At 71.4% G+C, this 56,575-nt stretch carries 52 protein-coding genes and 1 pseudogene (2 of these 53 only partly in view); 34 read left to right on the top strand and 19 right to left on the bottom strand.

Annotation, left to right across the window (positions count from 1 at the left end):
- On the bottom strand, positions 1–164 hold the 5' portion of the coding sequence (gene gndA / locus ACFWWR_RS02030; protein WP_383861342.1) for an NADP-dependent phosphogluconate dehydrogenase. The gene continues 1,276 nt to the left of window position 1, outside the view; the window shows 164 of its 1,440 coding nt (coding positions 1–164); it begins with the start codon at positions 162–164; its stop codon lies beyond the left edge, outside the window.
- 299 nt (positions 165–463) lie between these two features.
- Here gndA and ACFWWR_RS02035 point away from each other — a divergent pair, with 299 nt between their 5' ends.
- Positions 464–1,627: a transglycosylase family protein gene (locus tag ACFWWR_RS02035; protein WP_384301458.1), complete on the top strand. Its 1,164-nt coding sequence runs from the start codon at positions 464–466 to the stop codon at positions 1,625–1,627.
- Here the strand turns inward: ACFWWR_RS02035 and ACFWWR_RS02040 are convergent.
- The gene (locus tag ACFWWR_RS02040) at positions 1,617–3,008 is read right to left on the bottom strand and encodes a DMT family transporter (RefSeq protein WP_384301460.1); all 1,392 of its coding nucleotides are present in this window, start codon (positions 3,006–3,008) and stop codon (positions 1,617–1,619) included. The two genes, ACFWWR_RS02035 and ACFWWR_RS02040, sit on opposite strands and share 11 nt — an antisense overlap.
- 210 nt (positions 3,009–3,218) lie before the next feature.
- On the opposite strand from ACFWWR_RS02040, the gene ACFWWR_RS02045 reads away from it, so the two are divergent.
- From ACFWWR_RS02045 to ACFWWR_RS02065, 5 genes are all read left to right on the top strand, one after another.
- Positions 3,219–3,974 carry a (2Fe-2S)-binding protein gene (locus ACFWWR_RS02045; RefSeq protein WP_383861351.1) on the top strand — a complete coding sequence of 252 codons (756 nt, stop codon included), beginning with the start codon at positions 3,219–3,221 and terminating at the stop codon, positions 3,972–3,974.
- Between the two features lie 38 nt (positions 3,975–4,012).
- A complete protein-coding gene (gene glgA, locus ACFWWR_RS02050) occupies positions 4,013–5,164 on the top strand; it encodes a glycogen synthase (RefSeq protein WP_384301462.1) in 1,152 nt (383 codons plus the stop codon).
- A gap of 80 nt (positions 5,165–5,244) precedes the next feature.
- Complete coding sequence (gene glgC, locus ACFWWR_RS02055) at positions 5,245–6,465, top strand: glucose-1-phosphate adenylyltransferase (protein ID WP_383861357.1); 1,221 nt, start codon at positions 5,245–5,247, stop codon at positions 6,463–6,465.
- 149 nt (positions 6,466–6,614) lie between these two features.
- Positions 6,615–7,943, top strand: a complete 1,329-nt coding sequence (locus ACFWWR_RS02060; protein WP_384301464.1) for a wax ester/triacylglycerol synthase family O-acyltransferase — start codon at positions 6,615–6,617, stop codon at positions 7,941–7,943.
- A gap of 103 nt (positions 7,944–8,046) precedes the next feature.
- Positions 8,047–9,540, top strand: coding sequence for an SDR family NAD(P)-dependent oxidoreductase (locus ACFWWR_RS02065; RefSeq protein WP_383861363.1), 1,494 nt, complete (start codon positions 8,047–8,049; stop codon positions 9,538–9,540).
- Between the two features lie 186 nt (positions 9,541–9,726).
- On the opposite strand, the gene ACFWWR_RS02070 is transcribed toward ACFWWR_RS02065, so the two are convergent.
- Positions 9,727–10,587 carry an SDR family oxidoreductase gene (locus ACFWWR_RS02070; RefSeq protein WP_384301466.1) on the bottom strand — a complete coding sequence of 287 codons (861 nt, stop codon included), beginning with the start codon at positions 10,585–10,587 and terminating at the stop codon, positions 9,727–9,729.
- A 397-nt stretch (positions 10,588–10,984) separates the two neighbouring features.
- Between ACFWWR_RS02070 and ACFWWR_RS02075 the strand changes: the two genes are divergently transcribed.
- A complete protein-coding gene (locus tag ACFWWR_RS02075; RefSeq protein ID WP_383861369.1) occupies positions 10,985–11,158 on the top strand; it encodes a hypothetical protein in 174 nt (57 codons plus the stop codon).
- Positions 11,159–11,218: 60 nt separating this feature from the next.
- Positions 11,219–11,701: a GNAT family N-acetyltransferase gene (locus tag ACFWWR_RS02080; protein ID WP_384301468.1), complete on the top strand. Its 483-nt coding sequence runs from the start codon at positions 11,219–11,221 to the stop codon at positions 11,699–11,701.
- An 18-nt stretch (positions 11,702–11,719) separates the two neighbouring features.
- On the opposite strand, the gene ACFWWR_RS02085 is transcribed toward ACFWWR_RS02080, so the two are convergent.
- The gene (locus ACFWWR_RS02085; RefSeq protein WP_383861375.1) at positions 11,720–13,063 is read right to left on the bottom strand and encodes an amidase; all 1,344 of its coding nucleotides are present in this window, start codon (positions 13,061–13,063) and stop codon (positions 11,720–11,722) included.
- 246 nt (positions 13,064–13,309) lie between these two features.
- On the opposite strand from ACFWWR_RS02085, the gene ACFWWR_RS02090 reads away from it, so the two are divergent.
- Together ACFWWR_RS02090 and ACFWWR_RS02095 are read left to right on the top strand one after the other, a co-directional pair.
- Positions 13,310–15,145 carry a family 20 glycosylhydrolase gene (locus ACFWWR_RS02090; protein WP_383861378.1) on the top strand — a complete coding sequence of 612 codons (1,836 nt, stop codon included), beginning with the start codon at positions 13,310–13,312 and terminating at the stop codon, positions 15,143–15,145.
- Between the two features lie 17 nt (positions 15,146–15,162).
- The gene (locus ACFWWR_RS02095) at positions 15,163–16,698 is read left to right on the top strand and encodes an alpha-L-fucosidase (RefSeq protein ID WP_383861381.1); all 1,536 of its coding nucleotides are present in this window, start codon (positions 15,163–15,165) and stop codon (positions 16,696–16,698) included.
- Between the two features lie 6 nt (positions 16,699–16,704).
- On the opposite strand, the gene ACFWWR_RS02100 is transcribed toward ACFWWR_RS02095, so the two are convergent.
- Both ACFWWR_RS02100 and ACFWWR_RS02105 read right to left on the bottom strand, forming a co-directional pair.
- Complete coding sequence (locus ACFWWR_RS02100; RefSeq protein ID WP_384301470.1) at positions 16,705–17,742, bottom strand: alpha/beta hydrolase family protein; 1,038 nt, start codon at positions 17,740–17,742, stop codon at positions 16,705–16,707.
- A 45-nt stretch (positions 17,743–17,787) separates the two neighbouring features.
- A complete protein-coding gene (locus tag ACFWWR_RS02105; RefSeq protein WP_383861387.1) occupies positions 17,788–18,498 on the bottom strand; it encodes a FadR/GntR family transcriptional regulator in 711 nt (236 codons plus the stop codon).
- A gap of 164 nt (positions 18,499–18,662) precedes the next feature.
- Here ACFWWR_RS02105 and ACFWWR_RS02110 point away from each other — a divergent pair, with 164 nt between their 5' ends.
- The 8 genes from ACFWWR_RS02110 to ACFWWR_RS02145 are packed head-to-tail and all read left to right on the top strand — an operon-like array spanning position 18,663 to position 26,504.
- On the top strand, positions 18,663–19,739 hold the full coding sequence (locus ACFWWR_RS02110; RefSeq protein ID WP_384301472.1) for a sugar ABC transporter substrate-binding protein: 1,077 nt from the start codon (positions 18,663–18,665) through the stop codon (positions 19,737–19,739).
- The gene (locus ACFWWR_RS02115) at positions 19,736–21,226 is read left to right on the top strand and encodes a sugar ABC transporter ATP-binding protein (RefSeq protein WP_383861392.1); all 1,491 of its coding nucleotides are present in this window, start codon (positions 19,736–19,738) and stop codon (positions 21,224–21,226) included. Before ACFWWR_RS02110 ends, ACFWWR_RS02115 begins: the two co-directional genes overlap by 4 nt.
- Positions 21,219–22,244, top strand: coding sequence for an ABC transporter permease (locus ACFWWR_RS02120; RefSeq protein ID WP_383861395.1), 1,026 nt, complete (start codon positions 21,219–21,221; stop codon positions 22,242–22,244). The genes ACFWWR_RS02115 and ACFWWR_RS02120 overlap by 8 nt, the downstream gene beginning before the upstream one ends.
- A 7-nt stretch (positions 22,245–22,251) precedes the next feature.
- Entirely contained in the window at positions 22,252–23,637 is a 1,386-nt protein-coding gene (locus tag ACFWWR_RS02125) for an L-fuconate dehydratase (protein WP_383861398.1), read from the top strand.
- Positions 23,634–24,389 carry an SDR family NAD(P)-dependent oxidoreductase gene (locus ACFWWR_RS02130; protein ID WP_384301474.1) on the top strand — a complete coding sequence of 252 codons (756 nt, stop codon included), beginning with the start codon at positions 23,634–23,636 and terminating at the stop codon, positions 24,387–24,389. Before ACFWWR_RS02125 ends, ACFWWR_RS02130 begins: the two co-directional genes overlap by 4 nt.
- Positions 24,386–25,372, top strand: a complete 987-nt coding sequence (locus tag ACFWWR_RS02135; RefSeq protein WP_383861404.1) for an aldo/keto reductase — start codon at positions 24,386–24,388, stop codon at positions 25,370–25,372. The genes ACFWWR_RS02130 and ACFWWR_RS02135 overlap by 4 nt, the downstream gene beginning before the upstream one ends.
- Positions 25,369–25,683, top strand: a complete 315-nt coding sequence (locus tag ACFWWR_RS02140; RefSeq protein ID WP_383861407.1) for an L-rhamnose mutarotase — start codon at positions 25,369–25,371, stop codon at positions 25,681–25,683. The genes ACFWWR_RS02135 and ACFWWR_RS02140 overlap by 4 nt, the downstream gene beginning before the upstream one ends.
- Complete coding sequence (locus ACFWWR_RS02145; protein ID WP_384301476.1) at positions 25,680–26,504, top strand: amidohydrolase family protein; 825 nt, start codon at positions 25,680–25,682, stop codon at positions 26,502–26,504. The genes ACFWWR_RS02140 and ACFWWR_RS02145 overlap by 4 nt, the downstream gene beginning before the upstream one ends.
- Here ACFWWR_RS02145 and ACFWWR_RS02150 read toward each other — a convergent pair.
- Positions 26,492–27,913, bottom strand: a complete 1,422-nt coding sequence (locus ACFWWR_RS02150) for a lipase maturation factor family protein (RefSeq protein ID WP_384301478.1) — start codon at positions 27,911–27,913, stop codon at positions 26,492–26,494. The two genes, ACFWWR_RS02145 and ACFWWR_RS02150, sit on opposite strands and share 13 nt — an antisense overlap.
- A gap of 149 nt (positions 27,914–28,062) precedes the next feature.
- On the opposite strand from ACFWWR_RS02150, the gene ACFWWR_RS02155 reads away from it, so the two are divergent.
- The 3 genes from ACFWWR_RS02155 (at position 28,063) to ACFWWR_RS02165 (ending at position 32,771) form a co-directional block, all read left to right on the top strand.
- Positions 28,063–29,718 carry a DUF6777 domain-containing protein gene (locus ACFWWR_RS02155; protein WP_384301480.1) on the top strand — a complete coding sequence of 552 codons (1,656 nt, stop codon included), beginning with the start codon at positions 28,063–28,065 and terminating at the stop codon, positions 29,716–29,718.
- 65 nt (positions 29,719–29,783) lie between these two features.
- Positions 29,784–31,871 carry a SpoIIE family protein phosphatase gene (locus tag ACFWWR_RS02160; RefSeq protein WP_383861416.1) on the top strand — a complete coding sequence of 696 codons (2,088 nt, stop codon included), beginning with the start codon at positions 29,784–29,786 and terminating at the stop codon, positions 31,869–31,871.
- Between the two features lie 36 nt (positions 31,872–31,907).
- On the top strand, positions 31,908–32,771 hold the full coding sequence (locus ACFWWR_RS02165) for an Fpg/Nei family DNA glycosylase (RefSeq protein WP_383861420.1): 864 nt from the start codon (positions 31,908–31,910) through the stop codon (positions 32,769–32,771).
- 1 nt (position 32,772) lies between these two features.
- Here ACFWWR_RS02165 and ACFWWR_RS02170 read toward each other — a convergent pair whose 3' ends face one another.
- The 5 genes from ACFWWR_RS02170 to ACFWWR_RS02190 all read right to left on the bottom strand — a co-directional run bounded on the left by ACFWWR_RS02170 (position 32,773) and on the right by ACFWWR_RS02190 (position 37,107).
- Positions 32,773–34,587: a caspase domain-containing protein gene (locus ACFWWR_RS02170; protein ID WP_383861423.1), complete on the bottom strand. Its 1,815-nt coding sequence runs from the start codon at positions 34,585–34,587 to the stop codon at positions 32,773–32,775.
- On the bottom strand, positions 34,584–34,976 hold the full coding sequence (locus ACFWWR_RS02175; RefSeq protein ID WP_383861426.1) for a hypothetical protein: 393 nt from the start codon (positions 34,974–34,976) through the stop codon (positions 34,584–34,586). The genes ACFWWR_RS02170 and ACFWWR_RS02175 overlap by 4 nt, the downstream gene beginning before the upstream one ends.
- Before the next feature lie 128 nt (positions 34,977–35,104).
- Positions 35,105–35,761: a zf-HC2 domain-containing protein gene (locus ACFWWR_RS02180; RefSeq protein ID WP_383861429.1), complete on the bottom strand. Its 657-nt coding sequence runs from the start codon at positions 35,759–35,761 to the stop codon at positions 35,105–35,107.
- A gap of 149 nt (positions 35,762–35,910) precedes the next feature.
- The gene (locus ACFWWR_RS02185; RefSeq protein WP_383861432.1) at positions 35,911–36,426 is read right to left on the bottom strand and encodes a hypothetical protein; all 516 of its coding nucleotides are present in this window, start codon (positions 36,424–36,426) and stop codon (positions 35,911–35,913) included.
- 135 nt (positions 36,427–36,561) lie between these two features.
- Complete coding sequence (locus ACFWWR_RS02190; RefSeq protein ID WP_383861435.1) at positions 36,562–37,107, bottom strand: sigma-70 family RNA polymerase sigma factor; 546 nt, start codon at positions 37,105–37,107, stop codon at positions 36,562–36,564.
- A gap of 213 nt (positions 37,108–37,320) precedes the next feature.
- Here ACFWWR_RS02190 and ACFWWR_RS02195 point away from each other — a divergent pair, with 213 nt between their 5' ends.
- Complete coding sequence (locus ACFWWR_RS02195; RefSeq protein ID WP_383861438.1) at positions 37,321–38,472, top strand: CapA family protein; 1,152 nt, start codon at positions 37,321–37,323, stop codon at positions 38,470–38,472.
- A gap of 7 nt (positions 38,473–38,479) precedes the next feature.
- Here ACFWWR_RS02195 and ACFWWR_RS02200 read toward each other — a convergent pair whose 3' ends face one another.
- A complete protein-coding gene (locus ACFWWR_RS02200; RefSeq protein WP_384301482.1) occupies positions 38,480–38,953 on the bottom strand; it encodes a MarR family winged helix-turn-helix transcriptional regulator in 474 nt (157 codons plus the stop codon).
- 58 nt (positions 38,954–39,011) lie between these two features.
- Here ACFWWR_RS02200 and ACFWWR_RS02205 point away from each other — a divergent pair, with 58 nt between their 5' ends.
- Positions 39,012–39,827, top strand: coding sequence for an alpha/beta fold hydrolase (locus tag ACFWWR_RS02205; protein WP_383861444.1), 816 nt, complete (start codon positions 39,012–39,014; stop codon positions 39,825–39,827).
- A 96-nt stretch (positions 39,828–39,923) separates the two neighbouring features.
- Here the strand turns inward: ACFWWR_RS02205 and ACFWWR_RS02210 are convergent, their stop codons facing one another.
- Positions 39,924–40,388 (bottom strand): universal stress protein, encoded by a 465-nt coding sequence (locus ACFWWR_RS02210; RefSeq protein ID WP_383861446.1) that lies wholly within the window; start codon positions 40,386–40,388, stop codon positions 39,924–39,926.
- Between the two features lie 44 nt (positions 40,389–40,432).
- On the opposite strand from ACFWWR_RS02210, the pseudogene lysS reads away from it, so the two are divergent.
- A pseudogene (gene lysS / locus ACFWWR_RS02215) lies at positions 40,433–40,931 on the top strand (lysine--tRNA ligase); the annotation flags it as partial.
- Positions 40,932–41,138: 207 nt separating this feature from the next.
- Entirely contained in the window at positions 41,139–41,984 is an 846-nt protein-coding gene (locus ACFWWR_RS02220) for a polysaccharide deacetylase family protein (RefSeq protein ID WP_384301484.1), read from the top strand.
- 33 nt (positions 41,985–42,017) lie between these two features.
- Here the strand turns inward: ACFWWR_RS02220 and ACFWWR_RS02225 are convergent, their stop codons facing one another.
- Positions 42,018–42,686, bottom strand: coding sequence for a class F sortase (locus ACFWWR_RS02225; protein WP_383861452.1), 669 nt, complete (start codon positions 42,684–42,686; stop codon positions 42,018–42,020).
- Between the two features lie 332 nt (positions 42,687–43,018).
- Here ACFWWR_RS02225 and ACFWWR_RS02230 point away from each other — a divergent pair, with 332 nt between their 5' ends.
- Positions 43,019–43,516 carry a hypothetical protein gene (locus tag ACFWWR_RS02230; protein WP_383861455.1) on the top strand — a complete coding sequence of 166 codons (498 nt, stop codon included), beginning with the start codon at positions 43,019–43,021 and terminating at the stop codon, positions 43,514–43,516.
- 117 nt (positions 43,517–43,633) lie between these two features.
- Here ACFWWR_RS02230 and ACFWWR_RS02235 read toward each other — a convergent pair whose 3' ends face one another.
- The 3 genes from ACFWWR_RS02235 to ACFWWR_RS02245 form a co-directional block, all read right to left on the bottom strand.
- Positions 43,634–44,149, bottom strand: a complete 516-nt coding sequence (locus tag ACFWWR_RS02235) for a hypothetical protein (protein ID WP_384301486.1) — start codon at positions 44,147–44,149, stop codon at positions 43,634–43,636.
- Positions 44,150–44,397: 248 nt separating this feature from the next.
- Complete coding sequence (locus tag ACFWWR_RS02240; RefSeq protein WP_383861461.1) at positions 44,398–45,162, bottom strand: hypothetical protein; 765 nt, start codon at positions 45,160–45,162, stop codon at positions 44,398–44,400.
- A 21-nt stretch (positions 45,163–45,183) separates the two neighbouring features.
- Positions 45,184–45,312, bottom strand: coding sequence for a hypothetical protein (locus ACFWWR_RS02245; protein WP_383861464.1), 129 nt, complete (start codon positions 45,310–45,312; stop codon positions 45,184–45,186).
- Between the two features lie 692 nt (positions 45,313–46,004).
- Between ACFWWR_RS02245 and ACFWWR_RS02250 the strand changes: the two genes are divergently transcribed.
- From ACFWWR_RS02250 to ACFWWR_RS02260, 3 genes are all read left to right on the top strand, one after another.
- A complete protein-coding gene (locus tag ACFWWR_RS02250; protein ID WP_383861466.1) occupies positions 46,005–46,964 on the top strand; it encodes an SCO0930 family lipoprotein in 960 nt (319 codons plus the stop codon).
- 296 nt (positions 46,965–47,260) lie between these two features.
- Positions 47,261–48,073, top strand: a complete 813-nt coding sequence (locus ACFWWR_RS02255; RefSeq protein ID WP_384301488.1) for an SAM-dependent methyltransferase — start codon at positions 47,261–47,263, stop codon at positions 48,071–48,073.
- The gene (locus ACFWWR_RS02260) at positions 48,070–50,205 is read left to right on the top strand and encodes a putative bifunctional diguanylate cyclase/phosphodiesterase (RefSeq protein ID WP_384301490.1); all 2,136 of its coding nucleotides are present in this window, start codon (positions 48,070–48,072) and stop codon (positions 50,203–50,205) included. The genes ACFWWR_RS02255 and ACFWWR_RS02260 overlap by 4 nt, the downstream gene beginning before the upstream one ends.
- A 780-nt stretch (positions 50,206–50,985) precedes the next feature.
- Here the strand turns inward: ACFWWR_RS02260 and ACFWWR_RS02265 are convergent.
- Positions 50,986–51,870, bottom strand: a complete 885-nt coding sequence (locus tag ACFWWR_RS02265; protein WP_383861475.1) for a LysR family transcriptional regulator — start codon at positions 51,868–51,870, stop codon at positions 50,986–50,988.
- 119 nt (positions 51,871–51,989) lie between these two features.
- On the opposite strand from ACFWWR_RS02265, the gene ACFWWR_RS02270 reads away from it, so the two are divergent.
- From ACFWWR_RS02270 to ACFWWR_RS02290, 5 genes are all read left to right on the top strand, one after another.
- On the top strand, positions 51,990–52,661 hold the full coding sequence (locus ACFWWR_RS02270; RefSeq protein ID WP_383861478.1) for a succinate dehydrogenase: 672 nt from the start codon (positions 51,990–51,992) through the stop codon (positions 52,659–52,661).
- A 2-nt stretch (positions 52,662–52,663) separates the two neighbouring features.
- A complete protein-coding gene (locus tag ACFWWR_RS02275; RefSeq protein WP_383861481.1) occupies positions 52,664–54,631 on the top strand; it encodes a fumarate reductase/succinate dehydrogenase flavoprotein subunit in 1,968 nt (655 codons plus the stop codon).
- Entirely contained in the window at positions 54,628–55,377 is a 750-nt protein-coding gene (locus ACFWWR_RS02280) for a succinate dehydrogenase/fumarate reductase iron-sulfur subunit (RefSeq protein ID WP_383861484.1), read from the top strand. Before ACFWWR_RS02275 ends, ACFWWR_RS02280 begins: the two co-directional genes overlap by 4 nt.
- A gap of 226 nt (positions 55,378–55,603) precedes the next feature.
- Positions 55,604–56,374 carry a GNAT family N-acetyltransferase gene (locus tag ACFWWR_RS02285; protein WP_384301492.1) on the top strand — a complete coding sequence of 257 codons (771 nt, stop codon included), beginning with the start codon at positions 55,604–55,606 and terminating at the stop codon, positions 56,372–56,374.
- On the top strand, positions 56,374–56,575 hold the start of the coding sequence (locus ACFWWR_RS02290) for a lysophospholipid acyltransferase family protein (protein WP_384301494.1). The gene runs 605 nt beyond the window's last position; only the first 202 of its 807 coding nucleotides appear in the window; it begins with the start codon at positions 56,374–56,376; the stop codon falls past the right edge of the window. Before ACFWWR_RS02285 ends, ACFWWR_RS02290 begins: the two co-directional genes overlap by 1 nt.

The raw sequence follows: 56,575 nt of genomic DNA on the forward strand, positions 1-56,575 counted from the left end.
GCCACGAAGTCGCCCTCGCTCCCGAACTCCTCCACCAGCGCGTGCGTACGCGACGCCGTCCGGTTGTGCAACGCGACCGTGTAGCCGTTGCGCGCGAAGTTGCGGGCGAGATTGCGGCCCATGACCGCGAGTCCTGTGACGCCGATCTGGGCTGAATTGCTCATTCGGTTGGCTCCTCAAGGATCCGGGGATCCGGTTGTCGGTGGTGCCGGTGCCTGCCGGTCGTGCCCGTCAGTATTGCCCCTCGACCATCCTGACGTGCCGGTACGCCGACCGCGCGTCCGGGGTCGGGCGGCGCTCCGCAGGCAGATACGCACGAGAGGCACCACCCGCCTCAGCCACTGCGCAACTGGCGGTTATTCCCGCTTGCTTGAACGGAAGCACACGGCCGATTGCCGCCTTGTCATGGCCTGTTCGCAGCGCTTACTTTTGCCCCTCCTGACGCATGCCTAGGGGGCTCTTCATGGCCGTACGCGGCCGGCACCGCCGGTATCAGCCGAACAGGATCAACCGTGCCTCGCTCACCGTCACGGCGGGCGGTGCCGGGATGGCGATGCCGCTCATCGGTGCCGGGGTCGCGCAGGCCGCCGACGTGGACACCTGGAACAAGGTCGCCGCGTGCGAGTCGAGCAACGACTGGAACATCAACACCGGCAACGGCTACTACGGCGGACTGCAGTTCACCCGGTCCACCTGGGAGGCGTACGGCGGTACGCGGTACGCGCCGCGAGCGGATCTGGCCACCAAGGACCAGCAGATCGCCGTGGCGGAGAAGGTGCTGGACGGGCAGGGGCCGGGAGCCTGGCCGACCTGCTCGGTGCGGGCGGGGCTGACGCGGGGCGGGGACACCCCGGACATCCGTCCCGCCGGGACCGGCGACAGCGCCGCGAAGAAGTCGGGCAGCGGTTCCGTGGCGGACGTACAGCCGCAGACCACGCCCCAGTCCCGGGCCGGGACCGCCGAGATGTACACGGTGGTCCGCGGCGACTCGCTCTCCGAGATCGCCGACGCCGAGCGGGTCAAGGGCGGTTGGCGGGGGCTGTACGCGGCCAATCGGAAGGCCATCGGACCGGACCCCGACCTGATCATTCCCGGTCAGCGGCTGAAGCTGCGCGGTCAGGAGGCCACCACCGCGTCGACGAGCACCCAGGCCGGTGGCAAGTCCGCCACCGAGAAGGCCGCCTCGGGCACCCAGGAGACCGAAGACAAGGCCACGACCAGCCATTCCCTGGTCTCCCCGGTGAACGCCGCCGCGGGCACGCCGTACCGCAAGACGGGTTCCTCCTGGTCGAAGGGTTACCACACGGGCGTCGACTTCGCGGTGCCCACCGGCACGTCCGTGAAGGCGGTCGGGGCCGGCAAGGTCGTCACCGCCGGGTGGGGCGGATCGTTCGGCTACCAGGTGGTGATCCGGCATTCCGACGGCCGCTACACCCAGTACGCGCATCTGTCGGCGATCTCCGTGAAGAGCGGGCAGACGGTGGGCGGCGGCCAGCGCATCGGCCGCTCGGGCTCCACCGGCAACAGCACGGGCCCGCATCTGCACTTCGAGGTGCGGACGGGGCCCGGCTTCGGAACGGACGTCGACCCGGTGGCCTACCTGAAGGCCGGCGGCATCAGGATTTGACACGCGTGCGGTGCCGGTCGAAGACGGGCAGCGCGACGAACGGACCGGCGTAGAAGGGGCCGTACAGGTACGCCGGCACGTCGGACCCCGATGGCTCCGCGTCCTCGGAGGCATCCTCCGCGACGGGGACGCTGTCCAGGGCCGAAGGCGACACCGGGGCCGGGACGAGCACGCCCTCGGGCACCGCGGCAGCCGCCGGGACCGGAGCGAGCGCGGCTTCCGGGACCGCCGCGACGGACACGGCCGGGACGAGCGTGGCTTCCTGGACCGCGGCGGTCGCCGGGGTGGGGACGAGTACGCCGTCCCGTACCCCCGCGGGGACCGGCTGCTCGGGCATCCGTGCCTGGGGCTCTTCGGACGCGGCCGGGACGAGCGTGGCTTCCTGGACCGCGGCGGTCGCCGGGGTGGGGACGAGTACGCCGTCCCGGACTCCTGCGGGGACCGGCTGCTCGGGCACCCGTTCCTGGTGCGCTTCCGCCGGGACGGGCGCGGGCAGCGGTGCCGCCGGCTGGGCGGCGGGCCCGGGCAGCGGCTCCACGGGCTCCGGGTGGGTGCGCTGCAGCCGCTCGGTGGTCAGCAGGATCAGGCCGCCCGCCGCGACCACACCGCAGCTCAGCGCGAGCGCGGTGCCCGTCGTGCCGTAGCGGAAGGTTTCTCCGAACATCGTGATGCCGACCGCGGCCGCCGCCACCGGGTTCACGACCGTCAGCGTGGCCAGCGGGGCCGCGAGGCCCGCACCGCGGTAGGCGGCCTGGGACAGCAGCATGCCGGTCGTGGCCAGGACGCCGATCACGGCCAGGGACGGCAGGTCGGCCGCGGAGACGCCCCCCGTCCAGTCGACGGCGACGGTCTTGGTGAAGACCGAGGACATGCCGAACGCGATGCCGGACGCGATCGCGAGCAGAATGCTGCGCACCGCCGGGTGCCGGTGTGCGGCCCGGCCGGCGATCATCAGCGCGACAACCGCACCGGCGGTGACCACGGCCACGCCCACCCGCTGCGCTGTGTCCAGCGACTGCGCGTCGGACGCGCCGACCAGGGAGAGCAGACCGGCGAGACCGACCGTCGCCATGATCGCGCCGCGCCAGGCGGTCGCCCCGGCCTTGCGGCCCACGAACAGTGCCGCCATGGGCAGGGCGAAGACGATGGTCAGCGCGCCCAGCGGCTGCACCAGGCTCAGCGGGCCGTAGGCGAGCGCCACCACGTGCAGCAGCGCGCCCAGGCCGTTCAGCGCGACCGCCGCCCACCAGATGGGCCGGCGCAGCGGCGCGTACTGCTGGCCGGGGGAGGAGACCGCCACCTGCTCCTGGACGATGGCCCCGCCCGCGTACGCCACCGCGGAGACGAACGACAGCAGCACGGACAACGCGAGGGCACTCATGAGCGACTCCTCTGCGTGAGGCGGGGGCCCTGGGCCCGGCGCGGCGTACGGTCGGCTTCCATGACCAACACGATCCCGTGAAAAGTTCTTCCCGTCGTCGTACCAGAGCAGTCAATGGGTCCTACTGCCGATGGAGTACGAATCGGGCGCCATCATCCCCAAGGTGGGTGACCCGGGGCGGACCCCTAGTGGTCGGAGCCCCTAGGGGCCTTGGTACTACTGCTGTTCGTGGACCTCGACCCCGATCTCGCCGCGCTGCGCCCGCTCGGCGACTTCTTCGTACTGCGCACGGCAGGAGCCCCGCCCGCGTCACCGCCGACGCTCGCGTGCGCGTACGAGAGGGGCTTGTCGGATGTTCACGACGATTCTATGACTTTCCGGGTGCGCAAGGTAGGCGACGCCCTGTGCGTCCCCGAGGTGCGGATCGCGGCCTCGGTCGCCCAGCAGGGGCTCGCCGCCCGCCTGTGGTCGGTGACCCTCGGCTGCGCGGCCCTCTACGGCCGGGTCCCCGACCTCGACCCGCGTCTGCTGCACTGGGATCCCGACGGGAGTGCGCCCGACGACCTGTGGCTGTCCGCCGTACGGCCGGTGCCCGCGGACGCGGAGACCCTCGCGGACGTCGTGCTGCGCGCCCACCTCCAGCCGCTGACCGACATCCTGCACGCCCGGTACCGCATCGCCGAAGGTCTGTTGTGGGGCAACGCCGCCTCCGCGCTCGCGGGCGCCGCCCGGCAGCTGGACGGCTGGGCGCGGCGCCACGGCCGTACGGACGTGGCCGCCACGGCCCGCGCCCGCACCGCGGAAATCCTCTCCCACCCCCTTCTCGCGGGCGCCGGCACCCTCACCGGCACGGCCTTCCGGCGGCGCAGCTGCTGCCTCTACTACCGCGTACCCGGAGGAGGCGTGTGCGGCGACTGTTGCTTCACACGACCCCCGCGGTCTTCCCCGCGCGCCGCATCTGGGTGACCATGAAGAGAATCAGCCGCTGAGACAGGGGGTTCCGGGTGCGTGTGGGACTGCTGACCCGCGAGTACCCGCCGGATGTGTACGGCGGTGCGGGTGTCCATGTCGAGTTCCTCGCCCGGGAGTTGAGGTCCCTCGTCGACCTGGATGTGCACTGCTGGGGCGAGGGCCGTGCCGACGGCGTGATCCGCCACCGCCCCTGGCCGGTGCTGGACACGGCCAACGACGCACTGCGCACCTTCTCCGTGGACCTCGCGATGACCGCCGGCCTCGAAGGCCGCGAGCTCGTCCACTCCCACACCTGGTACGCCAACCTCGCCGGCCACCTCGGCAAGCTCCTGTACGGCATCCCGCACGTGATGACCGCCCACTCCCTGGAGCCCCTGCGGCCCTGGAAGGCCGAGCAGCTCGGTGGCGGATACGCCCTCTCCAGCTGGGCGGAGCGCACCGCGATCGAGGCCGCCGACGGGGTGATCGCCGTCTCCGGTGCCATGCGCGAGGACATCCTCGGCTGCTACCCGGGGCTGGATCCGGCCAAGGTCCACATCGTGCACAACGGCATCGACACCAGCCTCTACCGACCCGACCACGGCACCGACGTCCTGCGCCGCATCGGCCTCGACCCGGACCGCCCGTTCGTCCTGTTCGTCGGCCGCATCACCCGGCAGAAGGGCGTCCCCCACCTGCTGCGCGCGGTCCGGGACATCGACCCGGCCGCGCAGGTCGTGCTCTGCGCCGGCGCCCCCGACACCCCCGAGATCGACCAGGAGTTCCGCGACCTCTTCCAGGAGCTGAGCCGGGTCCGCGAGGGCGTGCACTGGATCCCGCAGATGCTGCCCCGCCCCGAGGTGATCCAGCTTCTGACGCACGCCGCGGTGTTCGTCTGTCCTTCGGTGTACGAACCCCTCGGTATCGTCAACCTGGAGGCGATGGCGTGCGGCACTCCCGTCGTGGCCTCCCGGGTCGGCGGCATCCCCGAGGTCGTGGACCATGGGAAGACGGGTTTACTCGTGCCGGTCGACGACGACTTCGAGACGGGCCTCGCGGGGGCGCTGGACTCGGTCCTCGGGGACCCGGTGGCCGCGCGGGAGATGGGCGAGGCCGGACGGGTGCGAGCGGTGGGCGAATTCGACTGGGACGCGGTCGCCCGGCGCACGGTCCGGCTCTACGAGAAGATCCTCAAACCAAATTAGTGGGACAGGAGTTCCTCGAACAGGCGTAGTCCGCCCTGCTCAGGGGCAGGAATGGATCAACCAGGGTGAGGGGAGCGGCCATGCGTCGTGGTGGTCCTTCGGTGCTCGGCATCGTGTTGGCGGGCGGAGAGGGCAAACGCCTGATGCCCCTGACCGCGGACCGCGCGAAACCCGCGGTCACCTTCGGCGGCACGTACCGCCTGGTCGACTTCGTGCTGTCCAACCTGGTCAACGCCGACGTTCTGCGCATCTGCGTCCTGACGCAGTACAAGTCGCACTCCCTGGACCGGCACATCACCACCACCTGGCGGATGTCCAGCCTGCTCGGCAACTACGTCACCCCGGTCCCGGCCCAGCAGCGCCTGGGCCCGCGCTGGTACCTGGGCAGCGCGGACGCGATCCTGCAGTCCCTGAACCTCATCTACGACGAACAACCCGAATATGTGGCCGTCTTTGGCGCCGACCACGTCTACCGCATGGATCCGCGTCAGATGCTCGCCCAGCACATCGAGAGCGGCGCGGGCGTCACGGTGGCCGGGATCCGCGTCCCGCGCGACGAGTCGTCGGCCTTCGGCGTGATCAGCCCCGGATCCGACGGCCAGACGGTGGAACGCTTCCTGGAGAAGCCCGCCGACCCGCCCGGCCTGGCCGACGACCCCGAGTGCGTGTTCGCCTCGATGGGCAACTACATCTTCACCACCAAGGCCCTCATCGAGGCGCTGCAACGGGACGCCGAGGACGTGAACTCGGTGCACGACATGGGCGGCTCGATCCTGCCGCAGCTCACCGACCGCGGCGAGGCCCAGCTGTACGACTTCAGCGCCAACCACGTGCCCGGCGAGACCACCCGCGACCAGGGCTACTGGCGGGACGTCGGCACGCTCGACGCGTACTACGACGCCCATATGGACCTCATCGCCGAACGCCCCACCTTCAACCTGTACAACCGCAGCTGGCCCATCTACACCCACTCGGGTCAGCTCTCCCCGGCCCGTTTCAACGCGGGCGGCATCGCCAGCGAGTCCATCATCAGCGCGGGCTGCCTGATCCGCGGGCAGGTCACCCGGTCGGTCCTGTCGCCGGGTGTCGTGGTCGACCCGGGAGCCGTGGTCCAGGGCTCGGTGCTGCACGACAACGTGCACATCGGGCGGGGCGCGGTGGTGCGCGGTGCCGTGCTCGACAAGAACGTTCAGGTGCCACCGGGCGCGACCATCGGCGTGAATCCGGAGCGGGACTCCGAGCTGTACACGGTGTCCAAGGGCGGAGTGATCGCGTTGGGGAAGGGCCAGCAGGTGCCCTGATTTCGGCCTCTGTTGCCCCTGTGACAGCCGGGGCGACGGGCGCCGGACTTAATCTGCTCTTAACTGAGCGTAGCTTGATCGTACTTGACCGTAATCGCCTGGGGGCGATTGACTGCTTGCCTCACCCGTCGCCGACGCGAGGCAAGCCATTGACTCCTGACCTGCTCGCACCTCTCGACTTGGCGTTCTGGAACATGGAATCCGCCGAGCACCCCATGCACCTGGGCGCACTCGGCGTCTTCACGGCACACTCGCCCACCGCGGGCGCCCACGCGGCCGACCTGCTGGCCGCCCGGGCCGCCGCGGTGCCCGGACTGCGGATGCGGATCCGGGACGTGTGGCCCCTGGGCTTCCCGGGGGCCTTCGGCGGCGCGGCGCGTGAGCCCGCTCCGGACTTCGACCCGCTCGACCACGTCACCCTGCACGCCCCCACCGCGGACTTCCAGGCGGAGGCGGGCCGGCTGATGCAGCGGCCGCTGGAGCGGGACCGGCCGCCGTGGGAGGCGCACGTGCTGCCCGGGGAGGACGGCGTCTCGTTCGCCGTGCTCTTCAAGTTCCACCACGCCCTGGCCGACGGCCTGCGCGCCCTGACGCTCGCCGCCGCGGTCCTGGACCCGATGGACGTGCCGGCCCGGCGGCCCCGACCGGCCGAGCCGGCGCGCGGCCTCCTCCCGGACGTCCGCAGACTGCCGGAGCTGGTACGCGGCGCCCTGTCCGACGTGGGCCGGGCCCTCGACATCGGCACCTCGGTCGCCCGCTCCACCCTGGACGTCCGTACCTCCGCCGCCCTCACCGCCCAGTCCACCGGTACCCGCCGCACCGCCGGGGTGGTCGTCGACATCGACGACGTGCACCGCGTGCGCAAGGCCGTCGGCGGCACCGTCAACGACGTCCTGATCGCCGTCGTCGCCGGTGCCCTGCGCCGCTGGCTGGACGAGCGCGGCGACGGCAGCGAGGGCGTCGCACCGCGCGCCCTGATCCCCGTGTCCAGGCGCCGCCCGCGCACCGCCCACCCGCAGGGCAACCGGCTCTCCGGGTACCTGATGCGGCTCCCCGTCGCCGACCCGGACCCGCTCGGCCGCCTCGCCACGGTCCGCACGGCCATGGACCGCAACAAGGACGCCGGGCCCAACCGGGGCGCCGGCGCCGTCGCCCTGCTCGCCGACCACGTCCCCGCGCTCGGCCACCGGATCGGCGGACCGCTGATGAGCCAGGCCGCGCGGCTGTGGTTCGACATCCTGGTCACCAGCGTGCCGCTGCCGGGCATCGGCCTGAAGCTCGGCGGCAACCCCGTCACCGAGGTCTATCCCTTCGCCCCGCTGGCCCGCGGGCAGTCCCTCGCGGTCGCGATCTCGACCTACCGCGGGCGCGTGCACTACGGACTCGTCGCCGACGCCGAGGCCGTACCGGACCTCGATCGTCTGGCCCTCGCCGTGACCGAGGAGGTGGAGACGCTGATCACCGCCTGCGACCCGTGATCACCACGGGTTTGGTGCTATGGCCCGGCGCTCCGTAAAATCCCCGGTTCGAACGCGTCGCCGTCGGAGCGCCGCACGAAACACCCAGGGAACGGCAGCGGCCATGACGGTGACAGACAACGGCTCGGCGACCACGGACGAGATCGTCTACGGTCCCGGCATCGACCCGGACCGGCTTGCCGTCTGCCTCGCCGTGCTCGAGGAACTCGACAAGCTGGATGTCGACCACCCCGACGCGATCGCCGTGCGCCGCGCCACCGCCGGCATCTACCGCAGCGTCAAGCAGCGCCGCCGCCAGGAGCGCCGGGCCGCCAAGACCGCGCACGACAAGGCGGTCACGGAGGCCACGGCGACCGGCTCCGCCCAGCGCATCGACGACGAGACCGAGGGCATCCTGCCGTCGTCGGGCACCGAGGAGGGGCAGATCGCCGGGATACTCCAGCGCCCGCGCTCCTGCTACACCTGCAAGGCCCGGTACGTGGAAGTCGACTACTTCTACCACCAGCTCTGTCCCGACTGCGCCCGCCTGAACCGTGCCAAGCGCGACGCCCGCGTCGACCTCACCGGCAAGCGCGCCCTGCTCACCGGCGGCCGCGCCAAGATCGGCATGTACATCGCGCTGCGGCTGCTGCGTGACGGCGCGCACACGACGATCACCACGCGCTTCCCGAAGGACGCCATCCGCCGCTTCAAGGCCATGGACGACTCGGCGGACTGGATGCACCGCCTGGAGGTCGTCGGCATCGACCTGCGCGACCCGGCGCAGGCCGTGGCCCTCGCCGACCAGGTCGCCGAGGCGGGCCCCCTCGACATCCTCATCAACAACGCGACGCAGACCGTGCGCCGTCTGCCCTCCGCCTACGCCGCCCTGGTCGAGGGCGAGAGCGCCCCGCTGCCGGCCGGTGAGCTGCCCGCCCACCACGTCATCGGCGCCTTCGGCTCCGGCGCGGTGGACGGCCTGGCCGCGCTGCCCGCCGGGATCTCCGGCATGGACGCGCAGCAGGTCGCCGACCTCGCCCTGGTCGCGGGCAACGCCAGCGTCGCCCGGCACCTCGACGGCACCGCCATCGACGCGGGCGGCCTCGTCCCCGACGTCGTCGACAGCAACACCTGGGTGCAGACGATCGAGCAGATCTCCCCGGTGGAGCTTCTCGAGACCCAGCTGTGCAACTACACGGCGCCGTTCATCCTGATCAGCAAGCTCCGCCCGGTCATGGCCGCCGCCGCCAGGCAGGCGACGAGCGGACGCGCGCACGTCGTGAACGTCTCGGCGATGGAAGGTGTCTTCGGCCGCGGTTACAAGGGCGCCGGCCACCCGAACACGAACGCCGCCAAGGCCGCCATGAACATGGTGACGCGGACCAGCGCCCAGGAGATGTTCCAGGCCGACCGCATCCTCATGACCTCGGTCGACACCGGGTGGATCACCGACGAGCGGCCCCACTACGACAAGCTGCGCCTCGCGGAGGAGGGCTTCCACGCCCCCCTCGACCTGGTCGACGGCGCGGCCCGCGTCTACGACCCGATCGTCCGCGGCGAGGAGGGCGACGACGTGTACGGCGTCTTCCTCAAGGACTACGCGCCGGGCAAGTGGTAGTGAGTTAATCGGCTGGCAGGTCGGGGCGCCGCGGCCTACCGTGAGAAGCGAACGCCGGTGTGCCCGGTGCGATGGTCACGCGTACTTCCTGGTTCGACTCCATGCAGGCCCGCCCTCGGGCCTGTCGCCCTTCGGGGGCGATCGCGTAGCCGCCTTGATCTCGGGCACCACGCAGGCGTGTCGTGTTCAGCGGTGTCCGGGCGCTTCTCCGCCGGCGTCCGGCGGTGCCTGGGCCCGCAGCCGCTCGTGCACCGCGTACGGCGCCGACGCCGCGGACGCGGCCCGCACCCGAGTGCCCCCGTCCACCAGCAGGTCCGCCCCGGTCACCCACTGCGCCGCGTCCGACGCCAGCCACACCACCGCCCGCGCCACGTCCTCGGGTTCTCCGATCCGCCCGAGCGGCAGCCCCGCCGCCACGTCCCGCTCGCCCGGCTCCCACACGAAGCGCGCCATCTCGGTGCGTACGAGGCCGGGGGAGACGGAGTTGACGCGCACCTTGGGCGCGAGTTCGCCCGCGAGTTGCCGGGTCAGGTGCAGCAGGGCCGCCTTGCTGGTGCCGTACGCGCCGACGCCCGGCCCGACATGCCCGGCGCCCTCCGTGCAGACGTTCACCACCGCGCCGCCGTGCTCGCACATCCAGGCCCGCCACGCGCACTGCACCAGCCGCAGGGCGGCCTCGACGTTGACCGCGAACGCCTCGCGCCAGGCGTCCGGGTCCACCTCCATCAGCGGTCCGTACGGCTGGTTGGTCGCCGCGTTGTTGACCAGCACGTCGATCCGTCCGAACTCGCGCAGGGCCAGCTCCGTGACCTCGCGCAGGTGGGCCGGTTCGGCCACGCTGCCCGCCAGTCCGATGCCGCCCAGCTCTTCGGCGGTCCGGCGCACGGCGTCGGCGTCGCGGGCGGTCACGCACACCAGCGCCCCGGCCTCGCTCAACTCCCGGGCCACCGCCCGCCCGATGCCGCGGGTGGCGCCGGTGACGATCGCGGTCCTGCCCTGGAGTGCCTGAAGTCCTCGGTGCCCTTGCGGTCCGTACGACGACGTCATCGGCGTACCGTCTCATGGCGGGATCCGAACCGCGTCGCCTGTTCGGTGGCGTAGGCCATTCGAGCGACCCTCAAACCGCGTGTTATGTAACAAACCGTCGCAAACTGTCCCCAGGGAAACACGGGCCGACTTCGGATAGTTACCCTTTGTTTTCAGCCCTATCGAGCGGCCTGGCGCTCATTTGGTTAGTCTGTAGCGGACGGACAGCTGTACGGGGTCCTACCCACACCCAAGGTCCGTCATGGGACACGCCCGTTCACAACGGCCTGCTCTCGTACGAGCAACCGACGCCACCGCGTCCGACTGCCTCTAGCCACACCCAAGCGGGCGTCTGGTACCTGGTCGCAGACTGGGCAGGAAACGCCCCGAGGGTGACCCGACACATAAGGAGTGCGCGGTGACACCGGAAAAATCGAGTCGCGAGCAACGCCCCAAGGAACGCACGGAGCGTGCGGGCCGCCGACCTGGAGAGATCGGCAGCCTCGACGTGTGGGCCCGGTCCGCCCCCATCCGCCTGGCGGGCTACGAGGACGACCTCGCCGAGCCCCACATCCTGCCCAGCGTGGACTGACGCCCGGGCAGAACCCGTCGTCGCGATCGCCGAACGCATGGGCGTGCGAAACTCACGCCCATGCTGATCAGAGAAGCCGTGGCCCAGGACTGGCCACGGATTTGGCCTTTCTGGCACCGGATCGTCGCCGCCGCCGACACCTACACCTGGGACCCGGACACCTCCGAAGAGGCGGCCCGCGCCCTGTGGATGGCCCCGGGCAAACGCGTCTACGTCGTCGAGGACGACACTGGTGTCCTCGTCGCCTCCGCCTACCTCACCGCCAACTACGGCGGCCCCGCCGCCCGCATCGCCAACGCGGGTTTCATGGTCGACCCCGACCAGGGCGGCCGGGGCTTCGGCCGCGCCCTCGCCGAGCACGTCCTGGACGCGGCGCGGGCCGAGGGCTATCGGGGCATGGTGTTCAACGCCGTCGTCGAGACCAACCCGGCCGTGAAGCTGTGGAGTTCCTTCGGCTTCACCATCCTCGGTACGGTCCCGGACGCCTACGAACACCCCCGGCACGGCCGGGTGGGCCTGCACATCATGTACAAGGCCCTCTAGCGCACCTCTAGCGCTCCTCTACTGCAGCGGCGCCGTCCGCTGCCACGGACGCCGCTCCTCCAACTGCTCGGCCACGGCGAGCAGATCCGCCTCCGACCCCGGCCGCCCCACCAACTGCACGGCGCAGGGGGCGCCGGAGGGCAGGGTGCCGAAGGGGACCGACATCGCCGGCCAGCCGGTCAGGTTCCACGGCGGGGTCAGGGGCGAGTAGTTCGTGTTGGCCAGGACGTTGCGCAGCCAGCCCCGCTCGTGCCAGGCCGCGGCCTTGGGGGAGCGGCGGGCGAGCGCCGGGGTGAGCAGCACGTCGTGCTCGGCGAAGAACGGCTCCAGCCGCCGGCGCAGTGCCTCACGTCCCTCCCCGGACCGCACGGTGTTCACGAAACGGCGGCCCACCGTCGCGTGCACCCGGGTGCGCCGCGTCAGCAGCCGCCGGTCGAGACCCCGCGCGTCGACCGCTGTGCCGGCCGTCCAGTGGGCGAGCGAGGTGAAGCTCAGCGACAGCGGGTACGGCGGGTCGGCCCGGCGTACCTGGTGACCCGCCTTCATCAGCAGCTCCGCCGCCTCCCGGACCGCTGTCGTGTACGGCCCGGTGACGGCGACGCCGGCGATCGGACTGCGCAGGGAGACGGCCACCCTGTGCGTGGCGGACGCGTCCCGTCGTACGAAGCCGGTGTCCGCGAGGACCGACAGCATCAGACGCGTGTCCTCGACCGTGGTCGCCAGGGGCCCGTTCTCGGACATGCCGAACCAGTCGCCCTCGCTGATGCCGGCCGGGACCACTCCGGGGCCCGGCTTGATGGTGACCAGGCCGCAGTTGGCCGCGGGAATGCGCAGGGAGCCCATGCCGTCGTTGCCCAGCGCGATCGGCACCAGTCCGGCGGCGACCGCGGCCGCGCTGCCGCCGGACGAGCCGCCGGCCGTGCGCGAGGTGTCCCACGGGTTGCGGGCGGTGCCGTGGACGCCCTCCGAGGTGCCGAAGACGCACAGTTCGGGCACGTTGGTCAGCCCCACGACCACCGCACCGGCAGCCCGCAGCCGGGCCACGGTGACATGGTCCTCGTCGGCGGGCGTCTCGGGCGTCGCCGCGGAGCCGATGCGCATGGTCTCGCCGCGCACGGCGAGGTTGTCCTTGACTGCCACGGGCACGCCCGCCAGGGGCAGGTCGCTCAGATCGCCCCGCGTGGCCACCTCGTCGGCCTCGGTGAGCGCGGCCTTCGCCCGGACCACCCGGAAGGCCCCGACACGGGCGTCGAGCCGCTCGATCCGGGCGAGGTGCTCGGCCACCACCTCGCGGGGCGTGGCCCGCTTCTCCCGTACGGCGGCGGCGATCTCGGCGGCGGTCCGGCCGACCCAGCTGGTCACGGGGGCTCCTCAGGGCTACTCGCGAGTACTGGGGAGAACTCTGCACGGGAGCGGGCGCCGAGTCGAGAGCACTCGCGCTTGGACATTCCGACCGGTCTTCTTGGACTTTTCACGGTCCGGCGGTGGACCCCCTCGACTGACCCGGCAGGTCATCCGATCAATGGCCCAACTTCAGTGTCATGGGACCCCGTTGACAGGCTGGGAGGGCGAGCCAATCATCAGGCCTCCGATGAATGGGAGTCGCTCATGAGAAAACGGCTGAGACTGATCGGCGTCATGGCGGTGCTGATGGTGCTCCTGGCGCCGGTTCCGGCGGTCGCGCGGCAGGAGCCCGGCCCCCCGGTCACCGTCCCCGCTCTGACCGACTGGACCCCCGCCTCCGGCAGTTACGTCTTCCGCCACGGCACACGTCTGGTGGCGGACGGTCCGGCCGAACGACGGGTCGCCGGCACCCTCGCCGACGATCTGAGGGCGGCGGGCCACGGCACGGTACCCGTCGTGAAGGGCGGCGCCCGCGACGGTGACATCGTTATCGGCGTACGGCCGTCCCGGACGGCGCTCGGCGACGAGGGCTACGAACTCCGCGCGGGGGAGCGGCTTTCGGTGACCGGCGGAACCGAGACCGGCGCCTTCCACGGCACCCGGACCCTCCTCCAGCTCCTCGCGCAGGGCGACCGGATCCCCGCCGGACGCACCGTCGACGTGCCGCGCTACCGCGAGCGGGGCGTCGGCGTCTGCGCCTGCTACGTCCACATCTCGCTGCCGTGGCTGGAGAACCTCGTCCGCGAGATGGCGTACCACAAGCTCAACCAGCTGCTCCTCGAACTCAAGGTGAAGAGCGACGTCCACCCCGAGGCCAACACCTGGGGCTACTACACCAAGGACGAGATCCGCCGCCTCGTCGCCCTCGGCGACCGGTACCACGTCGAGATCATCCCCGAGATCAACTCCCCCGGACACATGGACCCGTGGATCGAGAACCGGCCGGATCTCCAACTGACCGACTCCGACGGCAACAAGCAGCCCTCGCGCCTCGACATCACCCAGGCGGCCGCCTTCGACTACTACACCGGTCTGATCGACGAGTACGCCCAGGTCTTCACCGCCGGCTCCTGGCACATGGGAGCCGACGAGTACATGCTCGGCTCCGACTTCGCCAAGTACCCGCAGGTCCTGCGATACGCCCAGGACAGGTACGGCCCGGACGCCACACCCCAGGACGCGTTCATCGACTTCGTCAACCGCGTCCACGCCTACGCGGCGGCCAAGGGCAGGAAACTGCGCATCTGGAACGACGGCCTCACCGGCGCCAACACCGTGCCGGTGGCCGCGGGCACGACCGTCGAGCACTGGCTGAACGTGACGACGAAGCCGAGCCGACTGCTCGCACAGGGCTACCCGTTGATGAACGCGGCCTACGCGCTGTACCTCGTCCGCGGCGGCTTCCACAGTGACACCAAGGGCCTGTACGACCAGAGCTGGGACCCGCGCAGCTTCGAGGGCGAGAAACTGGCCTCCGGCGACGGCATCACCGGGGCGAAGATCAGCCTCTGGCCCGACAACGGCCGCGGCGAGACCGAGAACGAGGTCTCCGTCGCCCTGTGGCCCGCGCTGCGGCACATCGCCCAGGCCACCTGGGGCGCCCCGCACCCCGACACCGACTACGCCGGATTCACCGCGCGCGGCACCGCCGTCGGGCACGCTCCGGGATGGCGGGACCTGACCCGGGTGCCGGTGCCGGACGGGACGTACACCTTCGCGTCGGACGGCCGGTCCTTCGACGCCGAGGTGCGGCGCACGGCCGACGGCTACGTGACCTTGCGGACCGCCGACGGCTGCCTGGAGATACGCGGCGGAAAGCTCACGCTCAACGTCCCGCTCCAGCCGGGTGCCGAAGCCGGCCCGCAGACCTGCGACGCCACCAACACCATGCAGCGCTGGGTGCTGGAGCCCGCCCAGGGCGGTTACCGCCTGACCAGTGCGATCACACGGATGGCCGTCACGGTGAGCGGCGACGGCCGGCTCGTGCAGTACCCGCCCGACCAACGGCCGCCCGCCCGCTGGCACCTGACCGCCCACTGACGCGAGGAGCCCCACCCATGACCGTCTCCCGACGCCTCTTCGTCACCGCGGCCACCGCACTCGCCGTGACCGGAGTCCCGGCCCTCCCGTCGTCGGCCGCGGAGGAGGACCCCCGCCATCGCATCCCCGTCTCCCCGGACGACACCGCGGCCGACCTGGTCCGCAAGGCCTCCCAAGTACGGCCCACCGACCGGCAGATCGCCTGGCAGCGCCTGGAACGCACCGCGTTCCTGCACTTCGGCGTGAACACCTTCACCGGCCTCGAATGGGGCACCGGGGACGAGAACCCCGACGTCTTCCAGCCGGCCGGCCTCGACACCGACCAGTGGGCAGCAGCCCTCCGCGACGGCGGCTTCAGACTCGCCATCCTCACCGTCAAGCACCACGACGGCTTCGTCCTCTACCCCTCCCGCTACACCGACCACACCGTGGCGTCCAGCAGCTGGCGGGGCGGACACGGCGACGTACTGCGCTCCTTCGCCGACTCCATGCGTCGTCACGGCATCAAGGTCGGCGTCTACATCTCGCCCGCCGACGAGAACCAGTACCTGCACGGCGTGTACGCCAACGGCAGCGCCCGCTCCGCGCGCACCGTCCCCACCCCCGTCGACGGCGACGACCGCACACCGCGGCGGTCGTACACCCTGCCGGCCACCGACTACGGCGCCCACATGCTCAACCAGCTCCACGAGGTCCTCACCGAGTACGGCCCGATCGACGAGGTGTGGTTCGACGGCGCCCAGGGGCGCATCCCCGCCGACAAGGTCGAGAAGTACGACTGGGACAGCTGGTACACCCTCGTGCGCTCGCTCGCCCCGGACGCCGCGATCGCCGTGTCCGGACCCGACGTGCGCTGGGTCGGCAACGAGGGCGGGCTGGCCCGCGACGACGAGTGGAGCGTCGTACCGGTCCAGGAGAAGGACTACGGGCGCACCGACTACGCGCTCTCCTACGACGCTCCCGACATGGGCAGCCGGGACGCGCTCGTCCAGGCCCGGCCGGTGGCGGACTACCTGCAGTGGTGGCCGGCCGAGTGCGACGTGTCCATCCGGGACGGCTGGTTCTACCACGCCGACCAACAGCCCAAGACGGTCGAGCAGTTGACGGACATCTACTTCCGGTCCGTGGGCCGCAACTCGGTGCTGCTGCTCAACGTCCCGCCGGACACCGACGGGTTGCTGCCCGCCGCGGACGTGGCCCGTCTGCGGGAGTTCCGTGAGCGGGTGGACCGGGAGCTGCCCGAGGACCTGGCGAGCGGCGCGCGGACCACCGTCTCGCCCGGGCGCGTCACCGTCGACCTCGGCGCGGAACACGAGGTGGACCGGATCCGGCTGGCGGAGGACGTGCGGCTCGGCCAGCAGGTGGAGAGTTTCGTGGTCGAGGCGTATCGCGACGGCGCCTGGGTGGAGGTGGCCCGGGCGGGGACCGTCGGCGCGAGCCGGATCCTGCTGCTGGCGGCCCCGGTGCGGGCGCGGCGGTGGCGGATGCGGGTGACGGGGGCGCGGGCGGCCGTACGGATCGCGGAGTTCGGGCTGTACCGCTCCCGCCTGTGAGAGGCCTCAGCGCAGGTGGCGCTCGAAGAACGCCGTGGTTGCGGCCATCGAGCGCGGCCACTGCGGTCCGAACGTGTGTCCCTCGCCGGTGTACGTACGGAGCTCGACGTCCTTGCCCGCGGCCTCGAACGCGGCGACCGTCTGCTTCGTCCAGGCGAGGGGGCACGTGTCGTCGGCGGTGCCGTGGTGGATGAGCAGTGGCTCGGTCACGCGGTCGACGTAGGTGACCGGTGAGACCGCGCGCCAGAACGCCGGATTCTCCTTCGGGGTGCCGTGCTCGGCCTCGATCTCGGCGACGACCGGGTCGTCGTCGGGCCGCTGGAAGTGGTCGATGTTCTCGGCCGGGCGCGAGCTGACCGGCGCGAAGGCGACGGCGGCGTCGAACAGCCCTGGAGCCACCACCAGGGCGTTGTAGACGACGCCGCCGCCCATCGACCGGCCCAGCAGTCCGATGCGGTCGCCGTCGATCTCAGGACGACCGGACGAGCGCAGGGCCAGCGCCGCGCCGATGACGTCCTCGGTGTAGCCGAGGCGCAGGTTGACGTCGTTGTCCGGGTCGTCGTCCGAGCCCGCGTGGTTGCGGTAGTCGGTGTGCAGGACGACATAGCCCTCGCGGGCCAGCAGGTCCTGTTCGCGGGCGAGGCCCCGGCCGGTGGTGTAGACGGCCGGGTCGATGTAGCCGTGGGCCAGGACCAGCGCGGGGAAGGGGCCCTTGCCGGTCGGGATGTTCATCAGGCCCGAGATCGTCAGCCCGTCGACCTCGTACGTCACCCGGTAACCGGTGTAGTCGTCGGTGCGGGCGAGGACGGTGCCGAGCCGCAGGTCGGAACTCTGGTGCTTGCGCTGGATCAAGCCCGGGATCGACACCGGGTCGACGGGTGTTCGGGTGGGGGAGGGCGTCACGGCGGGGGCCCGGCTCGTGGTGGCGGTCGGCGCGGGCGGGCCGGTGCGGGCGGCGTCACCGTCGTCACCGCCTCCGGTGCAGCCGACCGCGGCCACCAGCACCGTCGCGGCGGCCGCGCAGAGCGTTCCCGTCGAGCGCATACGGCCAGTGTTCCCCGATCGGGGCCGGGGTACCGAGGCGCACCTTCAGCGGATGCCGTCGCCCACCTGGGAGCGCAGCCACTGCTCCACCTCGCCCACGTGCGCGGCGGCCGCCGCCCGCGCCGCCTCCGGGTCGCGGGCGACCAGCGCGCGGTGGATCGCCGCGTGTTCGCGGCGGGTGCGGGCGAAGGCGCCCTCCTCCTGGTAGCCGCGCCAGACACGGGCACGGAAGGTGCGGGAGGACAGGCCGTCCAGGATGGCGGCCATGGTCTCGTTGCCCGCGGCCGTGGCGATCTCGCGGTGGAAGGCCAGGTCGTGGGCGAGGATCTCCTCGGGATCCTCGGTGGCGTTCATGGCCGTGAGGTGTTTCTCGACCTCGGCGAGCTGGTCCGGGGTGATCCGGGCCGCTGCCAGGGCGGTCGCCGTCGACTCCAGGATGCGGCGCACCTCGAGCAGCTCCACCAGGCGCGGGCCGCGCGAGAGGTCGGCGACCACACCGAAGGTCTCCAGCAGGTCGCCTGCCTCCAGTTGCGTCACGTAGATGCCCGAACCGTGCCGGGCTTCCAGCACGCCCAGCACCGTGAGCGCGCGGATCGCCTCGCGCATCGAACTGCGGGAGATGCCGAGCTGGACCGCCAGATCGCGCTCGGTGGGCAACCGCTGGCCCGGCTCCAGCCGCCCTTCGCCGATCATCGCCTTGATCCGCTCGATGGCGCGCTGCGTCACGGTGCCCTTCTGCGGGGCCGTCTCGTCCACGCCGTTCCTCCACTCACCAGGTGTGGCGCAGTCTAACCATCAGAGTGGTCATACCACTACGGCCAAAACTCCGGGAAATGTGCCGTCGAAGACTGTTCTTCCCGCCGAGTGGTCTGATAAGTATGCGGTCATCTGCTCGAACACGCTCGATGAGGAGCCGCAAGATGCCCGGCAGAACAGTGGGGAAGCGGAACAGGTTTCGGACGTTCGGTGCGGTGGCCGCGGTCACCGGCGCCTCGGTCGTGCTCGCCGCGTGCGGCAGCACCAAGGACACCGCGGGCTCGGCCGGCGACGCGGGAGGGGACGGGACCGGCAAGGTCGGCGTGATCCTGCCGCTGCTGACCTCGCCGTTCTGGCAGTCGTACAACGACTACGTGCCGAAGACGGCGAAGTCCGAGGGGGTGGACGCGATGAAGACGGTCAACTCCAACAGCGACCCCTCACAGCAGATCACCGACATCAACAACGTGCTCAACCAGGGCGTGAAGGGCCTGGTCGTCGCGCCCCTGGACAGTGCCGCCATCGAGGCCGGCCTCGACCAGGCCGAGCGCAAGGGCGTGCCGGTCGTCGCGGTCGACGTGGCACCGGACAAGGGCAAGGTCGCCATGGTCGTACGCGCCAACAACGTCGCGTACGGCGAGAAGGCCTGCCAGTACCTGGGCCGACAGATCTCCTCCGGCAAGGTCGTACAGATCATGGGCGACCTCGCCTCGGTCAACGGCCGCGAGCGCTCGGAGGCGTTCCGCGCCTGTGTGAAGAAGGACTTCCCGAAGCTGAAGGTGCTGGAGATCCCCGCCAAGTGGGAGTCGGACACGGCCGCCTCGAAGCTCGACACCCTCCTCAACGCCAACCCCGACATCAAGGGCATCTACATGCAGGCCGGCGGCGTCTACCTCGCCCCGACCCTGCAGACCCTCAAGTCGAAGGGCATGCTGAAGAAGGTCGGCCAGGCGGGCCACATCGCCATCGTCTCCAACGACGGCATCCCGCAGGAGTTCGACGCCATCCGCAAGGGCGAGATCGACGCCACCGTCTCCCAGCCCGCCGACCTGTACGCCAAGTACGGCATGTACTACATCAAGGCGGCGATGCAGGGGAAGACCTTCGAGCCGGGGCCCACCGACCACGACTCGACGATCGTGAAGCTGCCCAGCGGCATCCTCGAGGACCAGCTGCCCGCGCCGCTGGTCACCAAGGAGAACGTCGACGACCCCAAGCTGTGGGGCAACACGGTCGGATGAGCACACCACTTGTGGAAGCGCGGGGGATAGTCAAGCGCTACGGCCCCACCACCGCCCTCGCCGACGGCAGGCTCACCGTCCTGCCCGGCGAGTCGCACGCCCTGGTCGGGCGCAACGGCGCGGGCAAGTCCACCCTCGTCACCCTCCTCACCGGCCTCCAGGCCCCCGACGAGGGCACGGTCCGCTTCGACGGCGAACCGGCGCCCCCGCTCGCCGACCGCGACGCCTGGCGCCGCAAGGTCGCCTGCGTCTACCAAAGGCCCACCGTGGTGCCCGAGTTGACGGTCGCCGAGAACCTGTTCATCAACCGGCAGCCGCTCAAGCGGCGTTTCATCAGCTGGCGCCGGCTCAAGGCCGAGGCGGCCGAGCTCCTCGCCGCCTGGGACGTCCACGTCGATCCGGAGGCACGCACCGCGGACCTCAAGGTCGAGGACCGCCAAATGGTGGAGATCGCCAGGGCGTTGAGCTTCGGCGCCCGCTTCATCGTCCTCGACGAGCCGACCGCCCAGCTCGACAACCGGGAGATCGAGCGGCTCTTCAGCCGGATGCGCGCCCTGCAGAAGTCCGGGGTCACCTTCCTGTTCATCTCGCACCACCTCCAGGAGGTGTACGAGGTGTGCCAGACCGTGACCGTGCTGCGTGACGCCCGCTGGATCACCACGGCACCGGTCGCCGACCTCCCGCGCGCGGCCCTGGTCGAGGCCATGGCGGGGGAGTCGATCGCCGAACAGGCCGCGCCCGTCAGGGAGGCCGACGTCAGCGCCCCCGTCCTCCTCGACGTGCACGGCCTGACCTCCCAGTCGTACGAGAACGTCGACCTGACCGTCCGTCGCGGCGAGGTCGTCGGACTCGCCGGATCCAGCGCCAGTGGCAAGATCGAACTCGCCGAATCGCTCACGGGACTGCACAAACCCAGCGGCGGCACGGCTCGACTGGACGGACAGCGGCTCCCCTTCGGCGATGTGCAGGCCACGCTGAAAGCCGGCGTCGGCTGCGTGCCCCGTGACCGGCACGCCCAGGGACTCGTGATCGGCATGACCATCGGCGACAACGCCACCATGAGTGTCCTCGACCGGCTCGGCCGCTTCGGCTTCGTCGGCACCGACCGCAAGCGCGGCTTCGCCACCGAGCTGATCGACCGCCTCGACATCCACGCCGAGGGCCCCGACCAGCCCGTCTCCGACCTGTCCGGCGGCAACGCCCAGAAGGTCGTCATGGCCCGCGCCCTCGCCTCCGACCCGCGCCTGCTGGTCCTCATCAACCCCACCGCGGGCGTCGACGTGAAGTCCAAGGAGTCCCTGCTCGCCCGCGTGGACAGCGCCCGCGACGACGGCACCGCGGTCCTCGTCGTCTCCGACGAACTCGACGACCTCAGACGCTGCGACCGCGTCCTCGTCCTCTTCCACGGCCGCGTGGTCGCCGAGCATCCGGCGGGCTGGCGCGACCACGAGCTGATCGCTTCCATCGAAGGAGTGGACCATGGCTGACACCAAGGCCCCGCAGCTCGCGCCGCTCCAGACCCCCGCCGCCCGGTCGGCCAGGACCGTCCTACTGCGCCGGGCCCGCGAACTCGCCCTCGTCCCCGCCCTGTTGCTGCTCATGGTGCTCGGTGCCGTGGTCAACGACTCGTTCCTCACCGAACGCAACCTCATCTCGATCCTCGGCGCCTCGGCCGCGCTCGCGATGGTCGTGCTGGCCGAGTCGCTGGTCCTGATCACCGGCAAGTTCGACCTGTCCCTCGAATCCGTCGTCGGCATCGCGCCCGCCGTGGGCGCCCTCCTCGTCCTGCCGGTCGCCCAGTCCGGCTGGGGCACGGAGTTCCCGGCCGTGCTCGCCATGCTGGCGGTCCTCGTGGTCGGCGGGGCGATCGGCGCCTTCAACGGCGTCCTGGTCGTCAAGTTCAAGCTGAACGCGTTCATCGTGACACTCGCCATGCTCATCGTCCTGCGCGGTCTGCTCGTCGGCGCCACCAAGGGCAAGACGCTGTTCGGCATGCCCGACAGCTTCTACTCCCTCGCCACCACCACCTTCCTGACCATCCCCATGTCGGTGTGGGTCGCCGCGATCGCCTTCGCCCTCGCCGGGTTCATCCTCAAGTACCACCGCATCGGGCGGGCCCTGTACGCCATCGGCGGCAACGCGGACGCGGCCCGCGCGGCCGGCATCCGCGTCGAACGCGTCATGCTCGGCGTGTTCGTCGTCGCGGGCGTCCTCGCCTCCGTCGGCGGCATCATGCAGACCGGCTACGTGGGCGCGATCAGCGCCAACCAGGGCCAGAACATGATCTTCACGGTGTTCGCGGCCGCGGTGATCGGCGGCATCAGCCTCGACGGCGGCAAGGGCACCATGTTCGGCGCCCTGACCGGTGTACTCCTGCTTGGAGTCGTGCAGAACCTGCTCACCCTCGCCCAGGTGCCGTCCTTCTGGATCCAGGCCATCTACGGCGGCATCATCCTGGTCGCCCTCATGATCGCCCGCGTGACGACGGGGCGCGCCCAGGACTGATCCCGCCATGTCCCCGTCACCGACCGAAAGGCCCTCAGTGTCCGCGACGCCCGTCCGCATCACCGCGGTCGACACCTACGACATCCGTTTCCCCACCTCGCGCGAGCTCGACGGCTCCGACGCGATGAACCCCGACCCCGACTACTCGGCCGCCTACGTCGTGCTGCGTACCGATGGGGGCGGCGGGCCGGAGGGGCACGGCTTCACCTTCACCATCGGGCGGGGCAACGAGGTCCAGGTCGCCGCGATCCACGCGCTGCGCCACCATGTGGTCGGGCGGTCGGTCGACGAGCTGTGCGCGGACCCCGGCTCCCTCTTCCGGGACCTGATCGGGGACAGCCAGCTGCGCTGGCTCGGGCCCGAGAAGGGCGTGATGCACATGGCGATCGGCGCGGTCACCAACGCCGTGTGGGACCTGGCGGCCAAGTACGCCGGCAAGCCGCTGTGGCGGCTGCTCGCCGAGGCCGATCCCGAGTGGCTGGTCGGCCAGATCGACTTCCGCTACCTCACCGACGCGCTCACGCCCGAGGAGGCGCTGAAGCTCCTGCGCAAGGGCAGGGAGGGCGCCGCCGAACGCACCACCCACCTGCTCGCCCGGGGTTTCCCCGCCTACACCACCTCCCCGGGCTGGCTCGGCTACGACGACGAGAAACTCACCCGGCTCGCCGCCGAGGCCGTCGCCGACGGCTTCCGGCAGATCAAGCTCAAGGTCGGCGCCGACCTCGCCGACGACGTACGGCGCTGCCGTGTCGCCCGCCAGGTCGTCGGCCCCGGCATCCGCGTGGCCATCGACGCCAACCAGCGCTGGGACGTCGACGAGGCGATCCGCTGGACCAAGGCGCTCGCCGAGTTCGACCCGTACTGGATCGAGGAGCCCACCAGCCCCGACGACGTCCTCGGCCACGCGGCGATCCGCAAGGCGGTGGCCCCGGTCAAGGTCGCCACCGGCGAGCACGTGCAGAACCGGGTCGTCTTCAAGCAGCTCCTCCAGGCCGGTGCCCTCGACATCGTGCAGATCGACGCGGCCCGCGTCGCCGGCGTCAACGAGAACCTGGCCGTCCTGCTCCTCGCGGCCAAGTTCGGCGTGCCGGTCTGCCCGCACGCGGGCGGCGTCGGCCTGTGCGAACTCGTCCAGCACCTGTCGATGTTCGACTACGTGGCACTCTCCGGCACCACCGAGGACCGGGTCATCGAGTACGTCGACCATCTGCACGACCACTTCGTCGACCCGGTGGTCATCCGTGAGGGGCACTACACGGCACCCACCACGCCGGGTTTCTCGGCCGCCATGCGACCGGAGTCCATCGCGCGGTACACCTTTCCCGACGGCGCCTTCTGGGCCGCCGACCTCGAGACGCAGAACAACGAGAACAAGAAGGGACAGGCGGCATGAGCGACTTCGAGGGCCTCAAGGCCCTGGTGACCGGCGGCGCCTCCGGCATCGGCAGGGCGACGGCGGAGCTGCTGGCGGCGCGCGGGGCCCAGGTCGCCGTACTCGACCTCGACCCCTCGTCGGTGGAGAAGCCGCTGCTCGCCTACCGGGCCGACGTCGCCGACGACGCCTCCGTGCGCGCGGCCGTCACGGCCGCGGCGGCCGACCTCGGCGGACTCGACGTCGTGGTCAACAACGCGGGCATCGGCGCCCAGGGCACCGTCGAGGACAACGACGACGAGGAGTGGCACCGCGTCCTGGACGTCAACGTGGTCGGCATGGTCCGCGTCGCCCGCGCCGCCCTGCCGTACCTGCGGGAGTCCGCGCACGCGGCGATCGTCAACACGTCGTCCATCGCGGCCACCGCGGGCCTGCCGCAGCGAGTGCTGTACAGCGCGACCAAGGGCGCCGTGTACTCGCTCACCCTCGCCATGGCCGCCGACCACGTCCGCGAGGGCATCCGCGTCAACTGTGTGAACCCCGGCACGGCGGACACCCCGTGGATCGGCCGCCTGCTGTCCAAGGCTCCCGACCCGGCCGCCGAACGCGCCGCCCTGGAGGCCCGCCAGCCCACCGGCCGCCTCGTCACGGCCGACGAGGTCGCGGGCGCCATCGCCTACCTGGCGAGCCCGCTGTCCGGCGCCACCACGGGCACCTCACTCGCCGTCGACGGCGGGATGCAGGGCCTGCGACTGCGGCCGGCGGGACAGTGAGCACGCTCGGCCGCAGCGGCGTCCAGGTCAGCGAGCTCGCCTTCGGCGCCGCCGCCATCGGCAACCTCTTCACCGAGGTCGGCGAGGAGCAGGCCCACCAGGCCGTGTCCGCGGCCTGGCAGCGAGGCGTCCGCTACTTCGACACCGCCCCGCACTACGGCATCGGCCTGTCCGAACGCCGCCTCGGCGCGGCCCTGCGCGAGCACCCTCGCGCGCAGTACACGGTGTCGACGAAGGTGGGCCGCCGTCTGGAACCCACCGAGCAGGGCGGCGACGATCTGGCGAACGGCTTCGCGGTCGCCGCCACCCACCGCCGTGTGTGGGACTTCAGTGCCGACGGCGTACGACGCACGCTGGAGGCGAGCCTGGAGCGGCTCGGCCTCGACCGTGTCGACGTCGTCTACCTCCACGACCCCGACGACCACGCCGAACAGGCCTTCCGGGAGGGCTACCCGGCCCTGGAGAAACTCCGCTCGGAGGGTCTGGTCGGTGCGATCGGCGCGGGCATGAACCAGTCCGGGATGCTCACCCGCTTCGTCCGTGACACGGACGTCGACGTGGTGCTGTGCGCCGGCCGCTACACCCTGCTCGACCAGGACGCGCTCAGCGAACTCCTCCCGGCGGCCGTCGAACGCGGTACCTCCGTCGTCATCGGCGGAGCCTTCAACTCCGGCCTGCTGGCAGACCCGCGCCCGGGAGCGACGTACGACTACGCCCAGGCGCCGGCCGACGTCCTGGACCGTGCCCTGCGCCTGAAGTCCCTCGCCGACCGCCACGGCACCACCCTGCGAGCCGCCGCGCTGGCCTTCTGCGCCGCCCATCCCACGGTCGCGAGCGTCCTCGTCGGCGTCCGTTCGGCGGCCGAGGTGCACGACTGCGCCGACCAGTTCGTGGCGTCCGTCCCCGCAGCCTTCTGGCAGGAGGCGCGCGACACCGGCCTCCTGCCCGCCGAAGCCCCCGTCCCCACCGAGGAGCCGTCATGAGAGTGGCCCTGCACACCAAGGTCCGCGCCGACCGGATCGACGCGTACGAGGCCGCCCACCGCGAGGTCCCCGCCGAGCTCACCGACGCCATCCGCGCCGCCGGTGCCACCTCCTGGACGATCTGGCGCAGCGGCACCGACCTCTTCCACGTCCTGGAGTGCGAGGACTACACCCGCCTCCTCGCCGAACTGGAGAAGCTGCCGGTCAACGTCGCCTGGCAGGCCCGCATGGCCGAGCTCCTCGACGTGGTGCACGACTACTCCGGGGAGGGCACGGACGCCGGCCTGCCCGTCGTGTGGGAGCTGCCGTGACCGTGGACGCGCACCACCACGTGTGGGACCTGTCCGTCCGGGACCAGGACTGGATCGACGAACACAGCCCGCTCGGACGGGACTTCACCCTCGCGGACCTCGTACCCGAGGCCGAGGCGGCCGGAGTCGACCGCACCGTGCTCGTCCAGACGGTCACGGTCGCCGAGGAGACCCCGGAGTTCCTCGCCCTCGCGGCCGGTCACGAGCTGATCGCGGGCGTCGTCGGCTGGACCGACCTCACCCGCCCCGGCGTCGCCGACGAGCTGGCCCGCCTGCGGGAACTCCCGGGCGGGCAGTACCTCAAGGGCATCCGGCACCAGGTCCAGGGCGAGCCCGATCCGGAGTGGCTGCTGCGTGCGGACGTCCGGCGCTCACTCACCGCCGTCGCCGAGGCGGGACTGGTCTACGACCTGGTCGTCCTGCCCCATCAGCTGCCGGCCTGCGCCAAGGCGGCGGCATCCCTGCCCGAACTCACCTTCGTCCTGGACCACTTGGGCAAGCCGCCCATCGCCTCCGGCGCCCTGGAACCCTGGGCGTCCGACGTCCGCGCCCTCGCCGCCCTGCCCAACACGGTCTGCAAGCTGTCCGGCCTGGTCACCGAGGCGGCCCCCGGCTCCTGGACCGTCGACGACCTGCGTCCGTACGCCGACACGGTACGGGACGCCTTCGGCCCGGACCGGCTGATGTTCGGCTCGGACTGGCCGGTGTGCACGACCGAGGCGACGTACGACGAAGTGCTCGCACTCGCACGGCACCTGGTCGCTCCCGAGGAACGGACCCGGATCTTCGAGACCACCGCCGCCCGCGTCTACGACCTCTGAGCCACCTCCGCCAGCCGCGTCGGCGGCAGGTACTCCCGTACGTAGGTCCGCTCCCAGCACGCGCCCGTCTCCCGCAGCTCACGCCACGTGGTGTACCGGTAGCGGAAGAGGCGGGCGCGGACGTAGCGGGGCGGGGCGTCGGGCGGGAAGGGGGAGCGGCGCAGCAGTCTCAGCGTGTCGCGGTCGTTCTCCAGGAGCCGTTCCACCAGGGCGCCGAACCAGGATCCGGCGTACGCGGGCGACAGCGCGGCGAACCACATCATCCAGTCGAGGCGCAGATGGTACGGCGCGAACTGGCGCGGCCAGTGCCGGGGATCGCCCGGCTTGCCCTTGAACTCGTACTCCCGCCAGTCGGAGTCCTCGCGCGGCACGCCGTCGGCCGTGCCCTCGACGACCACCTCGTAGCGGACCCGGCTGACGCTCCCGAAGGCGCCGTAGGTGTTGACCAGGTGCAGCGGGTCGAAGGAGCGGTTCATGACCTGGCGGCGGGAGAGCATGTTGCGGACCGGGTGGTAGCTGAGCCCGGCCAGCAGCGCGGCGACCGCGAGGACCAGCACCTCGTACCAGAGCGGGGTGCCGGGTACCGACGGCGGATCGGCCGGGAGCTCCACCGCCGGGACCGCGAGCACGATGGTGATCCAGTTCAGCCAGGAGAAGTTGCCCGAGAGCACCAGCCACAGCTGGGTGAGGATCATCAGTGAGGCCGCCGCCGTGGCGACCGGCTGCGGGGTGAACAGAAGGAAGGGCACCACCAGTTGGGTGACGTGGTTGGCGGCCACCTCCACCCGGTGCAGGGGCCTGGGCAGATGGTGGAAGAACCAGCTCAGCGGGCCCGGCATGGGCTGCGTCTCGTGATGGTGGTCCAGGCACGTCAGCTTCCGCCAGCACTCGTCGCCGCGCATCTTGATCAGACCCGCCCCGAACTCGACGCGGAACAGGATCCAGCGCAGCAGGAACAGCACCAGGACCGGCGGGGCCACCTCGTCGTTGCCGAGGAAGACGGCGAGGAAGCCGACCTCCAGCAGCAGGGACTCCCAGCCGAAGCCGTACCACGTCTGGCCGACGTTCACGATCGACAGGTACAGCACCCACGGCACCAGCCACAGCACCATCCCGCCCCACAGGGGAAGGAGTGAGTCGAGTCCCGCGACGAGCGCCGCAGACACCGCGCAGCCCGTCCACGCGCAGCCCGCGAAGAACCGGTCCGAGTAGTGGAGCTGGAACAGGCTCGGAGCGCGCTTGAAGGGCATCCGCTCGACGAAGCGGGGAACCGGCAGCATGCCACGCTCGCCCATCAGCGCACGGAACTGCAGGGCCGCCGTCAGGAACGCCACGAGGTACAGGACGGCCAGAGCCCGCTGGAAGACCAGCCGGCTCATCCAGTACTCGGATGCGGTGAACCAGTCCACGGCCGTGTGCTCCTCCTCTCCATGCTCCCGCTCTCCACGCTCGCGCCGGAACCCGGGTGACTCTCCGTGTACCTCGGCTCCACTTGCGTAACCCAAGTGAGTGAAGCAGACAATAGTGACGAACTGCCCGGTATGGACGGGAGAGTGTGGTGCGCATACCCACCGGAACGCTCGTCACGGCCTGCGCGCTCTCGGCGGCGCTCCTCGTCGCCGGGTGCGGCGGCGGTGAGCACAAGGACGCGAGGGCGAGCGGGGAGCTCTTCCTGCAGCCGGCCGCGGCCCCGGGGCCCGAGCCCTTCACGGACTCCACGGCGACCGCGGCGGCCACGCCGTCCCCGGTCACCCGAACACCGCAACCGGACCGCTCGGGCTCGGCCGCCCTGCGGTCCGTGTCCGGAGAGACACCCGGGCTCTACACCGGCACCGAACGGGTCGGCAGCTGCGATGTCGACCGGCAGATCGACCAGCTGACCCGCGACCGGACCAGGGCCCGCGCCTTCGCCCGGGCCGAGGGCATCGCGGAGGCCTCGATCCCGGCCTACCTGCGCGGACTGGCTCCGGTCGCCCTGCGCGCCGACACCCGGGTCACCAACCACGGCTACCGCGACGGCCGGGCGACGAGCCACCAGTCCGTCCTCCAGGCCGGCACCGCCGTCCTCGTCGACAACCGGGGCGTGCCACGCGTGCGCTGCGCCTGCGGCAACCCCCTCAAGCCGCCGGAGGCGATGCCGGGCGGCCACGGCACCACCGGCCGCCCCTGGGCCGGATTCCGGCCCGCCCAGGTGATCGTGGTGGCGCCGACTTCCCGGGTCATCGACGACGTCACGATCATCGACGTCGTCGACAACACCTGGATAGAACGGCGTATCGGCCACGACGTCCGTCACGACCGCGTCGTGCCCGCCCCGGACCCGGTGCCGCCGACCCTGCCTCCGTCCCCGTCCCCGGACAGCAGCGCGTCCTCCCCGGAGACGACCGACTGCGCGACCCCCACCGTCACGCCGGCCGACACGGACGGCGTACCGACCGACGAACCCACGGGCGCGCCCGCGGGCCTGCCTACGGGGAGGCCCGCCGGCCTGCCGACGGGCACGCTCGCGGACCTGCCCAGGCACCCGCCTGCAGACCGACCCGCGGGCCTGCCCTCGGATCCGCCCACGGGCGCGCCCGCGGACCTGCCGACGGCCACGCTCGCGGACCTGCCCAGGTACCCGCCTTCGGATCCGCCTACGGGCGGGCCTGCGGACCTGCCGACGGGCACGCTCGCGGACCTGCCCAGGTACCCGCTTACGGACCAGCCTTCGGACCAGCCTTCGGACCCGCCTTCGGATCCGTCTACGGGCGTGCCTGCGGACCTGCCTAAGGGGACGCCCGCGGGCCTGCCGACGGGCACGCTCGCGGACCTGCCCAGGCACCCGCCTGCAGACCGACCCGCGGGCCTGCCCTCGGATCCGCCCACAGGCGCGCCTGCGGACTGCCCCACGGCCGCCCTCACGGCCAACCCCCCTGCGGCCAAGCCCTCTACGCCCAAGCCCTCCACGGCCAAACCCCCCGCGGGCCAGCCGGAGAGCCCGCTCGTCCCGTCGGACGGTACGAGCGTGCCCGGCTCCGGGACGACGATCCCGCAGGAGCCGACCGTGGACGGCCCCGGCAGCCGCCCGGACTCCCTCGACTCCCCGGAGGAGACTGGCCCCCAGAGCGTGCCGGACAGCCCCGACCCGCCCGACGGCGGCGGCCTGATCCCCGACGACCCGGCCGGCGCGGACCGTGTTTCCGGCGGCGCCACCGGTGTCTCCGACAGCTGACCGAACGCGCTGACCGGCCCGTCTCCCCGGTCGAAGAATCGGACGAACCCTGGCAAGGTGGCCACATGGTTGATCGGGGAGCGAGCGCCCTGTCACTCCCGGACGACTGGCCCGCCCACCCGGATCCGATCCTGGCGCTCAACCGCATGGGCAGTTTCGACTGGGACCTGGACACCGGTCTGTTCCACATGGACGCCCGGGCCTACGAGGTCTTCGACCTGCGCCCCGACGAGTACGACGGGAACCCGACGACCCTTGCCGTCCGGTTCCCGCCGGCCGAGGCCCACCGACTGGACGCCCTGGTCGCCCGCGCCATGAAGGACGGCAGCGAGAACTACGGCACCTACTTCCGCCTCCGCTGCCGCGACGGCGGCCTTCGGTGGACCCACACCCAGGGCTACATCCGACGCGACGAGACGGGCCGCCCGCGGCGGATCATCGGCATCGTCCGCGACGCCACCCAGGAACTCGACGACATCGAGTCCCGCCGGGAGCAGGCCGCCCACGACGAGGCGAGGCGCCGGCAGACCAACGTCGTGCAGCTCACCACGGCCGCCCTCGCCCATGCCCGTACCGTCCAGGACGTCATCGACGTCCTCAAGGACACCCAGGGCCTCACCCACCTCGGTGCCACCAGCCTGGTCTTCGGCCTGGTCGAGGCCGGCCGCATCCGGCTGGTCGCCGAGGGCCCGGAGGGCAGCTTCGTCCCCGGCACCGACGTCACCCGGATCGACGAGCCCTACCCGATGAGCGAGGCCGTCCGGACCCTCAGCCCCCGCTTCATCGAGTCGCCCGAGGAGTTCGCGGACCGGTACCCGGTCCTGTGGCCGCACATCACCGACCTGGACATCACCTCCGCCGCCTACCTCCCGCTCATCGCCGAGGCTCGCCCGATCGGCGCCATGGGCCTGCTCTACAGCGACCGGCGCGGCTTCTCGCCGGAGGACCGCAACGTCCTGGTCGCGCTCGGCAGCAGCATCGCCCAGAGCCTCATGCGAGCCATGCTCTACGAGCAGGACAAGGACCTCGCCACCGGCCTCCAGCAGGCCATGCTGCCGCGCACCATCCCCAGTGTCCCCGGCGCCGACGTCGCCGTCCGCTACCGCGCCGGCAGTGCCGCGGGCGCCCTCGGCCGGGACATCGGCGGCGACTGGTACGACGTGATCCCGCTGCCGGGCGGCCGGGTCGGCGCTGTCATCGGTGACGTCCAGGGTCACGACACGCACGCCGCCGCCGTCATGGGCCAGCTGCGCATCGTCCTGCGGGCGTACGCCGCCGAGGGCCACACCCCGGCCACGGTGATGGCCCGCGCCTCCGTGTTCCTCCACGAACTCGACACCGACCGCTTCGCGACCTGCCTGTACGCGGAGGCCGACCTGACCACCGGCGTGGTCCAGGTGGTCCGGGCCGGCCACATCGACCCGCTCGTGCGCCGCCCCGACGGCAGCTGCCGCCGCGTCTTCGTGGAGGGCGGCCTGCCGCTCGGTCTGTCCGCCGAGTTCGGCAGCCTCGAATACCCCGTCGCCACCCTCGAACTGGATCCCGGCGAAACCCTGCTGCTGTGCACCGACGGCCTGGTCGAACAGCCCGGCGCCGACCTCGACGACGGCATGCGGACCCTGACGGCCCTCATCGCCACCGGCCCGGACGACGTCCGCGACCTCGCCGACCGCCTCATCGACGTGGCCGAGGATCGCGGCGGCGACGACGACGTCGCCCTGCTCCTGCTGCGCCGCCGCGGCCTGGACACGCCACGGTCCCAGGGCCGTCTCCAGCAGCACGTGGCACCGGGCGACCCCGAGGCGCTCACGGAGGCCCGGCACATGATCCGCGTCGCGGTCGGCGCCTGGGAGGCCCGTGACCTCTCCGACGAGATCGAGCTGGTGGCCGACGAACTGATCACCAACGCCCTGATGCACACCGAGGGCTCCGCGATCGTCACCCTGCGGGTCCTCACCGGCAGCGACCGCCGGATGCGCGTCGAGGTCGAGGACTCCTCCAGTGCCCTGCCCCGGCGCCGTGAGGCGGGCGAGTCGGGCGTGTCCGGCCGGGGCCTGCTCCTCGTCGACCTGCTCACCGACGCGTGGGGCGTGGAGGCGCGGGGCGGCGGCAAGTGCGTGTGGTGCGAGTTCGTGGTGCCCGACCACGGCTGACCTGAGCGCCACGGCCCGCGGTGGCACTCTGGACGTATGCCCGAACTGCCCGAGGTCGAAGCGCTCAAGGACTTCCTGACCGACAACCTCGTCGGCCACGAGATCGTCCGGGTGCTGCCCGTCGCGATCAGTGTCCTGAAGACGTACGACCCGCCGCTCACCGCCCTCGAGGGCCGCGAGGTCACCGCCGTGCACCGGCACGGCAAGTTCCTCGCCCTGGAGACGGACGGCGGCCCGCACTTGGTGACCCACCTGGCCCGCGCCGGCTGGCTCCACTGGAAGGACAGGCTCCCGGACGGCCCGCCCCGCCCCGGCAAGGGCCCGCTCGCGCTGCGCGTTGCCCTGGAGACCGGCGCGGGCTTCGACCTGACGGAGGCCGGAACGCAGAAACGCCTCGCGGTGTACGTCGTCCAGGACCCCCAGCAGGTCCCGGGCGTGGCTCGGCTCGGCCCGGACCCGCTCGCCGACGACTTCGACGAGGCCCGCCTCGCCGCCCTGCTCAAGGGCGAACGACGGCAGATCAAGGGAGCCCTGCGCGACCAGAGCCTCATCGCGGGCGTGGGCAACGCCTACAGCGACGAGATCCTGCACGCGGCGAGGATGTCCCCGTTCAAGCCGACGTCGTCCCTCACGCCCGAGGAGACCGGACGCCTGTACGAGGCCTTGCGCGCCACCCTCACGGAGGCGGTCGAGCGCTCCCGAGGGGTGGCGGCCGGCCGTCTCAAGGCGGAGAAGAAGACCGGGCTACGTGTCCACGGCCGCACCGGCGAGCCCTGTCCGGTGTGCGGCGACACCATCCGCGAGGTCTCCTTCAGCGACCGCTCGCTCCAGTACTGCCCGACCTGCCAGACGGGCGGCAAGCCACTGGCGGACCGGCGGCTGTCGAGGCTGCTGAAGTGAGTCACCAGTGCTTGCTGCCCACGAGGTAGGTGATCAGCGCGAGTGCGCCCAGGATCAGGGCCGGGACGGCCAGGCCCTTCGCCAGCGAGGTGAGGCTGCTTGTCCAGCTTGACGCCGAGGTCGTGTAGCGGTCGTGCCGCGCACGGAGGTCGTGCCGGGCGAACGCACCGAGGACGAGCGCGGCGGCGGCGGTGATCAGGCAGACGGTGAGCGACCTGACCACACCGAACTCGCCGACGTGGTCCGCGATGGCGCCTCCCGGCCCCTCTTCGATCCTGTCGCGCACGGCTTGCGCCGCTCCCACGGCGGCGAGGACGACCGTGATCACCGAGGTGACGGCGAGGGCGAGGGCCGTACCCGCGAGGGCGGGGGCCCAGCGGGACTTGGGAGACGTCGGCGACGTGGGAGACCTGGGGGCGGTCCGGCCTGCCACAGGCTCCTGGGGGGCGCGGCGTGGCTGCTCGGGAGGGCGGCCGGTCTGCCCGGTGTCGATGATCACCGTGTCCCGGTCGGCTCGCGGCGGGTCCTCCGGACGTTTGGGGACGTCCTGCCCAGGCGCGGGTGCCACCACCGCCTCCACGTGGACCACCACGTCGTCGGCAACCCCCTTCAGCACGATGTCACCGGACAGCCGGCCCTCGGTGGACGTGTCCAGCCGGACGGTCAGCCCGTTCGCCACCGGCTCGACCCGCAGCCACGACTGTGTGGACTGGGCCACGCAGTGCCGGGCGAGGGGCGGGCCGCCCAGGGTCAGAGACTGCTGCCGAGGCGTCGAGCCCTGCGGCACCCGGCCGAAGTCCAGACGGTCCGGGGAGGGCGCCAGGCGGACCTCGCGGAGAGCGCCGCACGCCAGGTCGGCGATCTGCCGGATGTCGTCGCGCGCGATCTCCTCCAGGTCCTGACGAGCTCCTTCGGCGATGGGGAGGGACTCGTTCTGCAGCCGGGATCTCAGCTCCAGGACGGCGCCCTGCCGGGTGAAGGCGTTGTCGCTGTGGAGGGCGGCCGTCAGCGAAGGGGGTGAGGGAACCTTGACGATCTTGATGCGGCCGCGCCGGCTGTGTGCCAGTGTCAGCTCCCCCTCCATCTCCACGTCCTTGCTCGGCGTCTGGTGCGGGTTGACCTCCCGGACGCGGTCGTAGACGTAGTCGTACAGCTCGTCGAGGGTGACGACGCCGTCCCCGTCGCGATCGGCCTCGCCGCTCTCCAGTCCCTGCACCACCGCGTGGGTGAACACCGACGGCCGCGGCGCGGAGTTCTCGGCGAGTTCGGGTCCTTCGAAGGCGTACTCCATGGAGTTGGACGCGGTGATGACGGCCCTGCCCCGCCCGCCGGGGGGCTTGTCGCCCCGGAAGGATTCGAGGACGTTCACGTCGCCGGTGGCGCGCACGGAGCCCGAGCCCCGGGAGAAGGCGCCGCCGTAGCAGCAGTCGAGGAAGAGGACGGTGCTGCCCGCCCGGGTGCGGGACATGCACCGGCGCACGAAGTGTGCGGGGACGGCCGTGGCGTCCAGCAGGCGGGGGTCGGTGTCCTTGGCGGCGAAGTAGAGCTCGCCGGACTCGCTCTTGAGTCCGTGGCAGGAGAAGTGCAGGAGCAGGGTGTCGTCGCGTCGGCGGTCGTTGAAGAAGGCCTGGAGGTGCCGGTTGGTGATGTGGGCGGGTTCGTTGCGGATGACCTCGACCTCGAAGTCGCCGATCTCGGGATCGTGCAGGACCTCGGCGAGGGCCGCGGCGTCCTGCGCGGGTGCCCGGAGTTGCTTGAGCCCCTGGTCGTCGTAACGGTCGTTGGCGATGATCAACGCGTGCCGGGCTTCCGTCATGGCGGGGCTCCTGCCGTTGCGTGGCGCCGCACGAAGACCTCGAAGGCCTCGGCGACCTGCTCGTCGGTCGCCTTGGAGACCTCCAGGACGTCGTCGTCCAACTGCAGGCGCAGCGAGGGGCGCGCGTCGTGGCACCGGCCGAGCCAACCCCGGACCACGGTCACCACCTGGGTCAGGGCGGTGGCCGAGCCGCCCAGCGCGACCAGCAGTGAGCCGATCTGGGCGACGTCCACGGCCCGTGCTCCGGGCGGAATCGCCTCCCCGGGAACGGCCGTCACGTCGTCCACGTCGAGCTGAAGCAGTTCCTCGCGCAGGTAGCCGGTCAGCTCCGCCACGCGTTCGGCTTCCGCTCCCTCCTCGGAGAGGAGGATCATCAATTGGTCGCCCACCGGTTCAGCCCCTTCGCTCGTGCTCCCAGGGGCGGCGCGGAGCGGGGGGCTCGCCAGTGGCTCCACGTCGGTATGTCCAGTTTCCGTCCGTGGCCGCCGAGCGGCAAATCAGGCGATGTGCGGGCCGGTCAGCGGGGTTCGAGCGTCACCAGGTGCTTTCCGTCCGTCGTCCGCACCTCGTAGCGGGCGATCTGGCCGGGGTGCATCGACGCGCCGCCGCGCATGGTGTTGGCGCGGGCGTCGTGGTCGGGGACGTTCCAGTTGGTGATCGTCTGTTCGGAGCCGTCCTGGCCGATGGCGACGAGGACGCAGGCACGGGGGCCGGCGCCGTCCTTGACCTTGAGTTCCACCTGGCTGCCCCAGGTCTCGTCCTCGGTGGTGATCTCGGCCCACACGCCCGAGCGTTCGTCGGTCGCGGTGACCCGCGCGGCCGCCGCCCCGCTGCTGTCGCTCGCCAGCAGCACGATGCCGGGCCCGGCCACCGCGAGGACCACCGACGCGGCCAGGGCGAACCACAGCCGCCTGCGGCGGCCCCGCTGCCGTACCGCAACCTCGCCGAGGAGCCGCTCCAGCATCCGGGGGCCGGGCTGCGCCGTGGGGTGCACGACGCGCGGGGTCGCGCGCCGGTACAGCATCAACTGCCGGGTCGCGGGCCCGAATTCGGTCACGTGTGCCGCACAGCGGGGGCACTCCATGAGGTGGTCCTCGAAGCGGAAGGCGTCCGCCTCGTCCAGCACGCCGAGCGCGTACGCGCCGACGTCGCGATGCCTCTCCAGGGACCTCATGACGAATCCTCGTGCCGTTGAGTGGGGATGGGGTTACTCCTTGCTCCCACCGGTACGCACCGGGCCGCCGAATCACTCAAGACACACACAGAATCGCAACCAACGATTCGGAGCGGCGGGACCCATGGATTGGTCCGGGTCGAACGAATCTAAAAAAGATGGATCGCGAGGTGTCCCAGAGGCAACCCGAGCTGCCAGGCCGGCGTCCATACCTTGGGCCCTTCGTCCTCGCCGATCACCGGAGCACCGCCCGGCACGGCGTTCAGATCGGGCGCCAGCAGCTCGGTCTCCTCCAGCCAGCGCCAGGCCGCCCGGGCCAGGTCCAGGTCGGGGGAAGGGCCGTCGGCGGTGGCTTCGGCAGCAATGAGCGCGGTCATCCGCTCGCTCACCCAGTCCTGCCACGGCTGGTCGTACGCCGTCAGCGACAGCCAGTTCTCCAGCTGGGAGACGACCTGGATGCCGGACAGTTCACCGTCGGTGTCGGACAGGAAGATGGTCAGTGCCAGGGCGTCCCGCCCGGCGCGGAACTCGAACGACGTCGGTGGCATCAACTCCCCGGACCGCAGCAGTTCGTCGGCGATGTACTCGGCGTACAACCACGCCATGGGGACGGTCAGTTCGCCGCCGCCGGCGCCGTCCGTGCTCTCTTGACCTCTGTGCAGCATTCCTTCCTGCCTTCCTCCGGTGCGTGCGCGTCGCCCGTTGCCGGGCCCCAGTGCGGAACACGGATGAGGACAGCCGATTACTCAACCGGGGTCAGAGGCAAGGCGCTTTACGGAGGCTTGACTCAGTCATGGGTTTCATCGCAGGTCGGCCGCGTATCCGGGCAGCACCCGGCGCAGGGCGCGCAGCGCGTAGTACGCGCGGGACTTCACGGTACCGGGAGGAATGCCGAGGCTTTCCGCGGCCTCCGCCACACTCGCCCCTTGGAAATACACCAGCACCAGGACTTCACGGTGCTCCGGAGTGAGTGTCTTCACAGCCTCGCGCACATCGAGGGCGGCGGCCGCACGCTCGGCGTGGTCGCCGCACACCCGGGCGTTCTCCAGGATCGCGTCGCCGACCTCCGCGGGCCGCGCCTGCCGGGCCCGCCGCGCGTCTATGGCGAGCCGCCTGCCCACGGTCAGCAGCCAGGGCCGTACGGATGCGAAGTCGTCGGCGCGCAGGGCCTCGGGGTGCTGCCAGGCGCGTACGAGGGTTTCCTGGACGAGGTCCTCGGCGCGCTGCCGGTCGCCGTCGCAGAGCCGGAGCAGGAGCGCGAAGAGGGGCCGGCCGTGCTCGCGCTGCAGTGCGGCGAGCTCGTGCTCGGCGGTCGTCCCGTTCGTGAGAGTGGTTCCGGCCGTCATGGCTGCATGGCACAACAGGGGGCCGTTTCTGGACAGGGCGGGCGCACAGGTCTGCGGCGGACGGTCGATCGCGTCGGCGAACGGTTCGACGAACGGTCCGCATCCGGCCGTCCGCGCGATCCGGACGGGCTAAAGAGGGCGGGAAGGTTGTTTGCGGTCGCCGTCAGGGTCGTACCTATTTGTGCGTAAAAATGATCACAGTGGGGTGAGCCGATGATTGCACGCAGACGGCAGGTGGCCCTGGCCCTCACGGCCCTCCTCGCCGCGGGCGCCGCCTGTCAGGCCCAGGGCCAGGACGGGCCCACCCGGCCGGGACGTCCCGCGCCGGCCAACGACAAGGGCTTCACGCTCGTCGCCTCCGGCGACGTCCTTCCGCACAGCTCCATCATCGACCGCGCCCGCTTCGACGCGGGCGGCACCGGCTACGACTTCCGTCCGATGCTCGCCGGGGTGGAACCCGTCGTCTCCCGCGCCGATCTGGCGCTGTGTCACATGGAGACCGTCTACGGCGAGAACGGCAACTACACCGGCTATCCCGCCTTCAAGTCCCCGCCCGAAGTGGCGCCGGCCCTCGCCGCCACCGGCTACGACGGCTGCTCCACCGCCTCCAACCACAGCCTCGACGACGGGGCCGACGGCATCCGCCGGACTCTGGACGCCCTCGACCGGGCCGGAGTACGGCACGCCGGTTCGGCGCGCACCGATGCCGAGGCGCGCACGGTCACGATGCTGCGCGCGGGCCCCGCGAGGGTCGCGCATCTCGCCTACACGTACGACACGAACGGCTTTCCGCTGCCGCAGGGGCAGCCCTGGGCCGTCAACCTGATCGACGAGAACAAGATCGTCGCGGACGCGAGGGCGGCCCGGAAGGCCGGTGCCGACGTGGTCGTCGTGTCCCTGCACTGGGGCACCGAATGGCAGGACACCCCCGACGAGCGGCAACTGACCCTGGCCCGCTCGCTCACCGCCGCCGGCGCCGGCGGCCGCCCCGACATCGACCTGATCCTCGGCACCCACGCCCACGTCCCGCAGGCGTACGAGAAGGTCAACGGCACCTGGGTGATCTACGGCATGGGTGACCAGATCGCCGGCGAGATGTTCAACCACCAGGGCGCCCAGGATCCGCGCGGCAACCAGTCCACCCTCGGCCGCTTCACCTTCGCCCCGCCCGCCCGGCCCGGGGAGCGCTGGCGGGTGACCAGGGCCGAGTTCGTGCCGCAGGTGTTCGACGTCGACGCGGGCCGGGTGCTGAACCTCAACGAGGCGCTCGCCCGGGGCGCCGACGTGCGGGGCGTGCGCGACCGCATCCGGGACGTCGTCCTGAGCCGGGGTGCGGCGGAGGACGGGCTGGTGATGGGGAAGTAGCCCTTGCTCAGTCCACGTCGACGTGGTCGAAGGTGCGCACCATCTCGGTCAGTACCCGCACGCAGGCCCGGACTTCCGCGTCGGTCAGATCGCCGCCCACCCGCCGGTTGAGGGTGTGTTCCCGTGCCAGGACGGCGACGATGGTGGCCTGCCCCGCCTCGGTGAGCCGGATCAGCGAGGACCGCTGGTGCGCGGGGTTGGGCGTGATCTCCACCCAGCCGCGGGAGGCCGCCTCGTTGACCATGCGCTGCACGAACTGTCGGCTCAGGGCCTGTGCCCTGCTCATCTGGGGCACCGTCATGGCCCCGTTCTGACGCAGCAGGTTCAGCACGGCGCGCACGCCGGCGGATGCCCCCTCGATCGGTTCGGCCTGCTCCACCTTGTGCGCGGCGCGCCGGTAGAGCGGACCCACGAGGTCGAACACCTCGGTCAGGCGGTGCCCGAGTTCGTCGGGCGCCAGGGGTGTACCGGTGTCGTTCATACGGCCATCATGACACCTTGGTTGCCAAAACCCGCCCGAGGATGACACCTTGGTTGTCATGAATGCTGCTTCGGAGCTTCGCTTCTTCCCCTCTGCCGACGGCGACCTGGCCTACCTCGACGCCGGCTCGGGGGATCTCGTGGTCCTGCTCCACGCGGGGTACGTCGACCACCGGTTCTGGGACGACCAGATCGCGGCCCTCGCCGCCGGACACCGCGTGATCGCCCCGGACGTGCGCGGCCACGGATCCTCCGCCAACGCGACCAGGCCGTTCCGCTGGGCCGACGACCTCGCCGCTCTGCTGCGCCACCTCGACGCGGGCCCCGCGGTCCTCGTCGGCCTGTCGATGGGCGGGGTCATCGCCACCGACACGGTGCTGGAGCATCCGGAGCTCGTCCGCGCGGTCGTCACCTGCGGTGCCGCGACCGGCGACTTCCAGTACACGGATCCCTGGCACCGCGAGATCCAGGCCGAGTACGCGCGCACGCTCGGCGCCGGTGACATCGAGGGCTGGCTCACGGCCTTCCTTCGTGTCGTGCCGGGTGAGCATCGGAGCGCCGACGAGATCGACCCGGAGATTCCGCGCCGGTTGCGGGAGATGGCCCTCAACTCGATCTCGAAGCACACGCCCGACGAGAAGGACTGGCTCGTGCGGGTGACCGACTCGTGGTCCCGCCTGCCGAAGATCGACGTTCCGGTGCTCACCGTCAACGGCGGCCTCGAACCCGCCGACTTGATCGACGCGGCTCAGCGGCTCGCCGACACCGTCCGTGACGGCCGCTCCCGGACCATCGAGGGCGTCGGCCACTACCCGAACCTGGAGAAGCCGGAGGTCTTCAACGAGATCCTTCTCGACTTCCTCGGCACCCTCTGACCATGGGTGACGCACCCGGTCCGCGTTGAGTCCCGCCACGTGGCGCCGCTGAAGAGGCCCGAGCACCGCTGATCCGCACCGAGAGGCGCCGGCCGGTCACGGCACCACCGTCACCGGCCACCGCCCCGCCTTCACCAGCCGTACCGCCACCGAGCCGATGATCCGGTGGCCGGCCTGCTCGGAGGCGCCCACCACCACCGCGTCCGCCTTGAGGTCGTCCGCCGCCTTCACCAGGCCGTTGTAGGGGTCGCCGCGGAAGGTGTGGAACTCCCAGCGCACGTCGAATATCCCCTTGCTGTGCTCGGCCGCGTCCCGGATCTGCGCCACCAGGTCCTCGGCGATCTCGTCGGTCGTGTCGGTGACCGGCGCCCCGAGCGCCGCGCCCGCCGCGAGCACCGGCTGCACGTAGACGACCGCGAGCAGCGCGTGCTGTCGCCTGGCCAGGCCACCGGCGTACGCCGCGGCGCGGAGCGAGGAATCGGAACCGTCGACGCCGACCACGATGACCCTGGGGCCGTCCGTGCCCCGCTCGAACCCCTGCGAGTGCTGCTGTTCCGTCACGGCTTCGAGGCTATCGGAAACCGCAGGTCCCGCCCTCGCCCGGTACCGGAGGCGGCTTCTCCATGGCCCTCGACCGCCTCGGCGACCGGGCCGACGGCGACTGTCTCCTCGCAGCATCCCTGGACGACGAGACGGCCACCTGCTCGCCCTGCTCTCCTTCACGCCCAGGGGCGCGGTGGGCATCTCGCTCGACCTGATGCGCCGTCACCGCGCCGGGTCTCCCTCAACTTCGCCGTCTTCCGCTCGCCTTCGAGGAGGGCGCCCGCATCGGCGCCGGACCGCTCCGACGCCAAGTACCGGCCCACCTGGCACCCGCGCTCCATCCGCTACGGAGGCTCCGTCCGCGCAACTTCGTTGCACGAACCCTGGGGAAAGGGGCACCCGAAGGCCGGGCACCGGCCGGCCACCGCGAAAGGCCTGCCGTCGCTCTCGGCGCTCGGCCTCGACGGAGGGGACGAGGCCAGGCCCGGCGAACCGGATGCGGACCCGCCCGAACAGGTCCGCATCCGGTGCCGCACGCTCGACCGGCTGCGCACCGACGGCCGCCACGGTCAATTTCCATGACACCCCGCCAGACGTTGTGTGCGGTGGGGCCGGGGTTCCGGTGCGCCCTCGTGTCGAGGGTCCTTCCGTCGGAGGACGGCGCGTGTGCCGCAGACGGCCCCGTGCCATGGGCCGAGTGGGTGGATTCGTGCCGCCGTAACGGTGTTGCTGGGGTGCGTCTGACCCGGTGCGGGCGACTGATGAGTCATGCAGAAGGATCAGTTGCTCGACCGGCGCCGCCTGTTGATCGCCGGTGCCGCCGCTCTGGGTGCGGCCGGTGCGGCCGGTACGGCCGGTGTCCTGGCGGTGAGCGGGGGCGAGGCCCCGGCCCGTCCCGGCACCTTTGCCGCCGGCCCTCCACCCGGCCGCGCGCTCAAAGCCTCCGCCTACCGTCTCCAGCCCCTGACCGGGTACGGCCCGCCCCGGGCCGTACCCGCCCGGCCCCTCGTACGGCGCGAGCCGCTCCTGCGCATGTCCGGGCGCGGCCGCTCCATGGTGCTGACCTTCGACGACGGGCCCGACCCCCGCTACACCCCCGACATCCTGGACACCCTGGCGGAGTACGACGTCCGCGCGATGTTCTTCGTGTGCGGGGAGATGGCCGCCGACCACCGGGACCTGCTGGCCCGCATGGCCGACGAGGGACACGTCGTCGGCAACCACACCTGGTCCCACCCGCTGCTGACCCGCCTGACCCGGGGGCGGATCCGCTCGGAGATGGAACGCACCTGCGAGGTGATCGAGGAGGCGTACGGCGAGCGGCCCGTGTGGTTCCGCGCTCCCTACGGAGCCTGGAACCGCGCCGCCTTCCAACTCGGCGCCGAACTCGGCATGGAACCACTGGCCTGGACCGTCGACACCCTCGACTGGACCACCCCCGGCACCCGGACCATCGTCGGACGGGTCGAGAACGGCGCCGCCCCCGGCGTCGTGGTGCTCTCGCACGACGCCGGGGGCGACCGCACCCAGAGTGTCCGGGCGCTGCGCGACTATCTCCCGCGACTCCTCGACTCCGGCTATCACATCACCGTCCCGCGACGGCAGTACGCATAACCGGAACACACCGCCCGCCGGGTCGGGGAACGCTCAGCGGACCTCGACCATGCGGGCGAAGGCGACGACGTTCCCCGCGTAACCGTCCTGCTGGGAGAAACCGCCCCCACAGGTGATGACCCGCAGTTCGGGGTGGCCCTTGGAACCGTAGACACGGTCGCCGGGGAAGTTGTTCTTCTCGAAGACCTCGACGCCGTAGATCTCGAACACGGCCGTCTTTCCGTCCTTGCGCGTGATCTCGACGCGATTGCCCTGCTTCAGGGCTCCCAGTCCGTAGAACACGGCGGGGCCCTGATTGTTGTCGACATGGCCGACGACGACCGCGGTGCCCTTCTCGCCCGGGGAGACCGCACCGGTGAACCAGCCGGCCAGGTTCGGGTCCTCCGGCGGCGGTGCGGCGACCCAGCCGTCCATGTCCAGGCCGACCGGGATGACCGGTGCGTCGACGTTGATCGCCGGGAGCCTGACCCGGTCGGGAAGGGAGTACGGCAGGGGCTCGGCGAGGGCGAAGGTGCCGCCGGGCAGACGGGTGTCCGCCGCGGCCGCCGAGGCGGGCTGCGGCGGCCCCATGTCGAACTCCCCCGAACCGTTGCGAATGAGCGCGAGGCCGGTCAGCAGAACAAGCGCTATCACGCCCCAAGGAGCGCGCTTCTTCCGCCGCTCCTCCTCTTCGGCCAGCTCGGCCAGTTCGGACGCAGACATTCGACTTCCCCTCTCGACGCGGCCGTCGCCACGTCATTCGCGCATAGGAGAACGCTAAGTCTCACGAGGGCAACCGGCGACGGGGCGGATGCGAACGGGTGGCCCGCGCCGCCCCCGGTGCGCCATCCGAGTTGCCGCCCGCAGGAATTTTCTGACGGCCCGTGACCTGCGGTGATATCCGATTGTGTGCTTTTCCTTCGGCGTGTCCTCTCACCAGAACGGAGCATTCCCGAAATGCGGCGCGCCGCAAGGCATCTGAGGGTCTGTCTGGGAGGCGCTTTCTCGCCGATCGACCGGGGACGGTTCCCGGGGTGCCTTCCGCGGAGGATCACATGCGTACTACTCGTGCCCTGGCGGTCACCGGCGCCGCGATCGCCGCTCTCGGGCTCGCCGCCCCCGCGGCCGTTGCTCGGGACGGCATGGGCGTCAGCCCGACCAACATCGTCGCCCTGCCCAGTGTCATCGCCCGCGGTGGGCAGCTGACCGTCACTGTCGACAACTGCCCCACCGGCGGCACCATGACCTCGGACGCGTTCCCGAGCACACCGCTGACGCCGATCCACGGCGCCAACCAGACGGCGAAGGGCACCACGACGGTCAACCCCAACGCGCGTCCGGGTTCGCACAGCATCACGGTCAACTGCAACGGCCGCATCCTGACGAACCCGGCCGCCTTCACCGTCATCGGCGGCGTCCAGGGCGGTGTCGGCGGCAGCAGCTCCACCGGCGCGACCCCGGCCGACGTCGCCATCGGTGGCGGGCTCCTGGCCGTGGCCGTCGTCGGCGGAGGGGTGTTCTGGATGCGCCGCCGGTCCGAGAAGCGGATCTGACGGCCGGGACGCCGAACCTGACCTCCCCCCTTCGGAGACGACGGATCGCACGTGCACAGGTCTTCGCCCCGGTCCCTTCAGGGTTCCGGGGCGAAGACCTGTGCGTGGGCGGTGCGGTCAGGCGTCGTCGCCGCCGGTGCGGCGACGGGAGAAGTGGTACGCCGCCCCGACCGACCCGGCGACGAGCGCCAACCCCAGGCCGATCTCCTCGAGGTCGAAGCCGGCGAAGGTGCCACCCTCACCGGCGTGCACGCCCCGGTTCGGATGCACCGGCACCGGTGTCGAGGGGGCCGCGCGGTCGTCGGCGATGGTGAGGCTCTCGTTCTGCCAGAAGGTGCCGCAGTGGAACGTCACCTCGTGGACGGCGCCCGGTGTGGCGTCCCGGTCGACCATGGCGGTGGCCGAGGTCCGGCCCCGGCCGATGGTGAGGTCGTCGAAGACGCCGGAGGAGACGAACACGGCCTGGCCGCAGCCGGTCGCGCGCAGGGTCACCTGTCCGCCGGCCGCGACGGTCGTGGGCTGGACGGAGACCCGGAAGCCGGAGGTCTCGGCGCTCGCCTGGGCGACGCAGGCGGTCAGCGTCAGGGCGCTCACGCCAAGCAGTGCCGCCGAAGCGACGCGTATCGCGCGCATGGTTGGTCCTCCGGATCCCCGAGGAGCAGCCGCGGACCTTTGCCGCTTGCGCCAGAAATGCACCTCGATGACCGAAACGCTAGGAACGTGCATGCGTCCGCGCGATCGCTGTCGCGCGAATGGGGCAAGCGGGTAGGCCGCACGGGGGACCGTGTTCCTGCGACCGGGGGACACCGGCGGTGTGGCGGGCGTCCCCCGGGCCGCCCCCGTGGTGAGGACCTGCGGGCGGCCGTTCCGGTGCCGCGCCGTCAGTCCTTGAGGCCCGGGAAGAGACTCAGGAACGGGTCGGCCGACGCCGAGATGCCGCGGCTGTACGGGGCGTCGAAGTCCCAGATCAGGAAGAGCAGGAAGGCGATCAGTGCGGAGAACAGCCCGGCGAGGATCAGTTCCCGTGGCGTGCGCCGGATCTGCAGCGCGAAGATCATCCCGATGGTGGCCGCACCACCGCCGATGAGGCCGAACCACACCACGCCCGGCATGGTGGGCGCCGCCGAGTCCGCCCGGGCGTTGCGTGCCTGGTCGGCGGTGGCCATCTGGTCGAGGACCGGTTGGTAGGCCTGGGCCTCGAAGTCGGTCCTCGGCTGGTAGTCGGTGACGTCCACGCGGACCTGCTTCAGAAGCTCGGTGCCCCGCTCGGTGACCTGCCCGGTGTCGGCCATCGTCTTCCACTCGGTGGTGACGACGTGTCCGACATAGGCGTTGACATCGCCCCGAATGCGGTCACGGATGTCGGCCGGGTAGACCCTGACCCGCTCCGAGATCTCGTGCAGCGCCTGTGCCTCCGCCTGGACGTGGTCCTGCGCCGCGCTGCGCGCCTCCCAGACACCGGCGATGGCCAGGCCCAGGACGATGGCGTACACCACGCCGATCCACATCGTCATGTACTCGATGACGTCCGGCGTCTCGTTGGGGTCCTCGTCCTCGGGCGCCCTGCGGTGTCGTAGGAGGGTGATGACGACCACCACGACGCAGGCGGCCAGCATCGCGAGGGTGAGAACAAGCCATTCCGGCAAGGGGTGCCTCCAGGATCAGCACTAGCGCGGCCGCAGCGCGGCGACGGCGATCACCGCGGGTGCGGTGATGAGCAGGACGTAGGTGACCGGCGACGTGGCGCCGTGGGCCGGCCGACTGCGGGGGTGTGCCTTGTAGCGCGGATACGTCACCGGGGTGACGGAGGGGCGCGGGGTGGGCTTCGCCGACGGCGTCGGGGTGGGGGACGGCGGTGGCGGTGAGGGCGGCGTGGGCGTCGGCGTCGGCTGCGGACGGGGCGGCGTCGGCTGCGGGGCCGGCGGCGGAGGCGGCTCGGGCGTCGGTGTGGGGCGCGGTGTCGGCGGCGGAGGTGGGGGCGGTTCCGGAGTCGGGGTCGGCGTGGGCGTAGGCGTGGGCGTGGGTGTCGGTGTCGGGGTGGGCGTGGGTGTCGGGCAGGGCGGCGGAGGCGGTGGCGGCGGGGGCGGCGGGGGGCAGGCCGGGGGAGTCGGCCAGGTGAGGCTGCCGGCGACCGCGACCGCCTGCGTGCCGCCCGGCCCCGTCGAGGCTGAGGCGCAGGCGTCGGCCACGGCCACCTCGGCCGGCGCGCCCACGAGCATCCACGTCAGTGTCAACAGGGCAAACACCCGTATGGCAACGGCGGATTGGGTCGTTTCGGGTCGATGCACGACGGAGATCATGAGGCCTTGCGCGCCCTCGCACGTGAGGTCAGGAGGGGATTGCCCCGAAAGAGGGAACGGTCGTGCCACAGGTTTCGGAAAGAAATGTGCGGGGCGGTTGAACACAACCGCAGCTCCCACGCGTACTCATGGACGTGCGGCGGCGCAGCAGGGCGTTGCAACACCTTTGAACGTATGGGGAGTTGACGATGAAGACCTCCTGGCGGAGCGCCTCACTCGTGGCGAGCGCTGCGGCGGTGCTGGCGCTGACGACGGCGTGCGGCCAGGAAAGCGGCACGCCGTCGACCGGCAGTCAGAACGTCGGCGCGACGGCCGCGGCGGGCGATTACACCGTTGGCGGCATCGGTACGGGTACCGGTACCGGCACGGGCACGAGCACCGCGGAGGCCGAACAGGGCGCCGCGGCCCAGACGTCCACCGCGGGCGAGCTGAACGTGTCCACCAACGCGGAACTCGGCAACGTGCTGACCGACAGCGCGGGCCTCACCCTCTACCGCTTCGACCAGGACACGGCCGAACCGCCGAAGTCCAACTGCGACGGTGACTGTGCCAAGGCCTGGCCGCCCGTCCCCGCGGACGACGCCGAGGCGGGCGCCGGTGTCGACGAGGCGCTGCTCGGCGAGGTCACCCGCGCCGACGGCACCAAGCAGCTGACCATCGGTGGCTGGCCGGCGTACCGCTACGCGAAGGACACCAAGGCCGGCGACGTCACCGGCCAGGGCGTCGGCGGCAAGTGGTACGCGCTGGCCCCCGACGGCAAGAAGGCGAAGATCACCGATCTGCCCGGGCTGTCCACCCGCAAGGACCCCGAGCTCGGCGAGATCGTCGTCGACAAGAACGGCATGACGGTCTACCGCTTCATGAAGGACGAGGCCTGGCCCAAGCCGGTGTCGAACTGCAACGGAGCCTGCCTGGAGAAGTGGCCGGCCGTCGCCCCCGTGGCGACGAACGACACCAAGGACGTCCAGAAGAAGGGCCTGATGAGCTTCACCCGCTCCGACGGCGTCAAGCAGATGACGGTCAACTGCTCGCCCATCTACACGTTCGCCAATGACAAGGCTCCCGGCGACACCAACGGCCAGGGCGTCGGCGGCACGTGGTACGCCGTGGCGCCCGACGGAAAGCCGGTCGGAGCGCCCGAGCAGTAGAAACGGCGTCCCGATCCACCGGTCCGCCCCCTCCGCGCCGCACGGAGGGGGCGGACCGGTTTGCCGTCATTCCCCGCAACTCCCCGCGAGTCGCCCGCCCGATTCCGGATACGGGCGGAACGCGCCGGAGTGTCGCGGGCACTTTTCGTGCAGGATGCGGCGGGGCATCAATTCCGCACGTGCCGCAGGCAGTGACCGGGAACGGATGGTCAATTTCCGTTTCTGCTCGCTCCATTGGCGGGCGATCAGTAGCCTCAGCTCTCGAACACCGGATCGCCTACGCCTTGGAGAGATAGATGGAGCGTCCCGCCTGGGCCCCACGAAGCATCGACATCTCGGTGCCGAGCGTTTCGCGCATCTACGACTACTACCTGGGCGGTTCGCACAACTTCGAGGTCGACCGGCAAGCGGCCCGCAAGGCCATGGAGTTCATGCCGGGACTTCCGAAGATCATGCAGGCGAACCGGGCGTTCATGCGCCGGGCGGTGCGCTTCGCCGTGGACGAGGGCATCACCCAGTTCCTGGACATCGGCTCGGGCATCCCGACCTTCGGAACCGTCCACGAGGTGGCCCGGGCGACCCGCCCCGACGCGCACGTGGTGTACGTCGACCACGACCCGGTGGCGGTGGCGCACAGCGAGGCGGTCCTCGCCGGTGTCGACGGCGCCGGCGTGGTCGCGGCCGACCTGCGCAAGCCCCGGGAGATCCTCGCGAGCCCCGAAGTGCAGCGGCTGATCGACCCGAACCGGCCGGTGGCGCTGCTTCTCATTGCCATACTGCACTTCGTGGAAGACGCGGACGACCCCTACGGAGCGGTGGCCGAACTGCGCGACGCGCTCGCGCCCGGCAGCATGCTGCTCCTGACGCATGCCTCGTACGAGGGAATCCCGTTGCCACCGGAGCGGGCGGAGGGTGCGGTGGACGTGTACAAGGACATTCGCAACCCGCTGATCATGCGCTCGCGCGAAGAGATCGCGCGGTTCTTCGAGGGGTACGACATGGTGGAACCCGGACTCGTGGCGCCGCCGCACTGGCGGCCGGACACCGCACCGGAGGACGAGGATCCGTACGCGTTCTCCGGGTTCGCAGGCGTGGGGCGTACGGCGTGAGCGCGGAACCGGACGGGCCCGAGGACAGACTCCGGCGGTTCGCGACGATCTGGAGCCGGGCGGTGTTCCCGGTGACCTCGACGTCCGCGACCCGGCCCGAGTTCGAGGAACAACTGCTCCCGCTGGCACGGCGGTTGAGCAACGGGCTGCGGGCGCGGGTCTTCGACGCGGACGAGGCCAAGGCGGTGGGCGCGGCCCTGGTCGGCGCGCACTGCACCGACCCGGACGCGCTGAGCCGCACGCTCGACTGCGTCGACGCCTACCTGGTGCTCTACTGCGGCGAGGGGGGCGACCAGGAGGACCTTCGGGCGCGTGCCGCGCGGCTCCAGCACGCCATGGCCGCCGGGTTCGCCCAGGCCCTGCGCGAGCGGACGCTGGCCGAGCAGGAGGCCATCGCCCAGGCGGCGTTGCAGGCGCAGGGCGTGGTCGCCCAGGCGCTGCACGCGACCGAGGCCCGCTTCCGCGCGGTCTTCGAGGGCGCGGCCATAGGCATCGGCATGGCCGACCTCGAAGGCAACATCCTCCAGGTCAACGGAGCGTTGCTGCGCATGTTCGGCATCTCCGAACAGACCATGCGCGGCCGCAACGTCATGGATTGGACCCATGCCGAGGACGCGCCCCAGACCTGGAAGCTCTACGACGAACTCGTCCGCGGCGAGCGGGAGCACTACCACACGGAGAAGGCCTTCCACCGCCCCGACGGAACGGTCCTGTGGACCAACCTGACGGTCTCCCTGCTGCGCGACGCCGACGGCAACCCGCAGTACCAGCTGGCCCTCATGGAGGACACCACCGAGCGCCGCCTGCTCAACCTGAGGCTGCGCTACGAGGCCACCCACGACGCGCTCACCGGCCTGCCCAACCGCACCTTCTTCTTCGAACGCCTGGAGAAGGCACTGGGCGCCGGGAAGGGCCAGCGCTTCGGGCTGTGCTACCTCGACCTCGACGGCTTCAAGACCATCAACGACAGCCTCGGGCACGCGGCCGGCGACCGGCTGCTCGTCGAGGTCGCCGACCGGCTGCAGTCCTGCACGACCGCCCCCGGTGAGATGGTCGCCCGGCTCGGCGGCGACGAGTTCGTGGCGCTGACCACCGGGCCCGACACCGAGCGCGAGGTCGACGAGCTCGCCGCGCGCATCATGAACGCGATGATCGCCCCCATCAGCGTCGACGGCCGTGAACTGACCGTGCGCGGCAGCATCGGCATCGTGGAGGGCCCGGCGGGCGAGCGCAGCCCGGCGGAGGTGCTGCGCAGCGCCGACATCACCATGTACCGGGCCAAGTCGGCGGGCGGCAACCGCTTCGAGCTCGCCGACGCGGAGGCCGACGCCCGCGCGATCACCCGGCACGGACTGACCACCGCGCTGCCGACGGCCCTGGAGCGGGGCGAGTTCTTCATCGAGTACCAGCCGCTGGTCCACCTCGGCGACGGCAGCGTGCGCGGCGCCGAGGCCCTGGTGCGCTGGCTGCACCCGCAGCACGGCGTCCTCGGCCCCGACCAGTTCATCCCGCTGGCCGAGCACACCGGGCTGATCGTGCCGTTGGGGCGCTGGGTCCTCGAACAGTCGGTGCGCCAGGCGCACGAATGGGCCGAACGGCACACCGGCGCGGGGCCTCTGCGCATCAACGTCAACCTCTCGCCCTGCCAGCTCACACACCCCGGGCTGGTGCAGGACACCGTCGACATCCTGGATCGTATGGGCGTCGCGCCCGAGGCGCTCTGCCTGGAGGTCACCGAGTCGGCGCTGATCGGGGCCGACGACGACCTGCTGAAGCCGCTGCGGCGCCTGGCGGAGATGGGCGTCGACATCGCCCTGGACGACTTCGGCACCGGCTACTCGAACCTGGCCAACCTGCGTCGCCTGCCGGTGAGCATCCTCAAGCTGGACCGCTCCTTCACCCAGAGCATGCAGCAGTTCCCGGCGGATCCCGTCGACCTCAAGATCGTCGAGGGGATCGTTTCGCTTGCCCACAGCCTGAACCTCACGGTGACGGTGGAGGGCGTCGAGACCGGTGCCCAGGCCGAGCAGCTACGGATACTGGGCTGCGACACCGCCCAGGGCTGGTACTACGCCCGCCCCGGACCGCCGGAGCGGCTGCACGAACTGGCACTGGTGGACGCGACGGGCTGAGCCGAGGCTGTCCGGCCGCATGCGGTACGTCCACGACCGGCCGGTGGGACACACCCGGGCGGAGACGGCGAGCGGTGACGCGGGCGGCCGGGGGACGGGCCGAGCGGTTGGTCGAGGTCGCTGCCTTCGCTGCGGATCTCCTCGGTGTACCGGTGTACCGGTGTGGGTCGCAGCGGCACAGGCCGAGGCGGCGAGGGCCGGGCGGCGAGCGGGTGGCCGGTGGTGAGGGCGGCGACGCGTGGACCGGTCGCCGGCGTCTCGGCGTCCGGACCGGTGCGGTGGAAGGGCTGACGGGCCCCGAGCCGCGTCGGCCTCGCCCGGACGCAGCAGTCGCGGCTGTGCGTTCCGGCCGGGCAGCCGGGCAGCCGGGCAGCCGGGCAGCCGGAGCCGGAAGGCCGGCGGGTGACCGGTACGGCCGCCGGCTCTGACGCGTACGGCGCCGGGATCGCCTTCGGCAGCGCCCCGTCGCCGTCGGCGGCCTCGTCGGCTGGGACCGGTTTTCGGTTCCGTAGTGTCGGCGCGCCGGGTGCGCGTCGGGTGGGCTCCGCGGCCTCAGGGGTGACCGTGCGTCCTCGGGCGGGGCCGGTTTTCGGTTCCGTAGGGTCCGCGCGGCGGGTCCGTCGTCCGGCGGGCTCCACGGCCCGGCTCGGGGGCCGCCGCGCGCCGGGTCCGTCGTCCCGCGTCTCCGCGGCCCGAAGGGCGACCGCGCCTCGTCGAGGAGTACCGTCCCGGCGGGGGTGCGCGGCACTGTTCGAGCCGGCCGTTCCGAGCTGACCGCCCTCAGCGCTCCAGCAGCATCCGTTGCAGTTCGCGCGCCGCCCGCGGCGGGGCCACGTCACTGCGGTGCGCGAGGGCGATCGCGCGGTGCAGTCCGGGGCGGGCCAGCGGGGTGACCCGCAGGCCGCGCCCGGAGCGTGCCGCCACCATGCGGGGTACGACGGCCATGCCGAGGCCCGCCCGTACGAAACCGAGGACCGCGTCCATCTCCCCGCCCTCCACGGCGAAGTCCGGCTCGAAGCCCTCGGCGCGGCACGCGGCCACGGTCAGCTCACGCAGGTCGTAGCCGTGCCGGAACATCACCATGCGCTCGCCCTCCAGGTCGGCGACGCGCACGGTGCGCCGGCCCCGGCCCGGCTTGGGGGCGTCCGGGGAGGACACCACGACGAGGTCCTCGCGCAGCAGCTCCACCGTGGTCAGCGCGGGCGAGGGCGTCGGCAGCGGGAGGACGACGAGGGCCAGATCGAGGGCGCCGCGGGCGAGTTCCCGTACGAGGTCGTGGGAGCCGCCCTCCTCGATCAGCAGCCGGATCCCGGGATAGCGGTCGTGGAAGGCGCGCAGCACGTCCGGCAGCAGGCCCGTGCACAGACTCGGCGTCGCGCCCAGCCGGACCCGGCCGCTGCGCAGCTGCACCAGCTCCTGCACCTCGTGCCGGGCGGTGTCGGCGTCCGCGAGGATGCGCCGGGCCAGCGGCAGCAGTGCCTCGCCCGCGTCGGTGAGGGTGATGTTGCCGCGTGCCCGCAGGAACAGGTCCGCGCCCAACTCCCGCTCCAGCGCCTTGATCTGCTGTGACAGGGACGGCTGGGCGACATGGACCACCTCGGCGGCCCGGGTGAAGTGCCGGGTCTCGGCGACCGCCACGAAGTACTGGAGCTGCTGGAACTGCATGGACCCACGATAGCCCCAGGCTATGGAATCAAGCCGGACCATGTCTTGGACCGATCGGCGGCACGCCCGTAGCGTGCTGTGACATGGCTCTGGCAACGCGGACGGACCGACGGTCGTCCATGGCACGCACCGTGTGGAACTCCTCCGTCGGCAAGAAGAGCGTGATGGCCGTCAGCGGCCTGATCATGCTGCTGTACCTGGTCATCCACATGATCGGAAACCTGAAGATCTTCTTCGGGTCCGGCGAGTTCAACCACTACGCGCACTGGCTGCGCACCGTCGGCGAGCCGTTCATGCACTACGAGTGGACGCTCTGGCTCGTCCGCGTGGTGCTGGTGGTCGCCGTCGTCGCCCACGCCACCTCGGCGTACCAGCTCAGCCGCCGCGACATCAGGGCGCGTCCGAGCAAGTACGTCCACAAGAAGCCGCGGGCGAGCTACGCGACCCGCACCATGCGCTGGGGCGGGATCATCCTCGGCCTGTTCATCGTCTGGCACATCCTCGACCTGACGACCGGCACCGTGCACTCCGGCGGCTTCCAGGAGGGCCACCCGTACCAGAACGTCGTGGACACCTTCTCCACCTGGTACGGCAACGTGATCTACATCGTCGCGATGCTCGCGCTCGGCCTGCACGTCCGGCACGGCTTCTGGAGTGCCGCCCAGACCCTCGGCGTCGGCAGCCGGGCCCGTGACCGTGCCCTGAAGACCGTCGCCAACGTACTCGCGCTGCTGCTCACGGCCGGTTTCATCGCCGTGCCCGTGGGCGTCATGACCGGAGTGGTGAGCTGAACATGAGTTCTTCCGCCGAATACGTCGAATACACGGAATACGCGACCGGTGAGCCGGTCGTCGACACGAAGGCCCCCGCCGGCCCGATCGGCGAGCGCTGGGACAGGCGCCGCTTCGAGGCCAAGCTGGTCAACCCCGCCAACCGGCGCAAGCACACGGTGATCGTCGTCGGGACGGGCCTGGCGGGCGGCTCGGCCGGCGCCACCCTCGCCGAACAGGGCTACCACGTCGTCCAGTTCTGCTACCAGGACTCACCGCGCCGCGCCCACTCCATCGCCGCCCAGGGCGGCATCAACGCGGCGAAGAACTACCGCAACGACGGCGACTCGATCCACCGGCTGTTCTACGACACCGTCAAGGGCGGCGACTTCCGGGCGCGGGAGTCGAACGTCCACCGGCTGGCGCAGATCTCCGTCGAGATCATCGACCAGTGTGTCGCGCAGGGCGTGCCGTTCGCGCGTGAGTACGGCGGTCTGCTCGACACCCGCTCCTTCGGCGGCGTCCAGGTGTCACGGACCTTCTACGCCCGCGGCCAGACGGGGCAGCAACTGCTGCTCGGCGCCTACCAGGCGCTCTCCCGGCAGATCGCGGCCGGGAACGTCGAGATGCACCCCCGGACCGAGATGCTCGACCTGATCGTCGTCGACGGGCGGGCGCGCGGCATCGTGGCGCGCGATCTCATCACCGGTCGCATCGACACCTACTTCGCGGACGCCGTCGTCCTGGCGAGCGGCGGCTACGGCAACGTCTTCTACCTGTCGACGAACGCCATGAACTCCAACGCCACCGCCGTCTGGCGGGCCCACCGGCGTGGCGCCTACTTCGCCAACCCCTGCTTCACGCAGATCCACCCCACCTGCATCCCGCGCACCGGCGAGCACCAGTCCAAGCTGACGCTGATGAGCGAGTCGCTGCGCAACGACGGCCGGATCTGGGTGCCGAAGGCCAAGGGCGACGACCGTCCGCCGAACAAGATCCCCGAGGACGAGCGCGACTACTACCTGGAGCGCATCTACCCCTCCTTCGGCAACCTGGTCCCTCGTGACATCGCCTCCCGCGCGGCGAAGAACGTCTGCGACGAGGGCAGGGGCGTCGGGCCCGGCGGGCAGGGCGTGTACCTCGACTTCGCCGACGCCATCAAGCGCATGGGGCGCAAGGCCGTCGAGGCCAAGTACGGCAACCTCTTCGACATGTACCAGCGGATCACCGACGAGGATCCGTACAAGGTGCCGATGCGGATCTATCCCGCCGTGCACTACACCATGGGCGGTTTGTGGGTGGATTACGACCTCCAGACCACGATCCCGGGCCTGTTCGCCGTCGGCGAGGCCAACTTCTCCGACCACGGGGCGAACCGGCTGGGCGCGTCCGCCCTCATGCAGGGGCTCGCCGACGGCTACTTCGTCCTGCCGGCGACCATCAACGACTACCTCGCCCGCAACCCGCACCACGAGGCCGTCACCGCCGAACATCCGGCCGTACAGGAGGTGTTGGCGGAGACCGAGGACCGGCTGAATCTGCTGCTGGCCGTCGACGGCGACCGCACCCCCGACTCCTTCCACCGCGAGGTCGGCGAACTCATGTGGGAGTTCTGCGGCATGGCCCGCACCGACAGCGGACTGCGCAAGGCGCTGGAGCGGATTCCGCAGATCCGCGAGGAGTTCTGGCGGCGCATCAAGGTCCCCGGCACCGGCGAGGAGTTCAACCAGTCGCTGGAGAAGGCCAACCGGGTCGTCGACTACCTGGAACTCGCCGAGCTGATGTGTCTCGACGCGCTGCACCGGGCCGAGTCCTGCGGCGGTCACTTCCGGGAGGAGTCCCAGACGCCCGACGGCGAGGCCGCCCGCAGGGACGACGAGTTCGCCTACGCGGCCGCCTGGGAGTTCACCGGCACCGGCGACGCGCCTGTTCTGCACAAGGAAGACCTGGTCTTCGAGTACGTCCACCCCACTCAGCGGAGCTACGCATGAAGCTCACCCTGCGCGTCTGGCGACAGAAGAACGCCGACGCCGAAGGCGCCATGTCCACGTACGAGGTGGACGGAATCTCCTCCGACATGTCCTTCCTGGAGATGCTCGACACCCTCAACGAGCAGCTCATCCTGGGCGGCGAGGACCCCGTCGCCTTCGACCACGACTGCCGGGAGGGCATCTGCGGGGCGTGTTCGCTCGTCATCAACGGCGACGCGCACGGGCCCGAGCGCACCACGACCTGTCAGCTGCACATGCGGTCCTTCAAGGACGGCGACACGATCGACATCGAGCCGTGGAGGGCGTCGGCGTTTCCGGTGATCAAGGATCTGGTCGTCGACCGGACCGCCTTCGACCGGATCATCCAGGCCGGCGGGTACATCACCGTGCCGACCGGCGCGGCGCCCGAGGCGCATGCGACGCCGGTGCCGAAGCCTGACGCGGACTTCGCGTTCGAGCACGCGGAGTGCATCGGGTGCGGGGCGTGTGTGGCGGCCTGTCCCAACGGGGCGGCGATGTTGTTCACCTCGGCGAAGGTGAATCACCTGAATGTCCTGCCGCAGGGGGCGCCGGAGCGGGAGACGCGGGTGCTGGACATGGTGGCGCAGATGGACGACGAGGGGTTCGGGGGGTGCACGTTGACGGGGGAGTGTGCGACTGCTTGCCCCAAGGGGATTCCGCTCGTGTCCATCACCGGGATGAACAAGGAGTGGCTGCGGGCTACCCGGAAGGCGGGGAAGCGGTAGCGCCGAAGGGGGCGGACTGTCGCAAGAAGCGTTCGCCGAAGGGTGCGGACGGGCGGGGCCGGGAGTGGTGCTCATCCCCGGTCCCGTCTCGCTTCCCGGGGGAAGCCCCTGGCATTCAGCATCCTCACATCCGCGCTCCTGGCACTCGTCATGCGCCGGTCAGCCGGGGTCGGAAGAACAGGAGCGGCGGCACCGCTCGCCGCCCCGGCCCGACCAGGAGAGTGCCATGACCGGCGTTTCCACGCTCGACCGTCCCCCGCAGCCGACCGCCCCCGCCCGCTACACCGTCACCCTGGCCCGCGACGAGGCCGACGTGCGGGCCGCACAGCGGCTGCGGTACGAGGTGTTCGCCGGCGAGATGGGCGCCCTCCTGAACTCCCCGCAGCCGGGCCTCGACGCCGACCCCTTCGACGCCCACTGCGACCACCTGCTCGTGCGGGACACAGCGACGGGCCAGGTCGTCGGGACGTACCGGCTGCTGCCGCCGGAACGGGCCGCGGTCGCCGGACGCCTGTACTCCGAGGGCGAGTTCGACCTCACCCGGCTCGACCCGATCCGCGCGGGACTCGTCGAGGTCGGCCGTTCCTGCGTCCACCTCGACCACCGGGACGGCGCGGTCATCGGGCTCATCTGGGCCGGCATGGCCCGCTACATGGTGGACCGCGGCCACGAGTGGCTCGCCGGCTGCTGCTCGATCCCGCTGGCGGACGGCGGCGCCCTGGCGGCCGGGACCTGGGACCGGGTGCGGGAGAAGCACCTGGCTCCCGAGGAGTTCCGGGTACGACCGCTGCTGCCCTGGGTTCCGAAGAGCGCGGCGCCCGCCGCCCGCACCGAACTGCCCGCGCTCCTGCGCGGCTACCTCCGTCTGGGCGCCTGGGTCTGCGCGGAGCCCGCCCACGACCCGGACTTCGGGGTCGCCGACCTGTACGTGCTGCTGTCGATGCGCCGGGTCGACCCGCGCTATCTGCGGCACTTCCTCTCCCTCGTCTCCACCTGATGAGCGTCTGGCTGCCCGGCGCTCCCTGCACCCCCGGGGCATGTGTGGAGCCCTCGGGATCCGGCGTGGCCGTACCGCTTGCCGTGCTGCGGCTGGTGGCGGTCACGGTCCTGGTGGCCATCGGGGTCCTCCTGTCGCCGCTCTGCGGGCTCATGCCCGCCGCCGTGGTGCGGAGGTGGTGCCGGGCGGTCGTGCGAGCCG

It is taken from the genome of Streptomyces sp. NPDC058678, assembly GCF_042714835.1.
In the GTDB taxonomy this organism is placed as follows: domain Bacteria; phylum Actinomycetota; class Actinomycetes; order Streptomycetales; family Streptomycetaceae; genus Streptomyces.

Coding starts and splice junctions, on each gene's coding strand:
- ACFWWR_RS02035 (WP_384301458.1), top strand. CDS start 464: ATGGCCGTACGCGGCCGGCACCGCCGGTATCAGCCGAACAGGATCAAC.
- ACFWWR_RS02040 (WP_384301460.1), bottom strand. CDS start 3,008: ATGAGTGCCCTCGCGTTGTCCGTGCTGCTGTCGTTCGTCTCCGCGGTG.
- glgC (WP_383861357.1), top strand. CDS start 5,245: ATGCGTCGTGGTGGTCCTTCGGTGCTCGGCATCGTGTTGGCGGGCGGA.
- ACFWWR_RS02065 (WP_383861363.1), top strand. CDS start 8,047: ATGACGGTGACAGACAACGGCTCGGCGACCACGGACGAGATCGTCTAC.
- ACFWWR_RS02070 (WP_384301466.1), bottom strand. CDS start 10,587: ATGACGTCGTCGTACGGACCGCAAGGGCACCGAGGACTTCAGGCACTC.
- ACFWWR_RS02080 (WP_384301468.1), top strand. CDS start 11,219: ATGCTGATCAGAGAAGCCGTGGCCCAGGACTGGCCACGGATTTGGCCT.
- ACFWWR_RS02090 (WP_383861378.1), top strand. CDS start 13,310: ATGAGAAAACGGCTGAGACTGATCGGCGTCATGGCGGTGCTGATGGTG.
- ACFWWR_RS02095 (WP_383861381.1), top strand. CDS start 15,163: ATGACCGTCTCCCGACGCCTCTTCGTCACCGCGGCCACCGCACTCGCC.
- ACFWWR_RS02100 (WP_384301470.1), bottom strand. CDS start 17,742: ATGCGCTCGACGGGAACGCTCTGCGCGGCCGCCGCGACGGTGCTGGTG.
- ACFWWR_RS02110 (WP_384301472.1), top strand. CDS start 18,663: ATGCCCGGCAGAACAGTGGGGAAGCGGAACAGGTTTCGGACGTTCGGT.
- ACFWWR_RS02115 (WP_383861392.1), top strand. CDS start 19,736: ATGAGCACACCACTTGTGGAAGCGCGGGGGATAGTCAAGCGCTACGGC.
- ACFWWR_RS02120 (WP_383861395.1), top strand. CDS start 21,219: ATGGCTGACACCAAGGCCCCGCAGCTCGCGCCGCTCCAGACCCCCGCC.
- ACFWWR_RS02125 (WP_383861398.1), top strand. CDS start 22,252: ATGTCCCCGTCACCGACCGAAAGGCCCTCAGTGTCCGCGACGCCCGTC.
- ACFWWR_RS02130 (WP_384301474.1), top strand. CDS start 23,634: ATGAGCGACTTCGAGGGCCTCAAGGCCCTGGTGACCGGCGGCGCCTCC.
- ACFWWR_RS02140 (WP_383861407.1), top strand. CDS start 25,369: ATGAGAGTGGCCCTGCACACCAAGGTCCGCGCCGACCGGATCGACGCG.
- ACFWWR_RS02160 (WP_383861416.1), top strand. CDS start 29,784: ATGGTTGATCGGGGAGCGAGCGCCCTGTCACTCCCGGACGACTGGCCC.
- ACFWWR_RS02165 (WP_383861420.1), top strand. CDS start 31,908: ATGCCCGAACTGCCCGAGGTCGAAGCGCTCAAGGACTTCCTGACCGAC.
- ACFWWR_RS02170 (WP_383861423.1), bottom strand. CDS start 34,587: ATGACGGAAGCCCGGCACGCGTTGATCATCGCCAACGACCGTTACGAC.
- ACFWWR_RS02180 (WP_383861429.1), bottom strand. CDS start 35,761: ATGAGGTCCCTGGAGAGGCATCGCGACGTCGGCGCGTACGCGCTCGGC.
- ACFWWR_RS02185 (WP_383861432.1), bottom strand. CDS start 36,426: ATGCTGCACAGAGGTCAAGAGAGCACGGACGGCGCCGGCGGCGGCGAA.
- ACFWWR_RS02190 (WP_383861435.1), bottom strand. CDS start 37,107: ATGACGGCCGGAACCACTCTCACGAACGGGACGACCGCCGAGCACGAG.
- ACFWWR_RS02195 (WP_383861438.1), top strand. CDS start 37,321: ATGATTGCACGCAGACGGCAGGTGGCCCTGGCCCTCACGGCCCTCCTC.
- ACFWWR_RS02200 (WP_384301482.1), bottom strand. CDS start 38,953: ATGAACGACACCGGTACACCCCTGGCGCCCGACGAACTCGGGCACCGC.
- ACFWWR_RS02205 (WP_383861444.1), top strand. CDS start 39,012: ATGAATGCTGCTTCGGAGCTTCGCTTCTTCCCCTCTGCCGACGGCGAC.
- ACFWWR_RS02220 (WP_384301484.1), top strand. CDS start 41,139: ATGCAGAAGGATCAGTTGCTCGACCGGCGCCGCCTGTTGATCGCCGGT.
- ACFWWR_RS02225 (WP_383861452.1), bottom strand. CDS start 42,686: ATGTCTGCGTCCGAACTGGCCGAGCTGGCCGAAGAGGAGGAGCGGCGG.
- ACFWWR_RS02230 (WP_383861455.1), top strand. CDS start 43,019: ATGCGTACTACTCGTGCCCTGGCGGTCACCGGCGCCGCGATCGCCGCT.
- ACFWWR_RS02235 (WP_384301486.1), bottom strand. CDS start 44,149: ATGCGCGCGATACGCGTCGCTTCGGCGGCACTGCTTGGCGTGAGCGCC.
- ACFWWR_RS02250 (WP_383861466.1), top strand. CDS start 46,005: ATGAAGACCTCCTGGCGGAGCGCCTCACTCGTGGCGAGCGCTGCGGCG.
- ACFWWR_RS02255 (WP_384301488.1), top strand. CDS start 47,261: ATGGAGCGTCCCGCCTGGGCCCCACGAAGCATCGACATCTCGGTGCCG.
- ACFWWR_RS02265 (WP_383861475.1), bottom strand. CDS start 51,870: ATGCAGTTCCAGCAGCTCCAGTACTTCGTGGCGGTCGCCGAGACCCGG.
- ACFWWR_RS02270 (WP_383861478.1), top strand. CDS start 51,990: ATGGCACGCACCGTGTGGAACTCCTCCGTCGGCAAGAAGAGCGTGATG.
- ACFWWR_RS02275 (WP_383861481.1), top strand. CDS start 52,664: ATGAGTTCTTCCGCCGAATACGTCGAATACACGGAATACGCGACCGGT.
- ACFWWR_RS02280 (WP_383861484.1), top strand. CDS start 54,628: ATGAAGCTCACCCTGCGCGTCTGGCGACAGAAGAACGCCGACGCCGAA.
- ACFWWR_RS02285 (WP_384301492.1), top strand. CDS start 55,604: ATGACCGGCGTTTCCACGCTCGACCGTCCCCCGCAGCCGACCGCCCCC.